At 71.5% G+C, this 57,671-nt stretch carries 41 protein-coding genes and 1 pseudogene (1 of these 42 running past the window's edge); 29 read left to right on the top strand and 13 right to left on the bottom strand.

The genetic code is table 11. The annotated features are described in order from the left end of the window. Positions 1–855, bottom strand: partial view of a glycosyltransferase family 2 protein gene (locus tag TsocGM_RS17875; RefSeq protein WP_126726827.1) — the 5' portion only. The gene continues 150 nt to the left of window position 1, outside the view; 855 of the gene's 1,005 nt are visible here — the first part of the coding sequence; the start codon lies at positions 853–855; the stop codon falls past the left edge of the window. Further along, positions 815–1,933 (bottom strand): sugar transferase, encoded by a 1,119-nt coding sequence (locus TsocGM_RS17870; RefSeq protein WP_233579004.1) that lies wholly within the window; start codon positions 1,931–1,933, stop codon positions 815–817. Before TsocGM_RS17870 ends, TsocGM_RS17875 begins: the two co-directional genes overlap by 41 nt. Before the next feature lie 189 nt (positions 1,934–2,122). Here TsocGM_RS17870 and TsocGM_RS17865 point away from each other — a divergent pair, with 189 nt between their 5' ends. The 4 genes from TsocGM_RS17865 to TsocGM_RS17850 all read left to right on the top strand — a co-directional run bounded on the left by TsocGM_RS17865 (position 2,123) and on the right by TsocGM_RS17850 (position 8,580). Then, positions 2,123–3,184, top strand: coding sequence for a glycosyltransferase (locus tag TsocGM_RS17865; protein WP_126726826.1), 1,062 nt, complete (start codon positions 2,123–2,125; stop codon positions 3,182–3,184). 76 nt (positions 3,185–3,260) lie between these two features. Then, on the top strand, positions 3,261–4,826 hold the full coding sequence (locus TsocGM_RS17860) for a glycosyltransferase family 39 protein (protein WP_126726825.1): 1,566 nt from the start codon (positions 3,261–3,263) through the stop codon (positions 4,824–4,826). Positions 4,827–4,893: 67 nt separating this feature from the next. Then, on the top strand, positions 4,894–7,173 hold the full coding sequence (locus tag TsocGM_RS17855; protein WP_126726824.1) for a hypothetical protein: 2,280 nt from the start codon (positions 4,894–4,896) through the stop codon (positions 7,171–7,173). Positions 7,174–7,251: 78 nt separating this feature from the next. Beyond that, positions 7,252–8,580 (top strand): glycosyltransferase family 4 protein, encoded by a 1,329-nt coding sequence (locus TsocGM_RS17850; protein ID WP_126726823.1) that lies wholly within the window; start codon positions 7,252–7,254, stop codon positions 8,578–8,580. 234 nt (positions 8,581–8,814) lie between these two features. On the opposite strand, the gene TsocGM_RS17845 is transcribed toward TsocGM_RS17850, so the two are convergent. The 3 genes from TsocGM_RS17845 to TsocGM_RS17835 all read right to left on the bottom strand — a co-directional run bounded on the left by TsocGM_RS17845 (position 8,815) and on the right by TsocGM_RS17835 (position 11,621). Next, positions 8,815–9,594 carry a zinc ribbon domain-containing protein gene (locus tag TsocGM_RS17845; protein ID WP_126726822.1) on the bottom strand — a complete coding sequence of 260 codons (780 nt, stop codon included), beginning with the start codon at positions 9,592–9,594 and terminating at the stop codon, positions 8,815–8,817. A 578-nt stretch (positions 9,595–10,172) separates the two neighbouring features. Then, positions 10,173–11,291 (bottom strand): hypothetical protein, encoded by a 1,119-nt coding sequence (locus TsocGM_RS17840; protein ID WP_126726821.1) that lies wholly within the window; start codon positions 11,289–11,291, stop codon positions 10,173–10,175. A gap of 57 nt (positions 11,292–11,348) precedes the next feature. Beyond that, on the bottom strand, positions 11,349–11,621 hold the full coding sequence (locus tag TsocGM_RS17835) for a hypothetical protein (RefSeq protein ID WP_126726820.1): 273 nt from the start codon (positions 11,619–11,621) through the stop codon (positions 11,349–11,351). Between the two features lie 310 nt (positions 11,622–11,931). Between TsocGM_RS17835 and rsfS the strand changes: the two genes are divergently transcribed. From rsfS to TsocGM_RS17750, 17 genes are all read left to right on the top strand, one after another. Further along, positions 11,932–12,492, top strand: a complete 561-nt coding sequence (rsfS, locus tag TsocGM_RS17830) for a ribosome silencing factor (protein ID WP_126726819.1) — start codon at positions 11,932–11,934, stop codon at positions 12,490–12,492. Between the two features lie 62 nt (positions 12,493–12,554). Continuing rightward, on the top strand, positions 12,555–14,411 hold the full coding sequence (gene argS, locus TsocGM_RS17825) for an arginine--tRNA ligase (RefSeq protein WP_126726818.1): 1,857 nt from the start codon (positions 12,555–12,557) through the stop codon (positions 14,409–14,411). 230 nt (positions 14,412–14,641) lie between these two features. Beyond that, positions 14,642–14,911, top strand: a complete 270-nt coding sequence (rpsN, locus tag TsocGM_RS17820) for a 30S ribosomal protein S14 (RefSeq protein WP_126726817.1) — start codon at positions 14,642–14,644, stop codon at positions 14,909–14,911. Between the two features lie 234 nt (positions 14,912–15,145). Next, complete coding sequence (locus tag TsocGM_RS27680) at positions 15,146–19,309, top strand: AAA family ATPase (RefSeq protein WP_126726816.1); 4,164 nt, start codon at positions 15,146–15,148, stop codon at positions 19,307–19,309. Positions 19,310–19,429: 120 nt separating this feature from the next. Further along, entirely contained in the window at positions 19,430–20,908 is a 1,479-nt protein-coding gene (locus tag TsocGM_RS17810) for a neutral/alkaline non-lysosomal ceramidase N-terminal domain-containing protein (RefSeq protein WP_126726815.1), read from the top strand. A 1,129-nt stretch (positions 20,909–22,037) separates the two neighbouring features. Next, positions 22,038–22,574, top strand: a complete 537-nt coding sequence (gene pyrR / locus TsocGM_RS17805; RefSeq protein WP_126726814.1) for a bifunctional pyr operon transcriptional regulator/uracil phosphoribosyltransferase PyrR — start codon at positions 22,038–22,040, stop codon at positions 22,572–22,574. A 77-nt stretch (positions 22,575–22,651) separates the two neighbouring features. Further along, entirely contained in the window at positions 22,652–23,644 is a 993-nt protein-coding gene (locus TsocGM_RS17800) for an aspartate carbamoyltransferase catalytic subunit (RefSeq protein WP_126726813.1), read from the top strand. 73 nt (positions 23,645–23,717) lie between these two features. Further along, a complete protein-coding gene (locus tag TsocGM_RS17795; RefSeq protein WP_126726812.1) occupies positions 23,718–25,019 on the top strand; it encodes a dihydroorotase in 1,302 nt (433 codons plus the stop codon). A gap of 173 nt (positions 25,020–25,192) precedes the next feature. Further along, entirely contained in the window at positions 25,193–26,686 is a 1,494-nt protein-coding gene (locus tag TsocGM_RS17790; RefSeq protein ID WP_126726811.1) for an STAS domain-containing protein, read from the top strand. Positions 26,687–26,790: 104 nt separating this feature from the next. Then, positions 26,791–27,444: an NYN domain-containing protein gene (locus tag TsocGM_RS17785; protein ID WP_126726810.1), complete on the top strand. Its 654-nt coding sequence runs from the start codon at positions 26,791–26,793 to the stop codon at positions 27,442–27,444. Positions 27,445–27,571: 127 nt separating this feature from the next. Continuing rightward, positions 27,572–27,937 carry an SRPBCC family protein gene (locus tag TsocGM_RS17780; RefSeq protein ID WP_126726809.1) on the top strand — a complete coding sequence of 122 codons (366 nt, stop codon included), beginning with the start codon at positions 27,572–27,574 and terminating at the stop codon, positions 27,935–27,937. Positions 27,938–28,027: 90 nt separating this feature from the next. Next, a complete protein-coding gene (gene sucC, locus TsocGM_RS17775) occupies positions 28,028–29,278 on the top strand; it encodes an ADP-forming succinate--CoA ligase subunit beta (RefSeq protein WP_126726808.1) in 1,251 nt (416 codons plus the stop codon). A gap of 80 nt (positions 29,279–29,358) precedes the next feature. Next, positions 29,359–30,243 (top strand): succinate--CoA ligase subunit alpha, encoded by an 885-nt coding sequence (sucD, locus tag TsocGM_RS17770; RefSeq protein ID WP_126726807.1) that lies wholly within the window; start codon positions 29,359–29,361, stop codon positions 30,241–30,243. A 43-nt stretch (positions 30,244–30,286) separates the two neighbouring features. After that, entirely contained in the window at positions 30,287–30,889 is a 603-nt protein-coding gene (locus TsocGM_RS17765; RefSeq protein ID WP_126726806.1) for an NUDIX domain-containing protein, read from the top strand. Positions 30,890–31,002: 113 nt separating this feature from the next. Next, positions 31,003–32,151, top strand: a complete 1,149-nt coding sequence (locus tag TsocGM_RS17760; RefSeq protein ID WP_233579006.1) for a group I truncated hemoglobin — start codon at positions 31,003–31,005, stop codon at positions 32,149–32,151. 323 nt (positions 32,152–32,474) lie between these two features. After that, on the top strand, positions 32,475–33,458 hold the full coding sequence (locus TsocGM_RS17755) for a universal stress protein (RefSeq protein ID WP_126726804.1): 984 nt from the start codon (positions 32,475–32,477) through the stop codon (positions 33,456–33,458). An 82-nt stretch (positions 33,459–33,540) separates the two neighbouring features. Then, entirely contained in the window at positions 33,541–36,246 is a 2,706-nt protein-coding gene (locus TsocGM_RS17750) for a cation-translocating P-type ATPase (RefSeq protein WP_126726803.1), read from the top strand. Positions 36,247–36,289: 43 nt separating this feature from the next. On the opposite strand, the gene TsocGM_RS17745 is transcribed toward TsocGM_RS17750, so the two are convergent. Continuing rightward, a complete protein-coding gene (locus TsocGM_RS17745; protein ID WP_233579003.1) occupies positions 36,290–37,339 on the bottom strand; it encodes an ADP-ribosylglycohydrolase family protein in 1,050 nt (349 codons plus the stop codon). Positions 37,340–37,505: 166 nt separating this feature from the next. On the opposite strand from TsocGM_RS17745, the pseudogene TsocGM_RS17740 reads away from it, so the two are divergent. Further along, positions 37,506–37,694 (top strand): annotated as a pseudogene (locus TsocGM_RS17740) (DNA-3-methyladenine glycosylase I); the annotation flags it as partial. Between the two features lie 339 nt (positions 37,695–38,033). Beyond that, positions 38,034–38,852 (top strand): hypothetical protein, encoded by an 819-nt coding sequence (locus TsocGM_RS17735; RefSeq protein WP_126726802.1) that lies wholly within the window; start codon positions 38,034–38,036, stop codon positions 38,850–38,852. A gap of 65 nt (positions 38,853–38,917) precedes the next feature. Here the strand turns inward: TsocGM_RS17735 and TsocGM_RS17730 are convergent, their stop codons facing one another. The 6 genes from TsocGM_RS17730 to TsocGM_RS17705 form a co-directional block, all read right to left on the bottom strand. Next, positions 38,918–39,391 carry a hypothetical protein gene (locus TsocGM_RS17730; RefSeq protein ID WP_126726801.1) on the bottom strand — a complete coding sequence of 158 codons (474 nt, stop codon included), beginning with the start codon at positions 39,389–39,391 and terminating at the stop codon, positions 38,918–38,920. A 215-nt stretch (positions 39,392–39,606) separates the two neighbouring features. After that, entirely contained in the window at positions 39,607–42,042 is a 2,436-nt protein-coding gene (locus TsocGM_RS17725) for an efflux RND transporter permease subunit (RefSeq protein ID WP_233579002.1), read from the bottom strand. A gap of 277 nt (positions 42,043–42,319) precedes the next feature. After that, on the bottom strand, positions 42,320–43,753 hold the full coding sequence (locus tag TsocGM_RS17720; protein ID WP_126726800.1) for an Nramp family divalent metal transporter: 1,434 nt from the start codon (positions 43,751–43,753) through the stop codon (positions 42,320–42,322). Positions 43,754–43,960: 207 nt separating this feature from the next. After that, positions 43,961–45,214: a glycosyltransferase gene (locus TsocGM_RS17715; protein ID WP_126726799.1), complete on the bottom strand. Its 1,254-nt coding sequence runs from the start codon at positions 45,212–45,214 to the stop codon at positions 43,961–43,963. 244 nt (positions 45,215–45,458) lie between these two features. Continuing rightward, positions 45,459–46,478, bottom strand: a complete 1,020-nt coding sequence (locus tag TsocGM_RS17710; protein ID WP_126726798.1) for a DUF4349 domain-containing protein — start codon at positions 46,476–46,478, stop codon at positions 45,459–45,461. A 220-nt stretch (positions 46,479–46,698) separates the two neighbouring features. After that, positions 46,699–48,276 carry a calcineurin-like phosphoesterase C-terminal domain-containing protein gene (locus TsocGM_RS17705; protein ID WP_233579000.1) on the bottom strand — a complete coding sequence of 526 codons (1,578 nt, stop codon included), beginning with the start codon at positions 48,274–48,276 and terminating at the stop codon, positions 46,699–46,701. Positions 48,277–48,505: 229 nt separating this feature from the next. On the opposite strand from TsocGM_RS17705, the gene TsocGM_RS17700 reads away from it, so the two are divergent. The 6 genes from TsocGM_RS17700 to TsocGM_RS17675 all read left to right on the top strand — a co-directional run bounded on the left by TsocGM_RS17700 (position 48,506) and on the right by TsocGM_RS17675 (position 57,259). Beyond that, the gene (locus TsocGM_RS17700) at positions 48,506–49,099 is read left to right on the top strand and encodes a TetR/AcrR family transcriptional regulator (RefSeq protein ID WP_126726796.1); all 594 of its coding nucleotides are present in this window, start codon (positions 48,506–48,508) and stop codon (positions 49,097–49,099) included. Positions 49,100–49,233: 134 nt separating this feature from the next. Next, positions 49,234–50,355: an alkene reductase gene (locus TsocGM_RS17695; protein WP_126726795.1), complete on the top strand. Its 1,122-nt coding sequence runs from the start codon at positions 49,234–49,236 to the stop codon at positions 50,353–50,355. A 74-nt stretch (positions 50,356–50,429) separates the two neighbouring features. Then, positions 50,430–51,677 carry an efflux RND transporter periplasmic adaptor subunit gene (locus tag TsocGM_RS17690; RefSeq protein ID WP_126726794.1) on the top strand — a complete coding sequence of 416 codons (1,248 nt, stop codon included), beginning with the start codon at positions 50,430–50,432 and terminating at the stop codon, positions 51,675–51,677. Then, positions 51,674–54,862, top strand: coding sequence for an efflux RND transporter permease subunit (locus TsocGM_RS17685; protein WP_126726793.1), 3,189 nt, complete (start codon positions 51,674–51,676; stop codon positions 54,860–54,862). Before TsocGM_RS17690 ends, TsocGM_RS17685 begins: the two co-directional genes overlap by 4 nt. Positions 54,863–55,027: 165 nt before the next feature. Further along, positions 55,028–56,218: a DmpA family aminopeptidase gene (locus TsocGM_RS17680; RefSeq protein ID WP_126726792.1), complete on the top strand. Its 1,191-nt coding sequence runs from the start codon at positions 55,028–55,030 to the stop codon at positions 56,216–56,218. A gap of 45 nt (positions 56,219–56,263) precedes the next feature. Further along, positions 56,264–57,259 carry an aldo/keto reductase gene (locus tag TsocGM_RS17675; RefSeq protein WP_126726791.1) on the top strand — a complete coding sequence of 332 codons (996 nt, stop codon included), beginning with the start codon at positions 56,264–56,266 and terminating at the stop codon, positions 57,257–57,259. Here the strand turns inward: TsocGM_RS17675 and TsocGM_RS17670 are convergent. After that, complete coding sequence (locus TsocGM_RS17670; protein WP_126726790.1) at positions 57,223–57,510, bottom strand: hypothetical protein; 288 nt, start codon at positions 57,508–57,510, stop codon at positions 57,223–57,225. The genes TsocGM_RS17675 and TsocGM_RS17670 overlap by 37 nt on opposite strands. Positions 57,511–57,671: the final 161 nt, after the last annotated feature.

Genomic DNA, 57,671 nt, shown 5'->3' with positions numbered 1-57,671 from the left:
CGCGTCCCGCTTCCCCTCCAGGAACGGCCGGGCCCGCCGGTGAGACGCCTTCCAGGCCAGTTGCACACCCAGGAAGGCCAGGTGCGGCACCGCCGCCGCCGCCAGCCAGGGCAGCGGCAGGTTCGACCAGAAGAGGGCCTCGGCGTTGCGGGCCATTCTCCGATGGAGCGCCGGGCTACCGTGGTCGTAGGTCGCCGACACGTCATGCCGCACCCGGCAATCCGGGGCGAAGACGCAGGAATACCCCGCCCACCTGAGACGGAAGGCAAGATCCACGTCTTCATAATACGATCCGTAGGACGGATCGAATCCCCCCGTGCGCCGGAGGGCCTCGGCCCGGTAGAAGGCGCTGGAAGCGCTGGCGCCGAAGACCTCCTCCGCCCGCCTCCTCTCCCATCGCCAGGCCGGCTGGCCGTGGCCGCGCTTGCTCGGCCAGCCGAAGAAGGCGTAGGAGTCGCCGGCCGAGTCGACGCGGCTCGGATCGGAGCGGACGAGCACCAGGGGGGCCACCGATCCCACCCGAGGGTCGGCGAACGGGGAGAGGCCGGCCTCGGCCCAGCCGTCGCAGACCTCGGCGTCGTTGTTCAGGAGCTGGACGAATTCGCCCCGGGCGGCGGCAATCCCGGCGTTCGCGGCGGCGCAGAAGCCGCCGTTTGGTTCCAGCCGGATCAGACGGGCCTCGGGGTGATGGGCGGCCACCCACTCGGCGGTGCCGTCGGAGGAGGCGTCGTCGACGACGATCACCTCCAGATCCAGGCCCTCGGGGCGGTGGCGGCGGAGGCTCTCCAGGCAGGGGGCCAGCAGCGATCGGCCGTTATGGGTGGGTATCACGACCGAGAGCGTCGGTCTGCTCACGTTCGACCCTCCGGTTCCGGGGAACCCCCCAGTCCACCTTGCCGAAGGCGACGTGCAGGGCGGTCATGAACAGGATCTGGATGTCGAGCCAGAAGGACCACCGGCGGACGTAATCCAGGTCGTACTGGAGCCGCTTCTTGATCGAGGTTCGTCCGCGCCAGCCGTGCACCTGGGCCCAGCCGGTCAGGCCCACCGGCACGACGTGCCGCAGGGGGTACTCGGGCACCTCCTCGGTGAACCGCTCCACGAACATGGGGCGCTCGGGCCGGGGGCCGACGAGGCTCATGTCTCCCCGAAGAATGTTGATGAGCTGCGGCAGCTCGTCGAGGCAGGTGTGCCGGAGCCAGTCGCCGACGGGGGTGCAGCGGTCGTCGTGGTTGGCGGCCCAGATCGGCCCGGTGTCGCTCTCGGCGTTGGGCCGCATGCTGCGGAACTTGATGATCCGGAAGATCCTGCCGTTCTGGCCGACCCGGTCCTGTATGTAGAAGATCGGCCGGCCGGAGGTGGCGTAGATCAGCAGCGTGATCGCCGCGAAGAGGGGAGACAGCAGCACCAGGGCCGCGGCCGAGACCGCCACGTCGACCAGCCGCTTCGCCGCCCGGCCGGCGTGCATCGCCCGGCGCGGGGGGCGGGAGGGCCGGAACCGCAGATGAGGCACGTCGAGGCCGGCCGCCGGCCCGCTCGAGGCCGGCTCGGCGTCGTTGCCGACCCAGTGGACCCGAAGCTCCGGCGCCTCCAGCGCGCGCAGCTCGGCATCCGACCGCCGGGACGGCCCTCCCTCCAGGGCGACGATGACGTGCGTCGCCCGGCAGCGCCGGATCACGTCCGGCAGCCGGTCCAGACCGCCGAGCACCGGCACCGGCTCCGCCCCCGGGTGGATCGCCAACTGCCGGCCCCGGCCCGAGCGGTCGACGAACCCGACGATCCGCAGGCCGGCCCAGGGCCCCTGGTCGAGCAGGCTCGCCAGGCCCCGCAGCCGGCGACGGGCGCCGACGATCAGGATCCGACCGGGATCGGCCGTCGAGCCGACGCGGGAGGCCGAGAGCTGGGGCATCATGGGCTCGGGTGAATCCTTCATCGGGTCTGCACCGGTCCTCGGTGTCGCGATGGGGCCGGCGGCCCTCGCCCCCGGCCGGCGGCCCCCCGGCCGCGAAATCGGGCTTCTGCGAATCGGCTCAAGCGTTACCATCGGCCGGGCCGACATCGGTCTTCCAGGATTTCTCCCGGATTCCCCCCGGGTCCGCCCGACGACGAGGGCCGAGCACTCATGATCGCCGGACGTTCCGACTCGGGGTGCGGCCCGACGCCTCCGGCGCTCGCGGTCGTGATCGTCAACTTCAACTCCTGGCCCGATACCGCCCGGCTCGTCGCCGAGATCGCCGGGGGGATCGATCCCGCCCTCGGCCGCTGCGAGGTCGTCGTGGTCGACAACGCCTCGGACGATCCCCCGCCGGCCCTCCTCGGCCTCCTGCCGGGGGTCCGGTTGATCTGTCGCCCTGACAATGCCGGTTTCGCCGCAGGAGTCAATACGGCTTGGCGGTCGACCGCCGCCCGATGGCTCCTGCTGCTCAACCCCGACGTCCTCGCCGGGGCCGACCTGCTCCCCCTGGTCCTGGGGCGGATCGCCCTGCTGGAGGCCCGCCCCGAGGGCCCTCCCGGGGTCGTCGGCTTCGCCCTCCGCAACGAGGACGGCAGCCGGCAGCACTCCGTCGGCCCCTTCCCCACGCTGCTCGGCTGCCTCCGAGAGGTGGTCACGCCCCGCTCCCGACGCAAGTACCGCCCCCTCCGCCGCACCCGGACCGGCCCCGTCCCCTGGGTGACCGGGGCCTGCATGCTGGTCCACTCCGAGCTGCTCCGCGACCTCGGCGGCATGGACGAGGACTTCTTCCTCTACCACGAGGAGGTCGCCCTCTGCCGATCCGCCCGCGATCTCGGCCGCTCCGTCGAGTTCGACGACGCGGTCGAGGTCGCCCACCTCCGGCCGCTCCAGGCCCGCGCCGTCAGCCCGATGCTCCGGGTTGTCACCCGGCACAGCAAGCTGCTCTACTTCCTCAAGCACCGCCCCCGGTTCGAGTTCGCCGCCCTGGCCCGGCTCGTCGCCGCCGAGGCGGCGCTGGGGAGCCTCCGCTGCCGGCTGCTCGGCCGCCCGGAGGAGGGGAGGGCCTGGCGGGCCGTCTCCCGGATCGCCCGAGAGCTGGGCCCGGGACGAGGGCCCCGAGGGATCGAGGTGCTCGCCTTCGCCGATCGGGCCATCCGAGGCGCCGAGCCGACGCGGACCCCCCGGCGCCGGCGGCCGATTCCCCTCGACGCCGCCGGGCGGAGCCGGTAGAACATCGCTCCCAACGCGATCGGCCCCCCGGGCGCCTCGGGGGCGATGCGATCCGAGCGTCCCAGGGAGGGGTCGCTTGAACCGCCTGCAACACGGCATCGTCGTCGTCGTCCTGATGATCGCCGCCGGATCCCTGCTGATCTGGAAGACCTCCCGGACGTCGATCCTCTACGCCGACGGCCTGCGCTACATCCGCCAAGCCAAGCTGATCGACTCCGGCGCCCTGGTCGGCGGCCTGCTCAAGTCGATCGACCACCCCGCCTATCCCCTGGCGATCTCCTGGGCCCACGGCCTCGAGGGGGGCGACAGCCCACTCGACTGGCAGCGCGCCGCCCAGATGGCCTCGGTGATGGCCGGCATCCTGCTGGTCATCCCGCTCTACCTGGTGGCCGTCGAGCTCGTCGGCCCGAGATCGGCGTGGATGGCGGTCCTGCTCTCGTACCTGGCCCCGGTCATGAGCAACGTCCTGGCCGACGTGCTCAGCGAGGGGACCTTCCTGCTTTTCTGGACCTGGGGCCTCTGGGCGGCCCTGCGCTTCCTCAAGGACGGCCGCTTCATCTGGCTGGCGCCCATGATCGCCGCCTCGGGGCTTGCCTACTTCGCCCGCCCCGAGGGAGTGCTGCTGCCAGCGGCGATGGTCGCCACTCTTCTGCTGATGCCGATGCTTCGATCGACCCGCCTCAGCTGGCCGCGCTGGTGGGCCGCGGTGGGGTTGTTGGTGATCGGCCCGGCGGTGCTCGTCGGGCCGTACATGGCCGCCAAGGGGGGCATCGGCACCAAGCCGGCAATCGCCCGGCTGATCGGCTCGGCGCCGCCTTCGAGCAACGAGGCGGTCGAGCGCAACCGCCCGCTCGACGAGGACCAGTCGGCGATCCGGACCTACGCCGTCGCCGTCAAGATCGTCTTCGAGTCGATCCGGGACGCGGTGACGGTCCCCGTGCTGCTGATCGTCCCCTTCGGCCTGCTGACGGCCCGTCGCGACGGGCTGGGCTCGCGCAAGTGGCTGTTCCTGGGAGTGCTGCTCTCGGCCGCCTTCCTCGGCCTGGTGCGCCTGCACGCGACCGGCGGCTATTGCAGCCCCCGGCACGCGATGGTGCCGGCCCTGCTGCTGGTCCCCTTCGCGGCGCTGGGGGTCGATCGCCTGCTCCGATCGGTGACGATCCCCGGCCGGCTGCTCGGCGCCCCCGGCGAGGCGATCCGCCCCGGCCCCGTCTTCTGGCTGCTGGCCGCCCTCGCGTTGGCCAGCCCCGGCCTTCCCCGCCATGCCCAGCCGCTCAACGGCCCCTACGCCGCCTACCGCGACGCCGCCGACTGGCTCGTCGAGCACGCCGAGCCCGGCGACAAGGTCGTCGACCTTACCGGCTGGTCGCAGTTCTACGGCGGCTTCGACGGCTACACCTTCGCCGACGTGATCCTCGCCGGCGCCGACCAGCAGGCCCGCTGGGTGGTCGCCCGAGAGGCCCACGTCTACGGCCCCTGGGAATACTGCCGGATCATCCGATCGCTCATCGGCCCCCTCCGCCCCGAGGTCATCGTCCCCGAGGGGGCCGACCCCGATGAGGCCCGCGTCTATATCTACGACCGCAGGGTCCCCGGCGACCTCGCCCTGATGGGCACTCCCGAGGGGGTCGCCGTCCGCTGACCGGCCGCCGAGCCGGGGATCGGTCGGGAGGGCGAGTGCGCATCGCGGCGAGGGCCGGGAGGTCGACGTGTCGGACGAGGAGTCAAGCGACCGGATCGAGCCCGCCGCCGGAGAGGACCGGCGGTGGCACCCCCTGGCCGTGCTGGGGCTCTACACCCTGGCCATCGTCGCGGCGACCTGGCCGTTCGCGACCACCTTCGCCTCCCGCCTCCCCTCCCTCGGCGACCCGCTCCAGCACCTCTGGGTCATGCGCTGGTACCGCTCCTGCCTGCTGGAGGGCCGATCGCCGCTGGTCTGCCCCGACCTGCAATACCCCGTCGGCGCACCGATCGGCAACTTCTCTCCCCTGCACCTGCAATCACTTGTTTACCTGGTCGCGTCGGCCTTCTCTTCGAACGACGTCCTCTGCTTTAACGTCGTCTGGCTGGTCGGCCTGCTGCTCACGGGCATGGGCACCTTCGCCCTGGCCCGCCACGTCCTCCGCCACGACGCCGGCGCCGCCCTGGCCGGCCTGCTGGCGATGCTCAGCGGGCCGGTGCTGGTCCACTCGCACGCCCACGTTGAACTCATCTACGTCGGCGGCTTCCCGCTGTTCCTGCTGGCCTGGATGCGGTTCCTCGACCGTCCGGGTTTCGGCAGGATGCTCGCCGCGGCGGCCGGATTCGTGCTCGTGGCGTCGTGCGCCGCGTACTTCATGGTCTTCGCGATCTTCCCGGCCGCCCTGTATTTGCCCTGGAAGGCGATCCGGCAGCCCCGGGGAGAGCGCCGACGCTGGTTCCGGGGACGCCTGGCCTGGTCGCTCGGCTTCGCCGCGGCCACCCTGCCGGCGATCTTGCTGCTCTTCGCCGGGCAGGTCTGGAACGTGCTACACGGCCAGGCGGGGCTCCGACCGAAAGCCGAGTTCGATCAGTTCGGCGCCCCCTGGTGGGCCTACCTCGTCCCCGTGCCGGGCCAGGCGCTCCAGGGCTTCCTCCCGCTCGACCCTTACGGCGCGGCCGGGGTTTCGGGCGAGGGGATGGCCTACCTCGGCGTCGTCACCCTCGTCCTGGTCGCCCGGGCGGGGCTGGGCGGGGTGCGGTTCCGAGAGTCCGGCTACTGGTGGGCGACGGCGGCGATGCTCGTCGTGCTGTCGCTCGGGTCGACCCTCCGCTACGGCTCCCACCGCGTCGAGCTGCCGGCCGGCTGGCTCCGCGATCTCGACTGGTTCGTCCCCTTCCGGCTCATCCGAGCCCCGGGGCGGTTCAAGCTGTTCGTGGCCGTCTGCACGGCGATTCTCGCCGGCGCCTCCTGGGCCGACCTGAGCCGCCGCTGGCCCCGCCCCGCGACGCGACGGCTCGCCTTCGCCCTCGTCGCCGCGCTGGCCGTCGCCGACCTGGCGCACGTCCCGTATTCGTCCGAGCCGATCCCCCCGATGCCCGCCGCCTACTCCTGGATCCGATCGCATGCCCCCGACGCCGCCTGGGTCGACGTCCCCCAGATGAACTCCGGCAACGCCCTCGCGATCAACTCCATGTACACCTACTGGCAGGCGCTGCACCGAGGCCGGACGACCGCCGGCTACTCCGGCCACCAGAACCGGCCGCAGGACGACCTGCTGAGCTGGAACTCCCCGTTCATCGACACGAGGATGGCCGAGCCCTCCTTCCCCGCGACGGGCGAGGAGAGCTTCGACCTGGTCCGCCTTGCCGGCTTCCGAGACTACGCCTGGCTCTACCTCACGACCCACAACCTCCGCTTCGCCGTCCTCCACCGCTGGGTGGGGCAGGAGGGGGCGGGCTCCTGGCCTCGCTACGGCGTCGACCGGATGGCCGAGCGGCTCTCCGACGCCATCTGCTTCGACGATGGGAAGGTCGCCGTCGTCGACCGAGACCGGCTCGACCCCCCTCGGTCCCCCGTCGTGCTCGGCTCCGAGGGCTGGGGCGGCTACCACCTGCTGCCCAGGGACGGCTTCGTCCGCCTGGCGACGCGATCCTCCTGGCTGGAGACTTACAACCCCGACCCCGATCGGCCGCTCGTCTTCGCCATCGAGGCCCGGGCGCTGGGCAAGGCGCGCCGCGTCGCGCTCCTCGACGGCCAGACCGAGCTCGCCTCCTGGGCCGTGGCTCCCGGCTCGTATGAGATCTACCAGACTCCCCCGTTCCGCCTGCCCCGAGGCCGGGGCCGGCTCCGGATCGAGGTCGATGGCGCCGTCGACCTCGACCGCCTCCGCAAACGGTTCGAGGGCGAGTTGCACCCCGCCTCGCTCATCGTCAAGGCCCTCTGCCTCCGGCCCGCCGGGGCGGAGGACCCGGGACACGTCCGGGCGATCGCCGCGGCAACGGCCGCCGAGCCCGCCGAGTCCCGCTGAGAACCCCCGCCCCCCCCGAGGGGCCGAGTCCTCTCCGCCAAGCAAGGTCCGGGCCTCGTCCCGAGGAGGCTGCTCGCGATGCGGATCGCCTGGTATACCCACCGCTATTCCCCCTGCATCGGCGGGGCCGAAACCTACGGCCGCGCCATGGTCCGCCGCCTGGTGGACCGGGGGCACGAGGTGGACGTCCTCACCAGCGACGCCAGGGACCTCTGGTACTTCAACGACCCGACCCGCGCCCGGCTCGACGAGCCCGCCGAGTCCCTCGTCGACGGCGCCCGGGTCCGTCGCTTCCCCGTCCGACACGTGCCGATGCAACGATACATCGGCAAGCTCCTCGGCTTCGTGCCCCACTGGCCCACGCAGTGCCGCTTCGCCTCGTACATGCCGCTGCTGCCCGACCTGGAACGGGCCGACGGGCATTACGACGCCGTCTTCGCCGTCGGCTTCCCGTTCACCGTCTTCTCCTTCGCCGCCTGGAAGAAGGCCCGCGCCTGCGGCGCGCCGCTGATCCTCACCCCCTTCCTCCACCTGGCGACCCCCGGCGACCCCGTCCGCAAGCACTACACCCGGCCGCACCAGATCCGCCTCCTCCAGGAAGCCGATGCCGTCGTCGTCGTCACCGGCCTGGAGGCCGACGCGGTGGCCGGCTGGGGCATCCCCCGCTCCCGGATCGTCCGAGCGGCGATGGGCTTCGAGCCGAGCGAGGTCTGCGGCGGCCTCGGCGATCGCTTCCGGGAGCAGTACCGCATCTCCCCCGGCCGCCCGCTCATCGGCCACCTGGCCACGCTCGACCCGAACAAGGGGACCAACGACCTCGTCCGCGCCGTGCTCGCCCTGAACGAGGAGCGGCCCGCCGACGACCCGATCTACCTCGCCCTGGCCGGCGTCAGCTCTCCCCACTTCGAGGCGTTCGCCTCGGACCTCCCCCCGTCGACCCGACGCTGGCTGATCCGCACCGGCCCGCTCCCCGCCGAGCAGAAGGCCGACTTCTTCGACGCCATCGACCTCTTCGCCATGCCCTCCCGCACCGACTCCTTCGGCATCGTCTTTCTCGAGGCCTGGGCCAACGGCAAGCCCGTGGTCGCCGCGGCCGCCGGCGGCGTCGCTGAGGTGGTCGAGCACGACCGCACCGGGGTCCTCGTCCCCTTCGGCGACGTCGAGAAGCTCCGAGCCGCGATCGACTGGCTCATCCACGAGCCCGAGACCGCCCGCCGCCTCGGCCTCGCCGGCCGCTGCCGGGTCTCCTCCGGCGCCTCCTGGGACGACTGCTTCGCCACGATCGCCGATCGCCTCGCCCAGCTCACCACCTCGGCCCGCCTCCGCGTCGACGACGGCCGCCCCGCCGACGGCTCGGGCCGGAACCGCCCCGGGCATCCGAGCCCATCGGAGCGGATCACCAGTTAATCACGCTCGAGGGCGGAACGACGGCGGGGCCATCGAGCGCGGAAGGCCCGCGGCGATCCCCTCCCCGATCCCTCATCGAGAACGCCGGGATCGGGGCGATCCCGGTCGATCGGCGTCCGGTCCCGGGGCTCGGCGCGATCGGCGCCAAGCCTCCCCGGTCCCTCTCAGCGGGTCACATCGCCCGCCCAGACGCTCTGGTCCCTCCCGCCGTGATCGTGATGGCGATTGGGCCGTTCAACCCGGCCGTCGCCGTCGTCCGGGGGGAAGGGAGCCGGGGCGTCGGGCGGGATCGTCGCGGTGCGAACGCTGGGAGTCACGGCGTCCCTGCCGTCGGCGGCGATCCCGCTCGGCCTGTCGGGCCAGGCTCCTGGGGTCGATCGGGGCGGTCGGGGTCTTCTCGTCGAGCCCCCAGCGGTCGCAGTACAGGCAATAGGCCTGCGGCGGCAGCAGCCGGGAGCCGCAGGCCGGGCATCGGGAGGTCGAGGAGGTCTGGGGCCCCGGCCAGGGGACGAGGCCCGTGCCGATGAGCCGAGTCGGCCTTGGCAGGTCGCCCCGGCCGTCGGCTCCCCGGGGGTGGCCGGCGTCATGCCGGCGAGTGGGCTCTCCGCGCTCCGCCTCGACGTCCGGGCCGGGCTGCCGATCGACGATCGCCTCGATGCCGGCCGCCCCGGCGGCCTTCCCCTCGGACGACGTTCTCCCCCGGGAAGGCTCCGGGGCTCCCAGGCCGGCCCAACGGGGGTCGGCAAGCGGGTCGGGAGCGACCAGCCGGACGCCCAGCCGCGCGGCCGACAGCGATGAGAGCGTCACGACGATCCCCTCGGGCCGCTCCCACACCTCGATCAGGCCCGCGACATCCATCGAGGCCAGTTCATCGAGCGTCTCGTCCTCGTCCAGCCCGAGGGCGTCCGCCAGCTCGGTCGGGGTCGACCAGGCGATCGGACCTCGGGCAATCGCCTCCAAGAGATGATGCCACAACGACGGTAAGGCGTCGCCGGGACTCGTCGGGGTGCTCACGATCCGAACTCCGGTCGAACTCGCACTGGCCCCGTCGCGCGGGGCGGAGTGATTGGGCGAGAACGAAGAGAAGAAGAGCGAAGAGGAGAGGAATTGCAAAGAACTGGGTGAAGGCTGAGAACGGAGCGCTGCCCGAGTTCACCGAGCGCTGAGGACTCGAATCGTGGGGGGGCGGTCGGGTGGCCGGGGTTCGGGTGCCTCGGGGGCCGTCCGCGGAACCCATGCCCTCGTCGGCCTCGACACGGGTGGAAGACAATCCGAGGCACCCACCCGAAGGGAGAGCCGCCGAACGGGCGGGACGGCTGGGGTCGTGTCGACCCCAGCGTCGGGAGGCAGTTGGGGCTGGGGTCGACACGACCCCAGCCGCCCCGGCCCCACCCCGTGCGACACTCTGATCGGTTTCCGCCCGATCCGATGGATCGCGCCGCAAGGCCCCCCGGGGACGGTGACCGATCCGAGCGATCGGGGACCACCCCGCATGATGTGAACAAACAATCATTGCTGTGAGGCCGCGGGGGTGACTCGACGCCGGCCATGCTCGGGCGTCCGTTGTCCGACTTCGGGGAGAATCGGCCTCATCAGGAGGCGGCCGGAGGGGCGTCGGCCGGTTCTGGGGAGGTCGATTCGAGCGTCTGGAACTCCTCGGGGGAGAGCCCGCGGCGGACGGGGACCAGGCCGATCGGCTCGTCGGGGGCGGCCAGCGGGAGCGACTCGATCCGGGCGAGGCGATCGAGCTCGGCCTCGGTCGGGGGGGCCACGCCGGGCAGCGCGGCCTCCTGCTCGGCGATGCTGGCGACCCGTTCGGCCTCCGCGATCGCGGCGGCGGCGTCGGCCGAGCGGGCGTCGGCCTCCCAGCAGCGCAGGGTGGCGATCGCGGCGTCGGGGAACTGGGAGAGGCCGTCGAGCACCTGTCGGACCAGGCCGAGGGCCGTCCCCTCGGGGGCCTGTCGGGCGAGCACGAAGGCGGCCACGCAGGCGTTGGCGTCCCGGGCTTCCAGGGCGTGCCGGGCGAACGCCTCCAGGTCGTCGGGAGGGGCGCCGTCGAGCTGCTCGACGTAGCGCGAGACGAGCCTCGGGTTCACCCGGTCGGGGCGGTCGGTCGCCAGGTCGATCTTCCGCTGGTCGTCGGGGTCGGGGGCCAGGGGGCGGAAGGCTTCGAGCTGTCGTCGGGCCCATTCGAGGGCGGCCTCGTCGCCGGCGAGGGAGGCGTCCTCGTGGAAGCGGAGCAGGCCGTCGAGCGTCGGGGACGGGTCGCCGCCGGCCACGCGCCGGGTGTAGGTCCGGGCGCGGAACTCGTCCTCGCGATTGCGGAGCTGCTGCTCGATCAGCGAGTCGCGCAGCAGCCGGTTCGTCTCGCGCTGGAGGGCCTCCAGCGAAGCGGCTTCCCGGGCGCGCCGGCGGTCGTCGGCGGCCTCGGCCAGCCGGTCGAGGAAGGCCCGGGGGGTGGGGCTGAAGGTCTCGGCCTCGGCGGCGAGGGCCGAGCGCAGGGCGGCGGCGGCCTCGGCGGCCAGGCGGCGGGCGACTCTCGGGGTCAGCTCGCCGCGCCGGACGCCGCGCTGAAGCTCATCGCGGCGGGCCCGGAATCGGGCCAGGGCCGCCTCAGCCTCGGGGCGGAAGGCGGGGGAGGCGTCGGCCCCGGCCTCGTCGGCGCGGACGCCGATCGGGCCGAGGGGCACTCGGCGGGGCGTCAGGGACATGAGCGGTCACTCCAGGGGGTTGGTCGGGTTCGGGCCCGGCGGCTCGGCCGTTGGCGGTCAGGGGCGGTGCCCGGCCTGCGCCGCTCGGGGGCCGTCCGCGCCTCGCCGCAGCGACAGGACGCGGGCGGCCCGCCGGGCCGCCTCGCAGCGCGACCGGCCGCAGCGGGCGACCGTCTCGGGCAGCTCCGGGCAGGAGAGCCGGGCGACCCACCGGCCGTCCCCCCGACGCTCCCAGCTGATCAGCCAGCGCATCCGGCCGAGCGAACGCCGGAGCCGGTCGGCCCGCCTCGCGTCGCGATCGTCGGCCCATCGGGCCAGCGCGGGGATCATCGCGGGGGCTCCCGGTCGGGTTCGGGTTCGGGTTCGGGTTCAAGATCGGGTTCGGGGCCCGGCAACGGCCGTCGTCGCCGCGGCGCCCTCGACAAGACTATCGAGAATCCGGCCGCCTCCAGTCACAATCGTTTGCCACGCTCTCGATTCGACCCGTCCCCCTCGGCCCAGACATGGCCGGATCGCCCTTGCCCTGATAAAATGTGGCGGCACGGATCCGAACGGATCGCTCGGCCGCGTGTCGGCCTCGTATCGAATTCCGATCGATTCCCACCGCCCCGAAGCGGCCCGATCCCCGACTGGCGGACCCATGCCCGACGCCAACCCGACCCAGCCCGACGACCGGTTCCCCGAGCAGCCCGAAGGCAAGATCCCCTTGCTCCCCCGCCGAGCCCGGGTGCACGACGTGCAGGACGACGTGCCCCCCGCGGCCGTGACGCGGTCGTCCCCCGAGCGACAGGCCCGCGCCCTGCAACTCGCCCGGCAGTGCGCCCGGATCGCCGAGGAGAACCGCGCCCGGGAGATCGAGCTGCTCGACCTCCGGCAGTCGACCCCGCTGTTCGATTACTTTGTGGTCCTCACCGCCCCCTCTCGTCGGCAGGCCAACGCCATCGTCTCGGAGATCGACCACGAGATGAAGCGGCTCGACGAGCGCAAGCTCGGCATCGAGGGCTCCGAGGAGGGCCGCTGGACCCTGATCGACTACGGCGACTTCGTCGTTCACGTCTTCTCCGACGAGGCCCGCGCGTTCTACGCCCTCGAGGACATCTGGGGAGACGCCCCCCGCCTCGACTGGAAGGACGACGCCTCCCCGGCCTCCCCTGCCGCCGACGCCGACCCCGGTTCCGGCCCGGCGGGTGAGCCCTCCTGACCCGGACCTGGAACCGATCCGAATCGCACTCTTCGCATCGCACCGAGACGCCCCGGTCGACCATGAACATCCTGAACCGCCTGCGCCGGGCCTTCGCCGACGCCGCCCCCGAGGGCCTCTCCGCCGACGCCTTCTCCCAGGCGGTCCGCCCGAGCACCGACCCCAGGTTCGGCGACTACCAGGCCAACGGCTGCATGGCCGCCGCCAAGGCCCTCGGCCGCAACCCCCGAGAGCTCGCCGCCGAGGTCGCCTCCCGAGTCGACCTGTCGCCGATGGCCGGCCCTCCCGAGGTCGCCGGCCCCGGCTTCCTCAACGTCCGGCTGATCGAGGACTGGATCGCGGCCGCGCTGGGCGACCTCCTCGCCGACGACCGCCTCGGCGTCGAGCCGGTCGACGACCCCGAGACGATCATCATCGACTACTCCTCGCCCAACGTCGCCAAGCCGATGCACGTCGGCCACATCCGCTCGACCGTCATCGGCGAGAGCCTCTCCCGCATCCTCGCCGCCCAGGGGCACAAGGTCATCCGAGACAACCACCTCGGCGACTGGGGCCTCCAGTTCGGCCAGATCCTCTGGGGCTGGAAGCACCACCTGGACCGCGACGCCTTCGAGCGCGACCCCGTCGGCGAGCTCGCCCGCCTCTACCGCCTGGCCGCCGCGAAGATGAAGCCGGCCGAGGACCTCGGCCCCAGGCTGGCGAAGGTCCAAGCCCTGGAGTCCCAGGGCAAGCCCGACGAGGCCGCCGCCCTCTTCGCCCGGCTCTTCGGCGACTCCGGCCTCTCCCGCCCGCAGGCCGAAGCCGCCGTCGCCGAGGCCCTCGCCGTCGCCGAGGCCGCCCGCGAGGAAACCGCCAAGCTCCACGCCGGCGACCCGGAGAACCGCAAGCTCTGGGAGCGGTTCATGCCCCACTGCCTCGAAGCCCTGGAGGGGATCTACCAGCGCCTCGGCGTGAAGTTCGACGTCCAGCTCGGCGAGAGCTTTTACGACGCCATGCTCCCCGAGGTCGTCGCCGACCTGAAGGCCAAGGGGATCGCCCAGACCAGCGCGGGGGCCACCGTCGTCTTCACCGAGGCCACCTCGGCCCCCATGATCGTCCAGAAGCGCGACGGCGCCTTCACCTACGCCACCAGCGACCTCGCCAAAATCAAATACTGCGAAGAGGAGTTCGACGCCGACCGCCTGCTCTACGTCGTCGACAGCCGCCAGGCGGACCACTTCAAGCAGGTCTTCGACGTCGCCCGCTCCTGGGGCTACTCCTCCGTCGACTTCGAGCACGTCGCCTTCGGCACCATCCTCGGCCGCGACCGCAAGCCCTTCAAGACCCGCTCCGGCGACGTCGTCGGGCTCGAATCCCTGCTGGACGAGGCCGTCGCCAAGGCCCGCGAGGTCGTCGACGAGAACAGCGCCCACCTGCCCGAGCAGGAGCGCGCCCGCATCGCCGAGGTCGTCGGCATCGGCGCCGTCAAGTACGCCGACCTCTCCCAGAACCGCCTGAGCGACTACGTCTTCGACCTGGACAAGATGGTCGCCATGAACGGCAACACCGCGACCTACCTCCAGTACGCCTACGCCCGCACCCGCTCCATCTTCCGCAAGGGGGAGACCACCCCCGAGGCCATCCGCCGGGCCCGCCCCCCCATCTTCATCACCCACCCGGCCGAGCGCGCCCTCGGCCTCGCCCTGCTCCGCCTGCCCGAGACGCTCGACGTCGCCGCGGCCGAGCTGAAGCCCAACGTCTTGACCGACTACCTGTTCGGCCTGGCCAACCTCTTCAGCTCCTTCTTCGAGGAGTGCCCCGTGCTCAAGGCCGAGTCTCCCGAACGCCGAGACAGCCGCCTGGCCCTCTGCGACCTCACCGGCCGCACCCTCGCCTTCGGGCTCGACCTGCTCGGCATCGAGGTCGTCGAGCGGATGTAACCGGCCCGCCACTCCGGGCAACGGGGGCCGGCTCCCGACGGCTCCGCCCCCGCCCCCACCCTCTTCCCTCCGCCATCCCGATCGCTCGATCGGGAGCCATCTTCCCAGCCGCCCAAGGCGTCGGGTATGATGGTCCAATTCGGATGTTCACGCCGGGTCGCCGGGCATGGCCCGCACGGAGCCAAGGCCGCCCGGGGCGGCAGATCGCGATCCCGATTCGGAGGGCCGAGATGGCCTCGAAGTCCAGCGTCGAGAAGATGAAACGCATCGAAGAGCTGGTGGCCAAGTACGCCGAGCGCCGCAAGGCGCTGAAGGAGGCCGGCGACTACGCCGCCCTGGCCCGCCTGCCCCGCAACTCCAGCCCGGTCCGCCACCGCCGCCTGTGCGCCCTGACCGGCCGCTCGCGCGGCAACTACCGCAAGTTCGGCATCTCCCGGATCATGCTCCGCCAGCTGGCCCACGAGGGGAAGATCCCCGGCCTGAAGAAGGCCAGCTGGTAATCGCCCCCGGCGGCCGGCCCCGCCGGCCCCGCGCGATCGTCCCCGGATTGCGGGCCGCGCCGGTCGGGTCGGCCCGGCCAGGTCCGTTTCCCGTCCGAACCGCCCGGCTCGAGGCTGCCGACGCGGTTCCGACCTCGGGAGGGTAGCGCAGCCGGGCCGGGTCGTCGGGCCTCGAGATCGGTCGCGGAGGCCCCCCCTCGACCCCCTCCCCGGCCCGACGCCGCCGCAGTCGTCATGGCGCCTCCCATCGAGACGCTGGCCCCGTATGTCCCCGCGCTGGTCCTGCGCCGCTTCGCCGCCAACCCCCGGCGGATCCGGCAGGAACTGGAGCGGGTCCTTGGCGTCGTCCTCTTCACCGACATCTCCGGCTTCACCGCCCTCACCGAACGCCTCGCCGACCGCGGCCCCGACGGCGCCGAGGAGCTCAGCCGGCTGCTCAACGCCTACTTCTCCCGCCTCATCGCCCTGATCGAGGCCCACGGCGGCGACGTCCTCAAGCTCGCCGGAGACGCCCTCGTCGCCCTCTTCCGCTCCAGCGACGAAGAGCCCATCCGCAACGCCTCCCTGCACGCCGTCCAGTGCGGCCTGGCCATCCAGCGCACCCTAGGAGCCTTCCCCGCCGCCGAGGGCGTGACCCTCACCTCCAAGGTCGGCATCGCCCTCGGCCAGTTGCTCGCCCTCCACGTCGGCGGCGTCTTCGACCGCTGGGAAATGATGATCGTCGGCGATCCGCTCGGCCGCATGGCCCAGGCCGAGCACCGGGCCCGATCCGGCCAGCAGGACGTCATCCTCGCCCCCGAGGTCTGGCGACAGGTCCGCCGCCACTGCCTGGCCACCCCCCTCGACGAGGGCTTCGTCCGGCTCGATCGGGTCGAGAACCCCTTGCCTCTCTGGCCCTTGACCCGCCCTTGCCCCGCTCCCGAGGCGGCCCCCGGGCTGCTCGGCTACGTCCCCGGCGCCATCCGCTCCCGCCTCGAGGCCGGCCAGACCGGCTGGCTCTCCGAGCTGCGCCGGATCACCGTCCTCTTCGTCAACCTCCCCGGCCTGAACCGCACCGCCCCGGGCGACCTCGACCGCATCCAGTGCGTCATGCGCACCCTCCAGGAGGCGATCTACCGCTTCGAGGGCAGCGTCAACAAGCTCAGCGTCGACGACAAGGGGATCACCCTCGTCGCCGCGCTTGGCCTGCCTCCCCTGGCCCACGAGGACGACCCCGCCCGAGGCTCCCGAGCCGCCCTGGAACTGGTCGATCGGCTGCGGAAGCTCGGCGTCGACTGCGCCGTCGGCGTCACAACCGGCCTGGCCTACTGCGGCGAGATCGGCGGCTCGAGCCGACGGGAATACACCATCATCGGCGACGTCGTGAACCTCTCCGCCCGGCTCATGCAGGCGGCCCTCCAGTCCGGCGAGCCCGGGGCCATCCGGTGCGACGCCGAAACCATCCGAGCCGCCGCCGACCGGGTCGAGTTCCAGCTCCTCGGGCCGATCACCGTCAAGGGCAAGGCCGACCCCGTCGCCGTCGGCCGGCCCGTCCGAGCGATCGAGCCCCGTCCCGAGGGCTCCGGCAGCACCTCCCTCTTCGTGGAGCCCTTCCGGCCGCTCGGCGAGGCCCTCGGCCGCGCCCTCCGGCCGTTCGTCGGCCGGGTGGCCGAGCTCAACCAGCTCGAACGCCTGCTCGACGCCGTGGGAGACGGCCGGGGCCGCCCGGTGATCCTCGAAGGGGAACCGGGGATCGGCAAGTCCCGCCTCATCGCCGAGTTCTCCCGGCGCGCCCGCCAGCGCGGCCTGGTCGTGCGCGGCGGGGCCGCCGAGGCGGTCGAACGCTCGACCGCCTACTTCGCCTGGCGGCCCATCGTCGCCCGGCTCCTCGGCGTCGGCCCGGATGACGACTCCCGCTCCCGCCTCGATCACGTCCGCACCCGACTGGCGGCCTCCCCAGGCCGGCTAGACCTCCTGCCACTGCTCAACCCGATCCTCGCCCTCGACGAGCCCGACACCGAGATCACCGCCCCCCTCTCCGGCCCGGTCCGAGCCGAGAACACCCGGGACCTGATCGTCACGCTGCTCCGAGAGGCCATCGACCGCGACGGCCCCACCGTCATCGTCCTGGAGGACGGCCACTGGCTCGATTCCGCCTCCTGGGCCCTCACCGCCTCGATCGTCCGCGCCCGGATCGGCGGCCTGCTGCTGCTGCTCTCCACCCGCCCCGTGCGGGAGGCCCGCCCCGAGGAGCTGGACGCCCTCATGACCGACCCGGCCCGCGTCCTGCTCCGGCTCGAGCCCCTCGACCGCGACGACGCGATCGCCCTGGCCCGCTCCCGCCTGGGGGTCGACGAGATCCCCGCCCCCCTGCGCACGCTCATCCGCCGCAAGGCGCAGGGCAATTCCCTCTTTATCGAGGAGCTGATCCAGTCCCTCCGAGACTCGGGCAAGATCCTCATCGAGGGGGGCTGCTGCCGCCTTCCCCCCGACTTCGACCCCCAGGACGTCTCGGTCCCCGACACCCTCCGCGGCCTGATCACCGACCGCATCGACCGCCTCCCCCCGGCCCAGCAGATGACCCTGAAGGTCGCCAGCGTCATCGGCCGCCAGTTCCCCTACCGCCTCCTCTCCGACATCTTCCCGTTCGAGCAGGAACGCCCCGCCCTTCCCCGCCACCTCGACGCCCTCGAACACCAGGACCTCACCTACCGCGGCCCCGCCGAGCCCGACCTGTCGTACCTGTTCAAGCACGTCGTCACCCAGGAAGTCGCCTACGACCTGCTCCTCTTCGCCCACCGCCGCCGATTGCACCGGCGCGTGGCCCTCTGGTTGGAGCGGAGCTCCACCGGCGAACTCTCCCCCTACTACCCCCTGCTTGCCCACCACTGGGGACGGGCGCAGGTGATCGACCGCGCCCTCTCCTACCTGGAACGCGCCGGAGAGCAGGCCCTACGCGGGGGCTCCGCCACCGAGGCCGCCCGCTTCCTCGAGGAAGCCCTCCGCCTGGCCGCCACCGACCCCGCTGGCGTCGACTCCGGCCGCCTGGCCCACTGGGAAGGGCTCCTGGGCCGCGCCTACCTCGACCTCGGCCGGACCGCCGAGAGCAAGCGGCACATCCTCAACGCCCTCCGCCGGCTCGGCCGGCCGATGCCCGAGGGGCCCGCCCCGCTGGCCCTGGCCTACGGCCGGCAGCTCGCGCTCCAGGCCTCCCGACGCCTTTTCCCCAATTGGCTCATCGGCAAGGGCCAGGGCGACCCGGCCGAGCTTCGTCGCCTGGCCGTCTCCTACGACGTGCTCGGCCAGATCTCCTATTATGCCCAGGACACCGCCGGCGGCGTCTTCGCCGCGCTCCGCGCCCTGAACCTGGCCGAGGGGGCCGGCCCCTCCCCCGAGCTGGCCCGCTCGTATGCCACCATGTGCATCGCCGCCAGCCTCGTGCCCGCCCACCGCCTGGCCGAGGTCTACAGCCGCCGCGCCCGCGACGCCGCCGACACCATCGGCGACCCCGCCACCGACGCCTGGGTCTCCGAGCTGACCGGCATCTACTGGCTCGGCGTCGGCCGCTGGGAGCCCAGCCGACAGGCGCTGACCCGAGCCGTCGCGGTCAACGACCGCCTCGGCGACTGGCGGCGCTGGGAAGAAAGCGTCGGCGAACTCGCCCGCCTGGAGTACTTCCGCGGCAACTACCACTCCGGCGCCTCGGGGTTCGACGCGATGGGCGTCATCGCCCGGGAACGCGGCCACCCCCAGGCCGAGATCTGGTGGCGCAACGGCCTGGCCAAGAACCTCTTCCGGCTCGGCCAGGTCGACCGCGCCGCCGCGCTGCTCGAAAGCTCGCCCACGCTCCGCAGCCCCGGCGTCGACCGCGCCGACGCCATCCTCGGCCTCGGCTTCCTCGCCCTCGTCCGCTGGCACCTCGGCCGCGAGGCCGAAGCCCTCGCCGCCGCTGAGGAAACCCTGGCGCTGATCCTCCGCGCCCGCCCGATCGTCAACTACAACCTCGAAGGCTACGCCGGCACCGCCGAGGTGCTCCTCTCGTGCTGGGAACGCCACGTCGCTTCCGGCTCCCCGGCCCCGGCCGACCTCCGCCGCCGGGCCCTCCTGGCCTGCTCCGCCCTGGAACGCTTCGCCGGCGTCTTCCCCATCGCCCGCCCCCGCGCCCGCCTTTGCCGAGGCCTCGCCCGCTGGCTCTCCGGCCGCCACCGCGCCGCCCGACGAAACTGGCGGGCCGCCGTCGCCGAGGCCGAACGCCTCAGCATGCCCTTCGAGCACGCCCGAGCCCTCACCGAACTGGCCCGCCACGCCCTCCCCCGCGACCCCTCCCGATCCCTCGCCCTCGCCGAGGCCCTCGAACTCTTCGAGGCCATCGGCGCCTCCGCCGAGGTCGACCGCGTCGTCCGCCTCCGTGCCGAATGATCCCCCTCTGCCTCCCCTGGCCGGACGCTTGCATCCCCCGCAACCCCCCGGGACACTGGGCGCCACGCCCCGGGGCCGACCGATGCGGAGTCGTCCCGGCAGGACCCTGGAGACCCCACCATGACCCGAATCCCCCCCCGCTCCTCGCCGCTGGCCCGGGCCATCGCGCCGGCTGCGGCCCTCCTGATCGCCCTGGCCAGCCCCTCGGCCCGCGCCGACGACCCCGGCCCGTTGCGGGCCGGCGCCGCCACCAGCAACATCTCCCCCCCGCTCGGCTCCTCGCTCAACGGCGGCATGACCGACCGCTCCGCCTCCACCATCCATGACGAGCTGCACGCCCGCTGCCTCGTGCTCGACGACGGCCGCTCCCGCCTGGCCCTCGTCGTCTGCGACCTCTGCATGATCCCCCGGCAGATCGTCCTCGACGCCAAGGCCCAGATCGAGGAGGCCACGGGGATCCCCCCCGATCACGTCCTGATCTCGGCCACGCATTCTCATAGCTGCCCCACCTGCGCCCCCGTCTTCCAGAGCGAGACCGTCGCCGGCTACCCCGAGTTCCTCTCCCGTCGCATCAGCGATGGCGTCCGACGGGCGTTGAACAACCTGGAGCCGGCCGAGGTCGGCTCCGGCGCCGGCTCGAACGACCGCCAGGTCTTCAACCGCCGTTGGCATATGAAGCCCGGCACCGCGCTGCCGGACCCCTTCGGCGGCACCGACTTGGTGAAGATGAACCCGCCCGCCGGCAGCCCCGACCTCGACCGGCCCGCCGGCCCGATCGACCCCGAGGTCTCCATCCTCTCGGTCCGATCGGTCGCCGGCCGCCCGATTGCGCTGCTGGCCAACTACTCGCTGCACTACGTCGGCGGCACCGCCTCTGGAGGCGACGTCTCGGCCGACTACTTCGGCATGTTCGCCGACCGGGTCGCCCAGCTCCTCGAGGCCGACCGCCTCGACCCCCCCTTCGTCGGCATCATGTCCAACGGCACCAGCGGCGACATCAACAACATCAACTTCCGGGAGCCCCGAGCCCGGCTCGAGCCCTACGAGCAGATGCGCCTCGTCGCCAACGAGCTGGCCGAGGAGGCCGTCCGCGTCTCGAAGTCGCTCGACTACCGCTCCGACCTGACCCTCGACGCCCGCACCACCGAGCTTCAGCTCGGCGTCCGCCTTCCCTCCGAGGAGGACCTCTCCCGCGCCCGGTCCATCCTCGACGCCGCCAGCGGCCCCGTCATGCGCACGCTCGAGGAAATCTACGCCCGGGAGACGCTCCTGCTGGCCGAGTACCCCGAAACCGTCCCCGCCACCATCCAGGCCCTCCGCATCGGCGACCTCGGCATCGCCGCCATCCCCTGCGAGGTCTTCGTCGAGATCGGCCTCCAGATCAAGCGAGAAAGCCCCTTCCCCCGCACCTTCACCATCTCGCTGGCCAACGGCTACAACGGCTACCTCCCCACCGAGGCCCAGCACAAGCTCGGCGGCTACGAAACCTGGCGAGCCCGCTCCAGCTACCTCGAAGTCGGCGCCGCCTCCAAGATTACCGAAGCCGTACTCTCGCTCCTCGGCACCCTGTTCGACTCCGCCAACCCGCCCGCCGACTGAATCCCCGATCTCTTGATCGGCGGAGGACGCCCTCCCGGGGAGGCCGGGAGCGACTCGCCCCCCAGCCTCCCCGACCCTTGCACGAACCGAGAACCGAGAACCGAGATCCCCGGATCCTCGGGATCGTCCCCTCCTCGATCACCGGCCTCCGGCTCCTCTCCCGCTCGTCCCGACGATCCGGGAGGTGCCCGATCCCCGCCCTCACCCCCCTTCAGGTCCGATTCCCTGACGATCGCCCTCGCCTTCCCCGAAGATCTTGCCAGCAAGCTCGCTCGGCCCCCTCGTCGAGCCTGCTGCCCGACCGGCCGCGTTTCCTTGGCAATTCGCATCCCATCATTCACGCTCCCGATCGGGGCGATCACCGGGACGATCGGGTGGCTCCCGGCCGCCGCCCGGCCGGTCCGGGGCGATGGCGACGCTCCCCTCGACGCGCGGTCCTCTCGGCGCGGAGCGAACCCAACGCGATCGCCGCTTTGAAGCGCAACCAATGATTTTGCAAGAGAATGCGTCGATGGCCCTCCGGCGTGATTCAGCGCACCGATCGGCGCACCGGCCTCGGGAACGCCCCCGTCCGGGCGGGTCCGATCCCGGGATCCGGGACCGACGATCGGCCGGCTTGGGGGTGACGGAAGGGGGAAGCCCCCGCATCGGAGGCCCCCCGGACCCGGAGTCTCCTCGGCCCCAGCTCCCCGGAATCGGACCGTTGCGGACGGGAGGAGCCCGGCGATCGAAGCCCGGCGCACCGGCGCGAAACGAACCCAATCCGCCGGACTCGGCCCGCCGCAACCCGTTTCCCAGATGGGACAAACGGCGAAGGTTCCGCGTCTGGTCCCAGCGCACCGACCGCGCACCGGGCCGGGCACACGCAATCTTTACCCAGGTTTCCGAGAATCCGGGGGGAAGCCGATCCCGACGCCTCCTAGGATGTCTCCAGTCACATCCCCCTCGGCCGGCGCCGGGTCACGACCCCACCGACCTCCCCGGCGCCGGCCGTTCTCCTCTGCCCCCCGGGCCCGTCCCGATCGCGGCCGTTCTGCTTGTCGGCGGGAGGGCCCGAGGATACGATCGCACCGACCGGGCGGCGGGCCCGGCGGCAGCGCGACGCGACGCGAGGCGAGGTCGACGCATCATGGCACGGGCCGAATCGAGGCTCTTCGGCTCCGACGAGCTGGGAGCCCTGCTCGACCGGGTCGCCCGGCAGGTGGCCGAGGGCCGGATCCCCGGTGTTCCGCTGCTCCTGGTCGGCATCCGGACCCGAGGGGTGCCGATCGCCGATCGGCTGGCCGCGCTGATCGGCGACGGCGTGCCGGTCGGGGCCGTCGACATCACCCTCTACCGGGACGACCTGGGCCTGCAAGGGCACTGGCCCGTTCTGAAGGGGACCGACATCCCCTTCGAGGTCGACGGCGCCGAGGTGGTGCTGGTCGACGACGTGCTGCACACCGGCCGAACCGTGCGGGCGGCGATGAATGCCGTCTGCGACCTTGGGCGGCCGGCCCGGGTCCGCCTGGCGGTCCTGGTCGACCGCGGGGGGCACGAGCTGCCCATCCGGGCCGACTACGCCGGGGCGGCCGTCGCGGCCTCCCCGGAGGAGCGCATCGAGGTCCGTCTCCGGCCGATCGACCCCGACGACGAGGTCGTCCGGGTCGGTCCCGCCCCCTGCTGACCTGATCGGATCCGACCGACCGCTCGCCTGCCCTGCCGATCGACCGACCGACCACCCCCGGCGAAGGAGCAACCGCCGTGAGCACCCCCCCGGCCCCGACCGGCGAGGCGCCGAGTCCGGCCGCGACCCCGTCCTGGACCCGCCGCCACCTGCTCGGCCTGGAGGACCTGTCGGCCGGCGAGATCACCGCCATCCTCGACACGGCCGACTCCTTCGCCGAGGTTTCCGACCGCCCCCGCAAGAAGGTTCCCGCCCTGCAGGGGAAGGTCGTCTTCAACCTCTTCTTCGAGAACTCCACCCGCACCCGCACCAGCTTCAGCCTGGCGGCCAAGCGCCTCTCGGCCGACGTGCAGGACTTCGCCGCCAGCACCTCCAGCCTCTCCAAGGGGGAGTCGTTCATCGACACCGCCCGGAACATCGAGGCGATGGGCTGCGACGTGATGATCATCCGGCACTCCATCTCCGGCGCCCCGCAGCTGCTGTCCAAGCACGTCCGCTCCTCGGTCATCAACGCCGGAGACGGCGCCCACGAGCACCCCACCCAGGGGCTGCTCGACCTGATGACCATCCGCCGCAAGAAGGGCCGGATTGAAGGGCTCACCGTCGGGCTGGTCGGCGACATCGCCCACTCCCGGGTCGCCCGGTCGAACATCTGGGGCCTGACCAAGCTTGGCGCGAAGGTCATCCTGTGCGGGCCCCCGACGCTCGTCCCCCGGGGCTTCGAGGCGCTCGGCTGCGAGGTCGCCCACCACCTCGACGAGGTGCTCCCCCGGCTCGACGTGGTCAACGTCCTCCGCATCCAGTTCGAGCGCCAGCAGAAGGGGCTCTTCCCCTCCGTCTCCGAGTACTTCTACTTCTACGGGATGACTCGGGAGCGCCTGGAGCGGTCCAAGCCCGACCTGCTGCTACTGGCTCCCGGGCCGATCAACCGGGGGGTCGAGCTGACCCCCGAGGTCGCCGACGGGCCGAACTCCGCCATCCTCGACCAGGTGACCAACGGCCTGGCCGTCCGGATGGCGGTGCTCTACCTCGTCAGCGGCCGGGGCCCGGGCGCCTCGAAGGCCGAGTGAGTCATCCCGTCGGGATCCCCAGTCCGCCGCGCCGGCGCCGCCGGCCCCGAGCCGCCGAGAAGGATAGCCAGCCGTGAGCACGATCCACATCAGGGGAGGCCGCGTGATCGACCCGGCCCAGGGGCTCGACGCGACCCTCGACGTCTGGCTCCACGACCGCAAGGTCCTCGCCGTCGGCCGAGAGGCTCCCGCCAACGCAAGGCCCGACGAGGTCATCGACGCGGCCGGCCTGGTCGTCTGCCCCGGGCTGATCGACTGCCACGTTCACCTCCGCGAGCCCGGCAACGAGGAGGACGAGACGATCGCCACCGGCGCCGACGCCGCCCTGGCCGGCGGCGTGACCACCGTGGCCTGCATGCCCAACACCCTCCCGCCGCTGGACACCCCGGCGGGGGTCGAGTACATCGTGCTCCAGGCCAAGCGGGCGAAGAAGTGCAACGTCTACCCCGTCGGCGCCGTCAGCAAGGGCCGCACCGGGGGCGAGCTGGCCGAGCTGGGCCGGCTGGTCGAGGCCGGCGCCGTCGCCTTCACCGACGACGGCGCCCCGGTCGCCAACCCCGCCCTGATGAAGCGGGCCTTGCAATATGCCAGCATGTTCAACAAGGTGATCATGCAGCACTGCCAGGTCATGGAGCTGACCGAGGGCGGCGTGATGAACGGCGGTTTCCAGTCGATGCGCCTGGGGATCCCGGGCATGCCCCCGGAGGCCGAGGACATCATGGTCGCCCGGGACATCCGCCTGGCGGAGGTCACCGGCGGCCGGCTGCACATCCAGCACATCTCCACCGCCCGGGCCGTCGAGCTGGTGCGCGAGGGGAAGCGTCGGGGCGTCCGCGTCACCGCCGAGGCCTGCCCCCACCACTTCACCCTGACGGACGACCGCCTCGAATCGTTCGATTCGCATTTCAAGATGAATCCTCCCCTGCGAACGAAGGCCGACGTGGACGCCGTGATCGAGGGGCTGGTCGACGGCACGATCGAGGTCCTCGCCACCGACCACGCCCCGCACGCTCCCGAGAAGAAGGCGAGGGAGCTGAACCTCGCCCCCTTCGGCATCATCGGCCTGGAGACGCTGGTGCCGCTGGTCGTCACCCACCTGATCGGCCCCGGCCTCCTGGACTGGCCGGCGGCCATCCGCATGCTTACCGCCGCCCCGGCCGAGCTGCTCGGCCTGCACCACCGCAAGGGGAGCCTCCGCCCCGGCATGGATGCCGACGTGACCATCCTCGACCCCGACGCCCGCTGGACGATCGACCCCGAGCGCTCCCGCTCCAAGAGCCGCAATACCCCCTTCGCCGGCTGGGAGGTGGTCGGGCGGGCCCACACCGTCATCGTCAACGGCGAGGTCCGCTACCGCCTCGGCCCCGAGGCCTGACCCGCCTCGTGTCGCGATCGGTCGACAGGGCCGGAAAAAGCCGGGACGATCGCCGGCCGGATCTCGCTGATCTTCCACGTGGGGCTCGCACGCCGCGGGCTCCCGAGCGGAGGCCCGGCCGAGCGTCGCCGGGCCCCTCGGAACCCAATGACTTCCCGACGGGGAGCGTGAGGATGGACCGCGCAATCACCCCGGCGGCCGGCCTGGCCGCCGTCGGGCCGGACGACGTCCGCGCCCGGCTCCTCGCCGACCGCGAGGCTGACCGCCGCATCGAGGACTGGATCGCCGCCCGACTCGACGGCGACCGTCCCCGGCCCCAGCCGCAGGCCCTCTCCCTGGTCCGCCGCCTCGACCCGGGCCCGGCCCCGCACCATCACCGGAAGCGGGCCGGCGACGGGTCCGCCACCGCCCCTCAGGCCGGCTGGAAGCGGATCAAGGTCGAGCTGCGGGGAGACGTGGCGGTGGCCCACCTGCTCGACTCCCAGCTCCTCGGCGAGGGGCCCATCGACGAGCTCCGCCGTGAAGTCCGCGACCTCTGCGCCTCGGGATGCGGCCGGATCGTGCTCGCCGTGGCCAACGTCGGGCGGGTCTCCAGCCAGGTCCTCGAGATCCTGGCGGCCCTCGACCGCCACTGCCGGGAGACTCCCGGCGGCCGGCTGAAGCTCTGTCGCGTCGGGGCCGAGCTGGGCCGGCTCCTGGAGCTCTCCGGCCTCGACCGCCGGATCGAGATTGCCCCCGACTTGGCCGCCGCCCTGGCTGGCCCCTGGCCGCGGGGCGGCCCCCGGCTCCCCTCCGAGATCCTCGGCGAACTCAACCGCCGACGACCCGAAGAGCCGGTCCTCCCCGAGGAGGCTCAGGCCGATCCGGCCGACGACGAGGAGGCCGACCCCGCCCCTCCCCGGTTCTCGCTGACCATCCGGCGCGACGGGACGGTGATGGGCGTCCTGCCGATTCCCCCCGAGGGGCTCCGGATCGGCCGCGAGGCTCCCTGCGAGGTCCGGGTCCGCAACCGGGCCGTCAGCCGGGCCCACGCCTGGATCGGCGAGCGGGGAGGCCGGCTCGTCCTGGAGGACCTTGGCTCGACCAACGGGACGACCCTCGACGGCCGGACGATCCGGGGAGAGTCCTCCCCGATCCGCCCCGGCTCGACCTTCGAGATCGGCCCGTTCCGCTTCGAGCCCGCCGACGCCGACGCCTCGGTCGTCGAGTCGATCCTCTCCGAGTGGGGCCCCGACCTCGACCAGCCGGACTCGGTGGCGATCCCCCCCGGGCCAGACCGCGACGGGACGGCCGAGGAGACGATCGACACGAACCCGGTCCTGCGATCGGAGCGGATCGAGGGGGTCCTCGTGCTCTCCCCAACCGTGCCCCGCCTGGATGACGAGCCGACGATCGAGGCGATCCGACTCCGCCTCGACGAGCTGCTGGACCGGCCGGGACCGGCCCCCCGGATCGTGCTGAACCTGGCGCCGCTGGTCGGGCTCTCCGGGAGGGCGATCGGGCTGCTGATGGCCCACCACCTCCGGCTCCAGCGGCTCGGAGGAGGCCTCCGGCTGGCGCAGGCCTCGGCCCCGGTGGCCACGGCACTGGAGATCGTGGGGGTCTCGACGCTGATCGAGACGTTCCCGACGATCGACGAGGCGGTCCTCCGCCGCTGGGCCGACTGACCCGACCGCCGGCTCGATTTGCCGCAAGACCGCCCCTCGTCTATCCTTGATGGAGGAGGGCCGGGCGTCCGGCCCCCGCCCCGGAAGCCGGGGGAGCCGGTCCGATGCGGCTGCTGATCGACGGCTACAACCTGATGCACGCCGCCGGGCGGATGAACCGCCGCTTCGGCCCCGACGGCCTGCGCCGCGCCCGCCACCGGTTCCTCAACGACCTGGCCGACGCCCTCGGACCCGAGCGAGCCGTCCAGACGACCGTGGTCTTCGACGCCTCCTCGCTGCCACTGAATCAGCCCCCCGAGTCGTCGCACAAGGGGATGACCATCATCTATGCGATCGAGGACGAGGACGCGGACTCCCGGATCGAGCTGCTGATCGCCCGGGACTCGGCCCCGAGGTCGCTGTCGGTCGTCTCGACCGACCGCCGGATCCGGAGGGCCGCCGAGCGCCGGCGGGCGGCCTCGATCCCGGCCGACGAGTTCCTCGACTTCCTGGACGCGCTCCGGAGCCCCCCCCGGCGGGCCGCCCCGGTGCCGAACCGAAAGGAGAAGGCCGACCGGCCGGACATCCTCCCTCCCAAGGAGGTCGAGACCTGGCTCCGGGAGTTCGAGGGGATCGACGACGACCCGATCGCCGAGCAGGCCTTCGGCCCCGGCCCGGCCGACTGGACCGACGAGGATCTGGAGCGAGTCGCCCGAGAGGTCGAGGCCGAGTTCCGGGACGTGGTCCGGCCGCTCTCGCCGAGATCACGGCGGCGATGATCGGCGGGGGCTGGCAGCGGGAGCCCCAGGCTGGTAAAACCTTGCGCTATCTCGTTGCCAGGCCCCACCGACAAACCCGGGTCGACCCCGCCCCGCCGGGCTCGACTGACCGGGAGGCCTCCCCTCCATGCCCCTGATCTTCTCGACCAGCCGGCCCATCGCCGCCCCGCCGACGTGCGTCTTCGGCACGATGACGAGCCCCGACGCGATGCGATCCTGGATGCCGCACCCGCTCCGCATCGAGCCGCGGACCGGGAGGCCGATCGGCGGCCTCGGCAGCTGCTGGCGAAAGACGCAGACGATCTGTGGCTGGGAAGGCTCGGAGGTCTTCGCGTTGACCCCCGGGCGGATGGGCGCCACCTTCCGCACAAGGTCCGGAATGGGTCTGGACGCCATGCAGCGGCATCGGGAGGCCGCCCCGGCGTCGGAAGCGCCGGCCCCGTCCCTCTTCCCGACCGGCTCACCCCGCCCGGCACCGGGATCGACTCCCTAAGACGCCACGACACGAGACGACACGACACGGCGCACGCCCCCTCACTCCCACCGGACACCAACCGCAGCGATCCGATCGAGACCGACCCCCATGAAGATCCACGAGTACCAGGGCAAGGACCTGCTGAAGGCCGCCGGCGTCGCCGTCCAGGAGGGCAAGGTGGCCTCCACCCCGGAAGAGGCGGCCAGGGCGTTCGAGGAGCTGGGCTGCTCGCTCGGCGTCGTCAAGGCCCAGGTCCATGCCGGCGGGCGAGGCAAGGGGATCGCCATCGGCCCCGACGCCGACCGGGCCGAGGCCCTGGCCATCGCCTCCGGCCAGAAGCCCCGCCCCGAAGGCGTGGCCCAGGGTGTGCAACTCGTCCGATCGGCCGAGGAGGCGAGAAAGGCGGCCGAGAGTCTGCTGGGCAAGACCCTCATCACCTATCAGACCGGCATCGACGGCGCGAAGATCAACAAGGTGCTCGTCGCCGACGGCGTCGAAATCACCCGGGAGCTGTACCTCGGCATGGCCGTCGACCGAGCCGTGCAGGCCCCCGTGCTGATGGCCTCGACCGAAGGCGGCGTCGAGATCGAGGAGGTCGCCAAGAAGACCCCCGAGAAGATCCACCGAGAGCCGATCGACGTCGGCTTCGGCCTGGCCGACTTCCAGGCGAGGAAGCTGGTCAAGGCCCTCGGCCTGGAAGGGGCGGCGGCCAAGAACGGGCTCGTCTTCTTCAAGAACTTCGTCAAATTCTTCATCGATTCGGACTGCTCGCTCGCCGAGATCAACCCGCTGATCGTCACCGACTCGGGCCAGGTCCTCGCGCTGGACTGTAAGCTGAACTTCGACGACAACGCGATGTACCGTCACAAGGACATCGCCGCGCTGCTCGACCCCGCCGAGGAAGACCCCAACGAGATGAGGGCCAGCGAGAGCGGGCTGTCTTACGTGCAGCTCGATGGCGACATCGCCTGCCTCGTCAACGGCGCCGGCCTGGCCATGTCGACCATGGATGTGATCAAATATCACGGTGGCGAGCCCGCCAACTTCCTCGACGTCGGCGGCGGCGCGAACAAGGACCAGGTGCTGGAAGCCTTCCGCATCCTGCTCTCGTCCGACAAGGTCAAGGCCGTCCTCGTCAACATCTTCGGCGGCATCATGAAGTGCGACATCATCGCCGCCGCCCTGCTGGCCGCCTACGACGAGATCGACTTCAAGGTGCCCCTGGTCGTCCGCCTGGAGGGGACGAACGTCGAGCAGGGCATGAAGATGCTCGAGGAGTCCGGCCGCAAGATCATCACCGCCAAGGGCCTGACCGACGCGGCGCAGAAGGTCGTGGCCGCGGCGAAAGGCTCGGCCTGAAGCGGATCGGAATCACTCGAAGGCGACCTGACCCCGGGGTGGGCGACGCCCACCGGAAACGGCGAACCAAGACCGCACCCATGAGCATCCTCGTCGACAAGAACACCAGGCTGATCTGCCAGGGGATCACCGGCAAGGCCGGCCACTTCCACGCCGAACAGTGCCAGGCGTACGGCACGAACCTCGTCGGCGGCGTCACGCCCGGCAAGGGCGGGCAGACGACCCTCGGTGTGCCGATCTTCGACACGGTCGAGGAGGCGGTGAAGGCCACCGGGGCCGACGCGAGCATGATCTTCGTGCCGCCTCCCTTCGCGGCCGATTCGATCATGGAGGCGGCCGACGCCGGCATCCGGGTGATCATCGCCATCACCGAGGGGATCCCGGTGATGGACATGGCCCGGGCCGTCGCCTACCTGAAGGCGCACCACCCGACGGCCCGGCTGATCGGCCCGAACTGCCCGGGGGTGATCACGCCGGGACAGTGCAAGATCGGCATCATGCCGGGTTATATCCACAAGCCGGGACGTGTGGGCGTGGTCAGCCGGTCGGGCACGCTGACCTACGAGGCGGTCTGGCAGCTCACGAACCTGGGGATCGGCCAGAGCACCTGCGTGGGCATCGGCGGCGACCCGGTCAACGGCACGGACTTCGTGGCCGTCCTGAAGATGTTCCAGGACGATCCGGAGACGGATGCCGTGATGATGATGGGAGAAATCGGCGGCAACGCCGAGGAGCAGGCCGCCGCGTTCAAGAAGTCGGGCGGCTTTACCAAGCCGATGGCCGCCTTCATCGCCGGCCAGACCGCCCCTCCCGGAAAGCGGATGGGGCACGCGGGGGCCATCATCTCCGGGGGCTCGGGCAAGGCGTCGGACAAGATCGCCGCTCTGGAAGACGCCGGCATCCTCGTGGCCAAGAGCCCGGCCGACATGGGCGTCACGCTCCAGCAGGCGATGCAGCAGGCGTGAGTCCCCACCCCGAGCGTTTTTTTCGGGACATTGGAGTGCCTCGGTGACGCTCGACGAACAGCCCGCCGACCGCCCGGATCCGGATCCGGCGGCGGCGGGGAATCCCTGGACGATCCGATCCAGCCGGATCGTCTACGACAACCCGTGGATCACCGTCCGGGAGGACCAGGTCCTCCGGCCTGATGGTCGTCCCGGCATCTACGGCGTCGTCCACTTCAAGAACCGGGCCATCGGGGTGCTGCCGGTCGAGGAGGACGGATCCGTCTGGCTCGTCGGTCAGCACCGCTACCCGCTCGACTCGTACTCGTGGGAGATCCCCGAAGGCGGCGGCCCGATCGACGAGCCCCCGGAGGAAACCGCCCGGCGCGAGCTGCTGGAGGAGACGGGGCTGTCGGCCGATCGCCTGGAGCTGATCGGCACGATGCACCTGTCCAACTCCGTGAGTGATGAATATGGTTACATTTTTCGGGCGACCGGCTTGACCCGGGGCCGGAGCTCCCCCGAGGGGACCGAGCGGATCGAGGTTCGCCTCGTCTCCTGGGATGAGGCCCGGGCGATGCTCGACCGGGGGGAAATCACCGATTCGCTCTCGGTCGTCGCCCTGCTTCGCGAGGCGCTCCGGCGGGCGGAACGCCCCGGCCCTTGATGCCGGTCGGGCCGAGGCGATAGAGTCGGGGTCGAGCGGGGTCTCCGACTCCCCGGGACCGTTCTCGAGGGCAGGGGATCGCCGCATCGCGACCAACGGCCCAGGTGTCGACCATGATGGCCCTGCTCCCCTTGCTCGGCGGCGCCGTACTCTCCCTCGCGATCGCCCAGGATTCGGCGGGACGGCCGGCCTCTGAGGCGGCGGAAACCGGCGACGCCTCGGAGGTTTCCCGGGCGATCGACGCCCGAGTCCGGGAGGCGGCGGCGGAGGTCATCCGAGAGGGGGTGGTGCTGTTCAATGAGCGTCGGGATGCGCTGGGGTGCTATCGAATTTATCAGGGGGCGCTGATCGGTTTCGGGCCGATGCTCAAGCACCGGCCGCAGCTCCGGGAGGCCATCGCCTCGGGGCTGACCCGGGCCGCCGAGGCGGCCGCGACCGACGTCTCGCAGGCCGCCTTCGACCTGAGGGGGCTGCTCGACCGCGTCTTCGAGGAGACCGGCCAGGTCACCATCCCGGATCGCTCGCTCTGGGACCGGCTCGGGGGTGAGGAAGCCGTCCGGGCGGTCGTGCACGACTTCGTGGCGCTGGCCGCGGTTGATCCGGACGTCGATTTCTTCCGAGACGGCCGGTTCGCGCTTGACGCCATCGGGATCGCCCGGCTGGAGCGGCTGCTGGTCGAATTTATCAGTTCGGCCAGCGGGGGGCCGCTCGCCTACTCGGGCCGGGGGATGGAGGACGTGCACCAGGGGATGGCGATCTCCGGGGCCGAATTCGACGCGCTGGCGGCCGACCTGGCGGCCGTGCTGCGTAAGTACGAGGTGCCTCGGGCCGAGGCCGACGAGCTGATCGCGCTCGTGGCCTCGACCCGGAAGGAGATCGTGGAAGTCCCTCCGCTGTGGGATCGCCTGGGGGGGGAGGAGGCCGTGCGGGCGGTGGTGGACGACTTCGTGGCGAGGACCTCGCGGAACCCCGAGGTCAACTTCACCCGAGACGGCCGCTACCCGCTCGACGAGGACGGCGTCCGGCGGTTGAAGGACCTGCTCGTCCAGTTCATCAGCGAGGCCAGCGGCGGGCCGCTCGTCTACGAGGGTCGTCCGATGGGCCCGGTCCATCGCGGCATGGGGATCACCAGGGCCGAGTTTGACGCCATGGCCGCGGACCTGGCCGCCTCGCTCCGCGAGTACGAGGTCCCGCAGGCTGAGATCGACGAGCTGCTGGCGGCGGTGGAGTCGACCCGGGGACAGATCGTCGAGGGCCGGTGACAGCGGGATCGGTCGGCCCCCCTCGATCGGCCGTTTGGCTGTACGACGCCCGACCTTGAGCGCCTCCAAAACCGCTTGATCGGTTCCATCAGCGAGTTAGGATTGATGGGAGAGAATGCCCGATCTGGGCGACCGCGTCTGGCGGCGATGCCCCGGCGCGGGGCCGGCCGTGCCGGCGGGGTCGATTCGTCCTCGCCCCGCGACGATCGGCGTCCGAGCGTCGGTGCCTTGGGGCCCGGCGCCCCCACCGGCGACGGGGAGTCCTCGAGCGGATCTCGCGCTCGGGCCGCCGCCCAGTCGTTTGCCGAGGAAGGGGGTGAGGTATGGAACCGTTCAAGAAGCTCCTCGTCGTTGCCGATCGGGAGGTCGATCGGCCGTCGGCCCCGGAGCTGGCCGCCCGGCTCGCGAGCCGAAGCGGCGCCTCGGTGACGATTGTCGGCGTGGTCCCCGAACTGCCCTGGTACGCGAGGCCGGCGCTGCACGACCCGGAGGGGATCGAGCGGGCGTTCCTGGCCGACGAGCAGGCTCATCTGGAGGAGTTGGCTCAACCGATCCGGGCCCGGGGCGTGCCGGTCGAGGTCCGAGCGCTGCGGGGGCGTCCGGCCACCGAGGTCGTCAGGGAAGCGACCCGAGGCGGGTTCGACCTGCTCATCAAGGATGTCGTCAGGGCGCCGGACAGCCCGATCTCGGCCGCCGACCGGCAGATTCTCCGGGCCTGCCCGTGTCCCGTCTGGCTCTCGCACCCGAGGAGCGTCCGGGAGGGGGAGGGGCCGGGGAGGATGCTGGCGCTCGTCGATCCGGCGCCGCTGGGGACGTCTCCCGCGCCGAGAGAGGCCCGCGAATCGGTCAGCCACCGAATCCTCGACCTCGCCACGGCGCTGGCCGAGTCCGAGGGGTACGAACTGATCGTCGCCCACGTCTGGGACGCCCCGGCGCAGGGGCTGCTGCGGAACACCGGCTACACGGACGAGCAGATCCGCGCTTATGTCGATGAGGTGCACGACGGAGTAACGCAAGCCCTCGATACGCTGCTGGCCCCCTACCGGAACCGGCTCCGGCCCGATGCGCTCCGGCTGCTGCGGGGGCTTCCGACAACGGTGATCCCTCGGCTCGTCACGCAAGAAGGGATCGACCTGATCGTGATGGGGACGATGGCGCGATCGGGGATCGCGGGGCTGGTCATCGGCAACACGGCCGAGGCGCTCCTGGGCCGAGTCCCCTGTTCGGTACTCGCGGTGAAGCCCTCGGGATTCGTCTCGCCGGTCGCCGAGGCAAAGGGGGAGGAGAGGCCCGCCGGCCTCACCTGATCGCCCGGGGCGGTCGGCTGGCGTCGGGAGGGCGGCGGAGGTTCGCTCCGGGGGCATCACAGGGCCGAAGCGAGGTGATCGGATGGAGACCCTGACGCGAGGGACCGCTCCCGAGACGGCCGAGCCGTGGCACGTCTTGCCGGTGGCCGACGTGCTGCGGCGAGTGGACGGCCGGGAGGACGGCCTGGCTGGGGAGGAGGCCCGCCGGCGCCTGGAACGGTTCGGGCCGAACCGGCTGCCCGAGGCGCCTCCTACGACGATTGTGCAGATCGCCTTCCGGCAATTCACGAATCCGTTGATCTTTATCCTGGCCGCCGCCGCCGTGGTCTCGGTGCTGGTGGGGGACGTCACCGACGCGGCGTTCATCGCGGCCGTGCTGGCGATCAACGCAGTGATCGGCGGCGTCCAGGAATGGCGAGCCGAGCGGAGCAGCCGGGCGTTGCAGCGCCTGCTGCGGATCCGGGCCTCGGTGCTGAGGGACGGCGAGCTGCGCGAGGTGCCAGCCGAGGAGGTGGTGCCGGGGGACGTGGTCTGGGTCGAATCCGGCAACCGGGTGCCGGCCGACCTTCGGCTCCTCTCGGCGCACGGACTCGAGATCGACGAGTCGTTCCTGACCGGAGAGTCGCTGGCGGTCCAGAAGGACCCCGCCTCGGTCTGCGAGCCGGACACGCCGATGGCCGACCGCCGGAACCTGGCCTTCGCCGGGTCGATCGTCATTCGGGGCCGGGGGAGGGGCGTGGCGGTCGCGACCGGCTCGGGAACGGCCGTCGGTCAGCTCGCCAGCGACGTGCTCGGCGTCGAGGCCGGCAAGCCGCCGCTGCTGGAGCGGATGGAGCGGTTCTCGACGGCGGTGGCATACGCCGTGCTGGCCTCGGTGGTGGTCGTGGGGACCATCGGGGTCCTGGTGCAGGGCCATCGTCTCTATGAGATGTTCATGTTCAGTGTGGCCCTGGCCGTCTCGGCGATCCCGGAGGGGCTGCCGGCGGCGCTGACGGTGGCGCTGTCGGTGGCGACGACGAGGATGTCGCGCCGGGGGGTGATCGTGCGACGGCTGGCGGCGGTGGAGGGACTGGGGAGCTGCTCGCTGATCGCCAGCGACAAGACCGGCACACTGACCTGCAACGAGTTGACCGTCCGAGAGGTCCGCCTGCCCGATGGCCGGGTCGTGACCGCGACCGGCGAGGGGTTCGTGCCCGAGGGAAAGATCCTGATCGACGGGCGACCTCCCGGACCGGAGGACCTTGAACGACTGCAAAACCTGGCCCTGGCCGCGGTGCTCTGCAACGAGGGGGACCTGCACCAGCGGGACGGGGAGTGGTCCTGGCGGGGCGACCCCACCGACCTGGCGCTGCTGGCCTTCGCCCGAAAGCTCGGTCTCGGTCGCGAGCGGTGGCTGGACCGATACCCGCAAGAGAATGAGATCCCATTCGAGTCGGAGCATCGCTTCTCGGCGACGTATCACCGGTTCGACGACGGGCTGAGGGTGTTCGCGAAGGGAGCGCCGGAGCGGATTCTGGCGATGTGCTCGGTGGAATCCGACCCGGAAGCGGCCCACAGCCTCCGTGAGACCGCGTTGGAGATGGCCGAGCGAGGCTACCGCGTGCTCGCTCTGGCCGAGGGAATCGCCCCGGCCGACCTCGGGCCGGAGCAGACGCCGCCGGAGCCGTCGGGCCTCCGGCTGTTGGGATTCGTGGGCATGATCGACCCGCTCCGGCCGGGAGTCCGCGAGGCGGTCGACGCCTGCCACCAGGCCGGGATCGCCGTGTCGATGATCACCGGCGACCATCCGGTGACAGCGCTGGCGATCGCTCGGGAGCTGGGGTTCGCCTCGTCCCCCGACCAGGTGATGACCGGCCGGGAGCTGGAGGGGCTCACCGACGAGCAAGTGCGCGAGGTCGTCGGTCGGATGCGTGTCTTTGCCCGGGTGGCGCCGAGGCAGAAGCTCGAGCTGGTCGAGGCCGCCCGAGAGGCCGGACACTTCGTCGCGGTCACTGGCGACGGCGTGAACGACGCACCCGCGCTGAGGGCCGCCAACATCGGGGTGGCGATGGGGCGGAGCGGCACCGACGTGGCGCGGGAAGCCGCCGAGCTGGTGATCAGCGACGACAACTTCGCCACGATCGTCGCCGGGGTGGAGGAGGGGCGCGTCGCGTACGACAACATCCGCAAGGTGATCTACCTGCTCGTCTCCGCCGGCGCGGCCGAGGTGCTGGTCGTCGGCTCGGCGATGGCGGTGGGGCTGGAGCTGCCACTTCTGGCGGTCCAGTTGCTGTGGCTGAACCTGGTGACCAACGGCATCCAGGGGGTCGCCCTCGCCTTCGAGCCAAGCGAAGGCGATGTGCTTCGACGGCCGCCGAGACCTCCGCACGAGCCGATCTTCAACCAGTTGATGATCGAGCGCGTGATCGTGGCCGCGTTGGTGATGGCGGTCGTCGGCTTCTCGGCCTACTGGTGGATGATCGCGAACGGGTGGTCGGCGCCGGAGGCGAGGAACGCGCTGCTGCTGCTGATGGTTCTGTTTGAAAACGTCCATGTTGGCAATTGCCGATCCGAAACGAAGTCGGGTCTGTGGCGATCGCCGTTCCTCAGCCCGATTCTGCTCTGGGGAGTGGTGGCGGCCCTGCTCGTGCACGTCTTGGCGATGTATTACCCGCCGGCGCGGGAGCTGCTCGAGATCGCCCCGGTCGGGCCTCGGACGTGGCTGGTTCTTGTCGGGCTTTCGCTGACGGTGTTCCTGGCGATCGAGTTGCACAAGCTGTCGTGGTGGCTGCGGCGGAGGCGGTCGTGATCGGTCGAGCCGGCCCGGGCCTCCCCCCGGGTCCGACTCGGCCTCAGAACGGCGACAGCCGCCGGAGGCCGTGCCCCAGGACGACCGGGAGCATCGCCAGGTTCCGGGCGAACGCCGCCGGGGCGGAATACCCGGGAACGTCGCCCGGCTCCCCCGCGAGGATTCGGCCCAGGCAGGCCGCCAACCCTCGAAGGTGAGTCGGGCCGAACGGGCCGTCCTGGATCCGAGCGATCAGGTCGCCGGGCAACCCCTGTTCCCCGTGCAGCGCCCCCAGCCAGCCTCCCAGGATCGCCCCGATCGAGTCGGTGTCTCCGCCCGCGCCGATCGCCTCGGTAATCGCTTCCATCGGGTTGTCCCCGAAGCGGAGGAAACAGAAGGTGGCGAACCCCAGCGAGTGGACGACGAATCCGGTCGTCCCACAAACTCGGGCCGCCTCCGAGCGGTCGGCGCCGCGGAGGGCCAGCTCTCGGCCGGTGTCGATCGCCTCCCCGAGCTGGGGGTCGGTCACGATTCGCCGAGCGTCCTGCTGAACGATCGCGGGAGGGGAGTGCCTGGGGCTTCGGGAACAGGCGGCGGCGACCTCGGCGACGTACAGCGCCCCCTCGACGGCCCTCCGATCCCGGTGAGTCACCTCGGCGATCGCCCTGCCGAAGGCGACCCGCCGATCCGGTCGGTCGCGGAAGAACGCCCCGACGATCGCCGCCCGCATCGCCGCGCCGTTGCCCGCCGACATGACCCCGCTGGGAGAACGGCCCAGGGCAATTCGGCTACAGGCCCTGGCCGTCCCCAGGCCGACTCCAAAGGGCAGGCGGCAGAACCAGCCCAGCAGCGAACGGCGGAACGCCCTGACGCTCGCCTCCAGGTCGTCCGGGTGGCGGGCGAGGGCCTGGGCCACCAGCGCCGCCTGTTCGGTGTCGTCGGAGACGAAGCCGATCCCTCCCAGCATCCGGAAGCGGTCCACTCGGCCGAACCGCCGGGCGATGGCGGCCGCCGACATTCCCTCGGCGGGAAGACCCAGGGCGTCCCCGAGGGCCGTGCCCAGCAGCGTGCCCGCAAGGCGGTCGGTCACGTCGCCGGAGGGTCGGATGGACACGGGAAGGACTCCGAAGGTTGTGATCGAATCGGGATCATGCCGATTATCTTACAAGAGTCATAGGGGGTGGGCCAGGATCGTTGGCTCGGCTCCCCTCCCCGGACTCTTCCCGATGCGGTAACCTCGCTCCCGAGGGAGATCGCCGAGGGGGGGCGAGGAGATTCGCATGGCCGTCCACCGCTGCGACTGGGCCAGGAACGACCTGGCGATCCGCTACCACGACGAGGAATGGGGAGTGCCGGTCCACGACGACCGCCGCTGGTTCGAATTCCTGATCCTCGAAGGGGCGCAGGCGGGACTGAGCTGGGACATGATCCTCCGGAAGCGGGAACGGTACCGGGTTGCGTTCGACGACCACCTGGTCGGCTGCTTCCGGTATGCGGAGGTCGCAGCGATCGGAGGAGGTCGGTGATCGGAAGCCGGGCCCCTCGTCCTGGCTCGACGGATCGGGCCGTTGAGGTTCCGGTTATGGATCGATTGATGCCGGACTGCCGGTCGGGAATGGACCGAATCGCCCGGCATCGTCTTGGGACCGACCGCCCCGGCGGCGTCGGGTGATTCCGAGCCTTGTTCTCGCCCGGCTCGGGACCGGGACGAACTGACCGGCGACTCGTCGCGACGGCCCGAGCCGCGGACGAACCAGTCCGGGCTTGATCGTGTCTCCGGTTCAGGAACCCGTGCTGGGGACATCACCATGAGCAATGCACTTCTGGAAGCCAAGTTTGCCCGGATTGGGGCCCGGCTCAAGGTCGCCGAGGTCCCCGATCGCCGCCGCCGGATCGCCGTGAGCGGTCCCGTGGCCCTCGACGTGCGGGACGACCGCCGGGGCGAGTACTTCGAGATCACCCGACGGCTCGGCTCCGACGCCGAGGTCGACCTCGAGGTGCTCGATGTTCAGCCCGGCGACCGCCACCTGCTGCTCCTGGTCCGGGAGGGGACCGAGAAGCAGAAGTTCCTCTGCGGCCACGACGAGCGGCACTGGTTCGTCGCCGCCGTCCCCGAGTCGGCTCCCGTGGGGACCGTCCGGGCCGCCAAGGAGGCGCTCAAGCCCGTCGAGGTCCGGGCGGCCCAGGCACGGGCCGGACTGCGTTCCGAGGCCGGCAACCGCCGCAAGAACGTCGCCTATCGCCGCCAGGGGGAATGGTTCTTCGTTCCCGCCCCCGACCTGCGGGTGGACCAGTCGCTGGTTCTGCGGAACGAGCCGATCACCCGGGGCAACGGCGGCAAGCCGCATCGCTGCGAATTCTGCTACCGCACCGGGGGCGAGACCGTCTACGTCTGCCGCCGCCACCCCAACGGAGTCGAGGCCGCGACGTATCAGCGCATCCTGGATCGGGAGGAGGGGGCGAAGAACTGGGGCTGGCGGGTCATGCGCCGAAACGCCGAGGTCTACGCCCGGGGCCGAGTTCGGCACGCCGACCACCGGACCATCACCCTGCATGGCTGGCATCGCGTCTTGATGAACACGGAGAGCCAGGCCAGGGCCATGTGGAGCGTGGCCTTCCTCGATTGAGCCCGGAGCCCTCGGATGGTCCCCCATCCGAGGCCCAGGGGGCGGGGCCGAGCCCGGCCCACAGGTCAGGAGCCTCTCCCGATCCCGACCCGACGGCGAAGGAACCTGAGGAGGTTCTCCGCGTCATCCGTCCCGATCCGCAGGGTCCCCCTCCGGTGTCGGATGACAACGCACCGGCGTCCCCAGATATTCCAGACCCAGCCTCCTCGGAGGCTCAGGTGGATCCCCCAGCCGTCCAGCAGGAGCGTCCGCCCGTCCTCGACGTCCCGGATGTCGTCGTAGGGGATGCTCGTGCGGAACAGCGGGAGCGGGCCGAAGCGGACGGAGAGGCGGTCGCCCTGGTCCTCGACGGTCAGGACGCGGAACGACGACCCGATGACTAGGAACATCGTCCCCACGCCGAAGAGCAGCAGGCGGGCGGCAGAGGGCACCCCCGAGACCAGGGCGACCACCATGAGCACCACGCCCACCCCCTCGAGGAGCAGGTGCCAGGGGCCCCGCTGCGAGTGCCGGTAGGAGGTTCCGGACCGAGCGGTCATCGTCGCCTCTCCATGGATCCGGACACGGGATGGGGGCGATCCCTCGGACTTCGAGCCCCGACGCCAGACCACCGATTGTCCCGTACCCGACCCCCTCGGTCAAAGGTGCGGCATTCTGGGGCGGGGTGATCGTGGAACGTAGATCTCTATATTAAAGAGCAAAAGAAAATTAGTATTCGCAAGTCATTCGGCGCCGCTCATCCGGGCGATGACGATCAGCGGGGAGAGTCGGCCTCGATCGGCCGGGAGGAGGGGCCGGGACCGCCAACGCGGCGACGGTCGGAGAGGCGGTGGGCCAGGCTGAGGCAGGCGGGCAGGAGCACGATGTTGCCGATCGAGCTGCCGGCGGTGGCGATGGCGACCATCAGGCCGAACGTGGCGAACGGGACGAACTCGCTGAACCTCAGGACGGAGAACCCCAGGGCCACGGCGAGGCTCGACAGCAGGACCCCCGGCCCGGTGATGGCGTAGCTGGAGGAGAGGGCTTCCTCGAAGGAGGACGTAAGCCGGCGCCTCCGGAATTGCAGGAGGCAGTGGAACGTGTCGTCGACCGACAGCCCGAGGGCGACGCTGGCCACCAGCGCCGTGGCGATGTCCATCTTCAGGCCCAGCCACCCCATCAGGCCGAGTACCAGGGAGACGGCCAGCATTGTGGGCAGCAGGGCGAGCAGTGCCAGGCCGGGGCCGCGGAAGGCCAGGGTCAGCATGACGAGGATGCCGGCGGTGGCGATGGCGAAGGTGTTCCACTGGGTCTCGATCACCCCCCGGGTGGTCTGGGTGAGCAGGTGGGAGAGGCCGGTGAGGTAGGCGAGGTCGCCGAACTCGTCTCGGGCGATTCCCTCGGCGCGGTCGAAGACGGCGACCTTGGCGGGGGCGGGCTGGCTCTCGGAGAGGCGGACCATCGTGCGGGCCTTGCCCTGCTCGGGGTCCCAGAAGCTTCGGAGCAGATCGGCCTGGGGGGAGGCGGCGATCAGGTCGAGCTTGGTCCGCAGGAGCCAGGAGCGGCGGTCGGGATCGAGCCCGGCCAGGCGGCCGTCGGGGTCGAGCACGGTGGCCAGCGAGGTGACGTATTCGACGCCGGAGCCGCCGGCGGTGGGCTCGATCGCCAGGACGGCCTGGTCCAGCCGCCGGATGCGCTCCAGCGCGTCGGGGTCGAGGCCGCCCTCGATCGGCATGACCAGGCCGGCGAGGCCGATGCCGCCGAGGTTGCGCTCGACGTAGCGATAGTCTCGGACGACTCGGGTTGTCGGCTTGAAGGCGTTGATGTAGTTCGATTCGTACCGGATCAGCCCGATGCCCGCGGCCACCGGGGAGACGGCGAGCACGGTGCCCAGGACGATCGGCTCCGGGTGTCGGCCCACGGCGGCGGTGAGGCGGGTCATGACGGAGGAGAGCCGGGAGGTGGAGCCGGGCCGCACCGGGAGTTCCAGCCGCAACGGCGGGACCATCGCCGTCGGCGCCAGCAGGAGCGTCAGCAGCGAGGCGGCGGCGGTGGCGATGGCCAGCACGGTGCCGAACTGTCGGATTGGCACGACGTTGCTGGAGACGAGCGCGGCGTAGCCGACCGTGGCCGTCAGGGCGCACCAGAGGATCGGCTCGGAGACGGAGCGGAGCGTCTCCCGGGCGGCCTCGCGGCGGTCTCGCATCGTGCGGAGGTCGTCCCGGAAGTGCAGGGCGAGGTGGCTGGCGGCGGGCATTGTGAGGACGATGATCTGGGCGATCATCGGCCCGCTGGAGAGCGAGAGGCGGAGGTCGAGCACCCCGAGGATCGTCTCGGTGGCCAGCCAGGTCGTCCAGCCGGCGATGAGCGGGACGGCCGCCCACCAGAGGCTCCGGGTGGCGGTGAGCGTGACCAGGCCGATCAGCAGCATGCCGACAGTGGCCAGCCGACGCCCGTCCTCCTCGATGGCGACGAAGCCGTCGGCCAGTAGCACCGGAGGGCCGACGACGGCGGGGAGGCGGTCGAGGCCGTGGCGATCGGCGAAGTCGTCGGCGATGCGGCGGAGGGCGGAGACGGTGGCCTTGGCGTCGTGCTCGCCAGCGGCCTTCAGGCGAGTCATCAGCGCCGTGTAGGAGCCGGAGCCGTCGACGAGGGTGCCCTTGAGGAGCGGGTGGCCGGTGATGCGCTCGCGCAGCTCCTTGAGCCGATCCGGGTCGTCGGCGGCCGAGGCGAGGGCGCCGGCGATGGTGGGGGTGGCCCATCGGCCTCCTCCCTCTCCCGAGAGGCCGCGCTTGATGAGGTCGAGCACCTCGGACCGGCTGGGGAGGAACAGCCGCTTGGTCTCCGGGATTTGCTCCAGGGCGAGCAGGGCGGTGTCGAGCTGCCAGAACAGGGGCATCTCGTCGAGCGACTGGACGTCGACCACCCCCTCGATGCCGGCCGACCGGACGGCGCCGGCGAGCTCGGCGACCCGGGCGATGCCGTCGGGTGTCAGCAGGTCATCGTCATGATAGGAGATAAAGACGAATTGGTCGTTGCCGAAAAGGGCGGATGCGTTGCGGTAGGAGACGACGGCCGGGTCGTCGGCGGCGAAGAAGGACTCGATCGACTGGTCGTAGCGGACCTCCTGGCCGAAGAGCGCGAGCAGGACCAGCGCCAGCGTCACGGCGGCGAAGAGGACCAGGCGGGCCCGGAGCAGCAGGGCGATCACGGGGAGCGATCCTTCGGGGAGCGGGGCGGGGCAGGGCGGGCGCGGCGATCGGGCCAGCCGGGTGGCCGCCGCGGTCGGGGACGGTGCACCAGGGGATGTTATAGGGCCGGGGCCTGGCCGTCGTCGAGTCGGGCTGGTTGCCGTCGGGCCAAAAGAAGGCCTCGGGGAGGGGCGGGGCGCGGAGATTCGAGCGTCCTGGAGCACTGGCGGGCTCGCCGCCCGTGGCTTCCGGATGAGGGGGAAGAGACGTCGGGTAGGGGCGAGCGAGCCGCCCCCGTCAGCCGCCGATGAGGCCGAGGCGGTCGGCGGCGAGGTAGCCGCCGGCGCCGATGAGGCCGATCATCGAGAGCCAGAGGAGCACGTCCCAGACGATCCCGCTGACCAGCCGCTGGTCGGTCCTCCGATAGCGGAGGAAGACGGCCGCCGAGGCGATCAGGGGGAGCGTGACGGCCTGCATCAGGCCGCCGATCGTGACCATCGTCACCGGGTTGCCGAGGCTGACGTAGAGCAGCAGGCCCAGGACCGGGAGCAACACGCAGAAGAAGCGGACCCAGCGGCGGCGGTAGACCTCAGAGTCGTACGGGTAGTAGCCGCAGACACGGAGGAAGTCGGCCAGCAGGCGGCCGGTGCCGGCGGTGGCGGCGAAGAGGGTGGAATAGAGGACGGCGATGGACCCGAGGACGAGGAACCACTTCGCGGCTGTCGGGCCGAGGGCGGGCTCGTACATCTGGACGAGAGCGGCGATCATCTCATCGACGCGGTCGGGCAGGCCGCCGGCTTCGGTCTGGCCGTGGAGCACAGACGCGCCCAGGAGGAAGAACGCGACGGTGGCGATCGTGTAAATGACCATGCTCACCCAGGCGTCGAGCTGCATCACCCGGAGCCAGCCTCGGGCCCGGTCGGCCCAGGCCCGCGAGTCGTCCCTCGGGCCGACGGAGCGGGCATAACCCTTCTCCATGCACCAGTAGGGGTAGCTGAGCAGCTCGGTGGCGCCGACGCCGGTGATGCCGAACATGGCCAGGGCGGCCATGATGACCTCGCGGTCGCGGGGGAGGCGGAAGGTCAGGCCGGAGGCGACCTGGTTCCACTGGATCGCCACGTCTTTCGGCAGCAGGACGACACAGAGGACCGTCATCAGCGTGAAGACGGCGACGAAGGCGGTCATGGTCCGCTCGACCAGGCGATAGCTGCCGGTCCAGAGCATCGCGGCGGTGACGGCGGTTACGAGGACGCCCCAAAACAGGTCGGGGCGGTCGCCGAGGCCGACCCCGTTGCCCAGCAGGGCCGAGGCGCGGGGCAGGATCAGGTGCGCCGCCTGGCCGATGCCGGCGATCATGGCACCGATCTGCAATTGCGTCACCAACAGCATTCCCGCGCACCACCAGACCAGCAGCGGCCCCGGCCCCGGCAGCGATCGGAAGCCGGCGAAGGTCGTCCGGCCGGTCGAGACGGCGTAGCGGCCGAGCTCGACCTGGACGAACACCTTGATGAAGCAGGAGACGATCACCAGCCAGAGCAAGACGAACCCGGCCTTGGCCCCGGCGTGCGTGGTGGCGATCAGCTCCCCGGTGCCGACGATGGCCGCCGCCAGGATCAGCCCCGGGCCGACCTGCCGGAACGCCTTCGCCAGCGTTCCAGGGGGCTCCTGGATCTGGTCGAGCAGGCCGATGCGGGGGTCCTCGGCCCGATCGGGCGGATCGATGGTGCTCATGGTCTCGATGGGCCCGGAGAGGTCGCACGAGGGGGCTGGACCGTATCGGGGCCATCCTACGGGGCCCGGTGGGGCTCCGCAACCGGCCGGGCCGTCGGGGATGCGGGGCGGTTCGTCCCTCCAGGTCGGGGGCCGGTCCAGGGGATCGGGCTCGCGTCGGCCGGCCCGTCCGGGGGCTTCGCAGGCTGGGGAGGCGGACGCTCCGGTTCACTCTCCCCGCCAGCCGGCCGGGCTGCCGGCCGGTTCCGGGGAGGATCGGGAGCGGACCCGGCGGGGGAGGTGGGGAGGAGGGATGGGGCTTCGGTTGTCGAGGAGCTCGTCGAGGAGGAGGAGGAGGCGCTCTCGGAAGACGTCGGGGGAGAGGGCCTCAGCCTTGAGGCGGGCGAGGGAGGCGTCGCGGCGGCCGCCGTCAGCCTCGAAGGCTTCGATGGCGCGGAGCAGGGGGCCTGGGCCGGGCTCGTCGTAGAGGAGGCCGACGCGGTCGTCGACGGTCTCGGCCACTCCTCCTCGGCCGAGGGCGATGACCGGGGCGCCGCAGGCCAGGGCCTCGGCGGGGACGATGCCGAAGTCCTCCTCGCCGGGGAAGAGCAGGGCTCGGCAGCGGCGGTAGTGGTCGCGGATGACCTCGTCGGGCTGCCAGCCGAGGAAGCGGACGGTGGGCCCGGCCAGGCGCTCCAGCTTCGGCCGCTCGGGGCCGGAGCCAATCACCACCAGCGGTCGGCCGGAGGAGGAGCAGGCAAGGACGGCGTGCTCCAGCTTCTTGTAGGGGACGAGGGCGGAGACGCAAAGGTACGGCCCGTCGTCGCGCCGGGAGGAGGGGTCGGGGGTGTAGAACCGGGTGTCGACGGGAGGGGGAATGACGCGGCTGTCCCGGCCGTAGCAGCGGGCGATGCGACGGCGGACGGTCTCGGAAATGGCGACGAACTGGGTGACGCCCGCGGCGGTCTGGCGGTCCCAGGAGCGGAGGCGGTCGAGCGCAGCGCCGGCCATCGCGCGGCGGACGGGCTTGCCGAGCCAGCCGTCGAGGTAGGCGGCGCGGCCGTCCCAGGCGTAGCGCATGGGGGTGAAGCAGTAGCAGAGATGCGGTACCCCTCGGGGGACCCGGACGGCCTTGGCGACGCAGTGGCTGAGGCTGACGACCACGTCCACCGGCCCCAGCCGCCAGGATCTCGCCGCCATCGGCATCAGCGGCAGCAGGTGCCGGTAGTGCCGGAAGACCCCGGGGAGGCGCTGCAGGGGAGAGGTGCGGATGTCCATTGCCTCAATCGCCGGGCTCGTGGCGCCGCGACGGTGAATGAGGGTGAACAGCGGAGCGTTCGGGAAGGCCTGGCAGAGGACCTCCAGGCACTTCTCCCCGCCTCGCATTCCGGTCAGCCAGTCGTGGACCAGGGCCACGCGGGCCTCGGCCGACCGGCGAGGCGCCGTCGGCGAGCCGAGCTGGACGTGAGGGCCCGCCTCCATGCTGGCCTCCCGATCGGAATCGAGATCCTCGGGGGGCGCGGCGGCCCCGCGCCGGACTCCCCGACGATCCGAGCCGGCACCCTACCCGAGCGGGGCGGTTCCGGCAAGCCAGACCGGGCCCGACCGGGCCGGTCGGGCGGGGCGGGGAGGGGCGGGGCGGGGAACGCGGCCAGCTTCCCCTGCTCCTCGAGCCGAGTCACCCCGATCCGGCTGGAGGCGGGTTGATCGGTTCCCGGCGCGGCGGTCAGGATGAGGCCCGGGGGGGGCCGAGGGGGCGTCGGGCCAGCTCCCAGAGCCTGGGGAGGGAGCGGAGGAACCAGCGGAGCAGCACGAAGGCGGCCACCAGCCCGATCAGGATGAGCGGGATCCAGGGGGTCAGGGCGACGGCGAAGAGGACAAGGTTCTCGCCGAGATCCTGCAACTGGCCGAGGGAGGAGGCCCAGGCGCGGGCGATCCGGGTGCCGAAGTCGGGGGCGATGGGGGGCGTGGGCTCGTAGTCGTCTCGCTCGCGGACCGAGAGGGTGATCGTCGCCAGGCTGGAGAGGTTGGCCAGCACTCGGAGCCTCCCCTCGAGCTGCTCGATCTCGCCTCGGACGCGGCTCAGCTCGACCTCAACCTTGAGCACGTCTTCCAGCTTGCCGCTGCGCTCGTCGAGGATCTTCAGGAGGGTCTGCTCCTCGACGCGCTTGTTCCGGATGCGGGCCTCGATGTCGTAATACTGCTCGGTCACGTCCTGGGAGGTGCGCTGGTTGCGCTGGAGCTCGCCGAGGGCGAGAAGGTCGCGGACGAGGTCCTCGAACCGCTCGACCGGCACGCGGAGCGTCCATCGGCCGCCTCGTCGGGAGCCGGGAGAGCCGGAGAGGTCCTGTTCGGCGATGTAGCCGGAGTGCTCCTCGACCAGCGCGGCGATGCGATCGGCGGTGGGGTCGAGATCCTCGACGAGCAGCTCGATCTGGGCATCGTAGATGATCTTCCGGGCGAGCGTCTCGGCCGGGGGCGGCTCCTCCTGGGGGGGCGAGGCCGGGGCAGCGGCCATCACCCCGCCCATCATGCCCATCATGCCCATCGCCGCCATGTCCGCGGGTCCTCGATCCCTGGCCGGGGCGGCGTCGTACTCGACCGAGGGTTCGAGGTTCGCCCGCTCTCGGGTGATGACCGTGGTTGCCCCGAGGTCGGGGGCGTTGCCGGTGGACTCGACCGCGGGGGCCCCGCAGCCGGGGGCGAGCAGGGTCAGAAGGACCGGGATGGCGGTTGGCGTTCGCATCGGAGTCGGGGCCTCGCTCGGGGAGACGGGATGGTCGCGCGACGATCCGGGGAGCCGGACCCGGCCGATCGGCGGGCCCCCCTGGTTAGACGATCTCGGAAGGGAGATCGTTGGGGAATTCCGGATCGCCGGCGCGGGCGGCGGCTGGCGAGGCTCGACCCAAGGGGAGGCGGGGAGGGAGGGTGTCCCTCCCCGGCCGTCCCCGGGGGAGCGGAGAAGGTCAGCGGACGCGGATGATCCGCTGGTCGAAGTAGGTCTTGCCGAACTGGTCGGTCGTGCGGACCCGGATGACGTGGGTGCCGGGCTCGGGGTCGGCGGGAAGCAGGCCTCGCCAGATGTGGGGGGAGTCGATGATCCCGGGGAGCTTGCGGCCGGGAGGCGGGTTCGCTCCGGCTTCGAGCTCCTTCATCTTCGCGTAGTAGGGGTCGGGGACCGCGACGTGCTCCAGGAGGGTCCAGGACTCGGAGTCGCCGAAGGCCATCTCGACGGTGGACTTCTCGGAGCCGTTGAAGACGTTGACGAGTACTTCGGTGTCGCCGGCGTCGGAGGAGGCGACCTCCTCGGGGGCGAAGATCGTCATCTGGTGGTCGGCGGGTCGGCGGGCGGCGCGGAACTCGATGTCGTAGTCGTGGCCGTCGAAGGTGAAGACGGAGTAGCCGTTCGGGGCGCCGTCGCGCATGGTGGTGTGGGGGATGCCCTGCTCGTCGGGGGTGCCGCTCCACCAGGAGCCGCAGACGGTCACGTTGACGACGTGGTGGTGCGGCTGGGCGCCGCGGAAGCCGTCTTCCTCGCCGATGAAGACGTGCTCGAGGAAGTGGGTGTGCGCGGAGACGGAGAGGGCGAAGGGCCGCTGCTCGATGAGCCGGTAGAGCTCCTGGCGGTCTTCAACCTCCAGCAGCGGGATGTGCATCATCAGGACGACGAGCTGGTCCTCGGGGATCATGGCCAGGTCGTTGCGGATGAATTCCATTTGCCTCGCTCCCAGGCCTCCGATGTAGCGGCCGCGGTCCTCCCCCTCGGGGACGAACCAGGAGACGTCGTCGAGCACGAGGAAGTGGACCGGGCCGTGGTCGAAGGCGTAGTAGCTGGGGCCGTAGATGCGCTCGAAGGTCTCGTCGGAGTGGTCGTCGTCGTCGGCGTCGTAGTTCATGTCGTGGTTGCCGATGACGTTGTACCAGGGGATGCCGATCAGCGCGATGGCCTTGTTCAGCGGGTCCATCACCGAGAGGTCGTCGAAGACGATGTCGCCGAGGGTGACGCCGAAGGAGGCATCGGTCCCCTCGCGGAGGATCGGCTCGATGACGTCGTGGGCGATGTACTCGACCTCCTTGAGGTCACGCGGCTGGGTGTCGCCGAAGAAGAGGGCGCGGAAGACGTCGGGCTCGGCCTGCGGATGCAGCGGGAAGTCGATCGACTCGGGAAGGGGGCCGGTGGGAGCGACGCCGGGGAAGCGGGACTCGGGGGAGCCGGCCGGCTTGTGGATGTAGAAGAACCGGGGCAGATGGTCCTCGTTGACCGGGGTCATCCAGCCGCGGGGCTTGATGACGAAAAGGATGGTGTCGTCGTCGATGGGCAGCTCGTAGCGTCCCTCGGCGTCGGTGGTGGCGATCTCTCGGCCGTTGGAGACGCGGACGCCGGCGATGCCCTCCTCGTCGTCGCCCCGGGAACCGTCGCGGTCTCGGTCGTGGAAGACGACGCCGGTGGCGGTCGCCGGCCGGTCGTCCTGGGAGGAGGTCGCGATCGGAGGCAGCGTCAGGCCCGCCAGGGCAAGCAGCGGGGCGATGCGGATCGGTGTCACGGTGGAGTTCCCTCGCAAGGCGGCTCGATGATGCTCCGGCGGCCCGGATCGGGTCGAGATCGGGGCTCCGGACCCGGTTGCGATGGTAGCAGAAACCGATGAAGATCGGGTGATCGCCCTCGGGGCCGAGGACGTGCCCGGCGGGCGGAGGCGATGGGTCCCTTGACGAACTAGACGACCGGTCTACTATGCTGGGGACGGCCTGGGGCCTTGCCCCGTGGAGGAGGTCATGGCGGATCGCGACCGGACTCGGGAGGCGCTGCTGGAGGTGGGCCGGAAGGTGTTCCTGGAGCGGGGATACCACGCGGCTGGGCTGGAGGCGATGCTGAAGGCGGCCGGCGTGCCGAAGGGCTCCTTCTACTACTACTTCGGGAGCAAGGAGGACTTTGGTCTGGCGGTGATCGACTCCTTCGTTCGGGAGTCCTCGGGGGAGCTGGACGAGTTGCTGGGGGACCGGAGCCTGGCCCCCCTGGATCGGCTCCGGTGCTACTTCGACCGCGCGGCCGACCGCTTCGAGGCCGGCCGCTGCCGCAGCGGGTGCCTGGTGGGCAAGCTGAGCCAGGAGATGGCCGAGCAGAGCGAGGCCTTCCGGGAGCGGCTCTCCGAGGTGCTCGACTCCTGGGCTGACCGCATCGGGGCCTGCCTGGCCGAAGCGCAGGGGCTCGGGCACCTCCGGCGGGACATCGATCCCCGGGCCCTGGCCGAGCTGCTGGCCGACGGCTGGCAGGGGGCCCTGCTGCGGGCCAAGACGCTCCAGAGCCCCCGGCCCCTGCGGTCGTTTCTGGAGGTGATCTTCGGCACGGTCCTGCGTCCCCCGGCTTAAGGCCGGCCGGATCGGATCGGATCGGGATGCGGTGGTTTCGACGGGTTCGAGTCCGAGCGTCCGGGCGGGACGTTCCCGTTCGGCGTCCGCTCCGAGCCGGGGCGGGTGGTGGTCATCGAGGGGCATCGACACACATGTCCGCATCGGGATCGAGCGAATTGCGGCTCATGGAGCCCTGCTGGGTGGGGCCGTATCGGCTGCCGAACCGCGTGGTGATGGCGCCGCTGACCCGCTGCCGAGCCGGGGCCGGCAACGTGCCCGGGCCGATGAACGCGACGTACTACGCCCAGCGCTCCGGCGCTGGCCTGATCGTCAGCGAGGCGACTCAAGTCGACCCGACCGGCCAGGGCTACCCGATGACGCCGGGCATCCACGCGCCGGAGCAGGTCGCCGGCTGGCGGCTGGTGACCGACGCGGTACACGACCGCGGGGGGCGGATCTTCCTCCAGCTCTGGCACGTCGGCCGCATTTCCCACCCCGATTTCCAGCCGGGAGGGGCCCTGCCGGTGGCACCCTCGGCGATCGCGCCGAGGGTGGGGATGGTGACCACCTTCGCGGGGCCGAAGCCATTCGAGACGCCCCGGGCGCTGGAGGAGGAGGAGATCCCGGGCATCGTGGAGATGTACCGCCGGGGGGCCCGACTCGCGATGGATGCCGGCTTCGACGGGGTCGAGATTCACGGGGCCAACGGCTACTTGCTCGACCAGTTCCTCCGGGATGGGACCAACCGTCGGACGGACGTCTACGGCGGGCCTCCAGAGAACCGGGCCCGGCTGCTGCTGGAGGTGGTGGAGGCCGTCGCCGGGGTCTGGGGGGCTGGCCGGGTGGGGGTGCGTCTTTCCCCCAACAGCACGTTCAACGACATGAGCGATTCGGACCCGGAGGCCACCTTCGGTTACGCGGTCGACCGGCTGGATGAGTACGGGCTCGCGTACCTGCACCTGGTCGAGACGCTGGAGAAGGACGTGAGCCACGGGGCACGCTCGCGGCTGGACGCGGCGTTCTTCCGGCCGAGGTTCCGCAACCCGATCATCGCCAACGGCGGGTACGACCGCGACCGCGCCGAGGCCGTGCTCCGCGCCGGCCACGCCGATCTCGTCTCGTTCGGCGTGCTGTTCCTCGCGAACCCGGACCTGCCGGAGCGGCTCCGACTCGGGGCACCGCTCAACGAGCCGGACCCCTCCACGTTCTACGGAGGAGGTGAGCGGGGGTACATCGACTACCCCGCGATGGAGCCGGCCGGGATCGGCGACTGAATCGGAGAGGGGCCCACTAGCGGCCGCGCCGGGTGGGGCGGATCGCCGAACGAGGATCAGGGGATCGAACAATCATGAGATCGTGGGATCGAATCTCGGCGGTCGGGCTGTGCCTGGGCCTGGGCCTGCTGGCCGCCGCCTCCGGGTGCCGGGAGGCCGCGCCGGCGCCGGTCATGCCGCCCCCGTCGGTCGTGGTCGCGACGCCGATCGTCCGGGAGGTGATTGAGTGGGATTACTTCACCGGCCGGCTCCAGGCGGTGGAGACGGTCGAGGTCCGCTCCCGGGTGAGCGGCTACCTGGAGGAGATCCACTTCAAGGACGGCGACATGGTCGCCGAAGGGGACCTGCTGTTCACCATCGACCCCCGGCCCTACGAGGCCGCGCGCGACCAGGCGGCCGCGAGGCTGGAGCAGGCTCGGGCGCAGCTGGAGCTGGCGCGCCGGGAGCAGAACCGATCGGCGCAGCTCGTCCGCCGCAATGCCGAGACGCAGGAGGAGTACGACATCAAGGCGAGCCAGGTCCGCCAGGCAGAGGCCGACGTGGCCGCCGCCGAGGCGGCCCTGGAGGCGGCCGAGCTGGACGTGGAGTTCTGCACGATCGAGGCCCCCGTCTCCGGTCGGATCGGCCGGCACCTGGTGACGGTGGGGAACCTGGTCAACGGCGAGTCCGGCCAGGCGACCCTGCTGGCCACGATCGTCTCGCTCGACCCGATCCACGTCTACTTCGACGCCAACGAGCGCGACTACCTGAAGTACGTGAGGAGGTCCCAGGAGGGGAGCCTCCCCAGCTCTCGCGATTTCGCCACGCCGGTCGCCATCCAACTGGCCGACGAGGAGGGGTTCCCGCACCGGGGGAGGATGGACTTCGTGGACAACCGCGTGGACCAGTTCACCGGCACCATGCGGGGGAGGGCGATCCTGCCCAACCCGGACGGGGTGCTCACTCCCGGCCTCTTCGCCCGCGTCCGGTTGCCGGGCAGCGCCCCGTATGAGGCGACCCTGCTGCCCGATGGGTCGATCATCCGCGACCAGAACCAGGCGTTCGTCTTCGTGCTCGACGCCGAGGGGAAGGTCGCCCGCCGCCGGGTGGAGCTGGGCCGGGCCGTGGCGGGCCTGCGGATCATCCAGCACGGCGTCGGCCCGGAGGACCGCGTGATCATCGAGGGGATCCAGTCGCTCCGTGATGGCATGGAGGTCCGCCCCGAGGAGGGGACCATCGAGGTCGACGAGGAGCTCTGGGCCCGCGAGATGCCGATCGAGGATCCCTATCCGCCCGACTCGGGGGCGGTCGGCTTCGCGGCCGGGAGGAGGTTCGCCCCATGAGGAGCTTCGCGCACTTCTTTATCGACCGGCCGATTTTCGCCGGAGTGCTGTCGATCGTCATCACGATTGTCGGCGCCCTGGCATTCGTCAGCCTGCCGGTGGCCCAGTACCCCGACGTGGCGCCCCCCACCGTGGTCGTCTCGGCCCAGTACCCCGGCGCCTCGCCCGACGTGATCGCCCGCACCGTGGCCACGCCGCTGGAGCAGGAGATCAACGGCGTGGAGGGGATGATGTACATGGAGTCGCAGTCGGCCAACGACGGCTCCATGACGATCACCGTCACCTTCGAGCTGGGCACCGACCTGGACGTGGCCCAGGTGCTGGTGCAGAACCGAGTGGCCGTGGCCGAGCCGAGGCTGCCGGAGGAGGTGCGGCGCATCGGGATCACCACCCGCAAGCAGTCTCCCGACCTGTTGCTGGTGGCGCACCTCATCTCGCCAGACGACTCGTATGACCGGCTCTACGTGAGCAACTATGCCCTGCTGCGCGTCCGGGACGTGCTCGCCCGCCTGAAGGGGGTGGGGGACGTCCGCATCTTCGGCGCCCGGGAGTACAGCATCCGAGTCTGGCTCGACGCCGACAAGCTCGCCGCCCTGGGCATGACCGCCGGCCAGGTGGTCGAGGCCCTGCGCGGGCAGAACGTGCAGGTGGCCGCCGGCGCCATCGGCCGGACGCCGATCGGGCCGGAGAACGAGCTGTTGCTGCCGGTGAACACGCTCGGCCGCCTGTCGGACCCGCAGCAGTTCGCCGACGTGATCGTCCGCACCGGCGAGGAGGGGAGGCTGGTCCGCGTTGGCGATGTGGCCCGGGTCGAGCTGGGGGTGTGGGACTACTCGGTCAACAGCTACCTGAATGGGGACGAGGCGGTCGCCGTCGTCGTCTTCCAGCAGCCGGGCTCGAACGCGGTGGAGACGGCCCGGGATGTCGTCGAGGCGCTCGAGGAGCTGTCGCTGGACTTCCCTCCGGGCCTGGAATACCGCCTGATCTACAACCCAACGCAGTACATCCAGGATTCGATCGACGAGGTGTTCGAGACGCTGTTCATCGCCACGGGCCTGGTGGCGCTGACGGTCTTGATCTTCCTGCAAAGCTGGCGGGCGACGATCATCCCGCTGGCGGCGATCCCGGTGTCGCTGGTCGGCACGTTCGCGGCGATGCAGATGCTCGGGTTCTCGCTGAACAACCTGTCGCTGTTCGGCCTGGTGCTGGCCATCGGCACGGTGGTGGACGACGCCATCGTGGTGGTCGAGAACGTGGAGCGGAACCTGGCCGCGGGGCTCTCTCCCCGAGAGGCGGCGCGCCGGTCGATGGACGAGATCAGCGGGGCGCTGATCGCCACGACGCTGGTGCTCATCGCCGTGTTCGTGCCCACGTCGTTCCTCTCGGGGATCAGCGGGCAGTTCTACCGGCAGTTCGCGCTGACGATCGCCGTGTCGGTGTCGATCTCGACGTTCGTCTCGCTGACCCTCAGCCCGGCCCTCTGCGCCCTGATGCTGAAGCACCGGGACGCCAAGCCCGACCTGTTCGACCGGATCTGGAACTTCTTCTTCGGCTGGTTCTTCCGGGCGTTCAACCGGTCGCTCGACGCGGCGACCAACGGGTATGTGTTCCTGCTCCGACGGGTTGTCCGCGGCGCCGCGCTGGCGCTGATCGTGTACGTTGGCCTGATGGCGGCGACCGGGTACGGCTTCCGCAGCGTGCCAACTGGGTTCATCCCAGCCCAGGACCAGGGCTACCTGATCGTGGCCGCCCAGCTCCCCGACGGCGCCTCGCTTGCCCGGACCGACGAGGTGACGCGTCAGATCGTCGATCTGGCTCGCGACACCGAGGGTGTGGCGGGAGCCGTGGCCTTCGCCGGCTTCTCCGGGGCGACCCGGGTGAATAGCGCGAACGCGGCGGCCGTGTTCGTCACGCTCGAGCCCTTCCCCGATCGGACGGCGAAGGGGATCGAGCATGATGCGATTCTTGGCCAGCTCCGCGGCAAGATGGCCTCGATCACCGGCGCCCAGGTGTTTGTCATCCCTCCTCCCCCGGTGCGCGGCCTGGGGACCGGCGGCGGGTTCAAGATGATGGTCCAGGACCGAGCCGGCCTGGGATACGACGCGCTGCAGCGATCGACCATGGCCCTCGCCATGGCCGCCAACCAAGCGCCGGGGCTCGTCCAGGTGTTCTCCACTTTCCGCGCCTCCACGCCGCAGCTCTTCGCCGACATCGACCGGACCAAGGCCCGGATGCTCGACGTGCCGCTGGAGCGCGTCTTCGAGGCCCTGCAGGTGTACCTGGGGTCGGTCTACGTGAACGACTTCAACTTGCTCGGCCGCACCTATCGCGTGGCCGCCCAGGCCGACGAGCCGTTCCGGAACGAGGAGGAGGACATCGGCCGGCTCCGGGTGCTCAGCGCCCAGGGGGCCCCGGTGCCGCTCGGGTCGCTCGTGGAGCTGGAGCAGATCACGGCTCCCGACCGCGTGATCCGCTACAACCTCTACCCCGCGGCCGACCTCTCCGGCGACACGCTCCCCGGCTTCAGCTCCGGCCAGTCGCTCGAGACGATGGAGCGGCTCGCCGCCGAGATCCTCCCTCGGGGCATCTCGTATGAGTGGACCGACATCGCCTACCAGGAGCAACAGCAGCAGGACACGGCGGTCTACATCTTCCCGCTCTGCGTCCTGTTCGTCTTCCTCGTGCTGGCGGCGCAGTACGAGAGCCTGGGGCTGCCGCTGGCGATCATCCTGATCGTGCCCATGTGCCTGCTCTCGGGCATCGCCGGGGTGATCCTGAGGGGCCAGGACAACAACCTGCTGACGCAGATCGGCTTCGTCGTGCTGATGGGCCTGGCGAGCAAGAACGCGATCCTCATCGTCGAGTTCGCCAAGGCCAAGCAGGACGAGGGGCTCGACCGCGTCTCGGCCGCCCTGGAGGCGAGCCGCCTGCGATTGCGGCCAATCCTGATGACGAGCTTCTCGTTCGTCTTGGGCGTCATCCCGCTGCTGCTGGCCACCGGCGCCGGCGCCGAGATGAGGCAGGCGCTGGGCACCGTCGTCTTCTTCGGGATGCTCGGCGTGACGATCTTCGGCCTGTTCTTCACGCCGGTTTTCTACGTGGTGATCCGACGGCTCGCCGAAGGCAAGCGGCCGGCCCCCCGCCTGAAGCCCGAGCCGGAGAAGGAACTGACCGCGGTCGGCTGAGCCCGGCCCCGGATGAAGGATCCGACGCGAGGGCCGCCCCCTGGGGCGGCCCTCGTCCGCGAGCAGGGGGAGTGCGGAGGGCCGCCGAGTTGGCTATCCTGGGGCCCTTCGGATCGCGGGCTGGCCGCGATCGGCCCGGCTGGAAGGCCCCCCGGAGATCGGCCGATGGCCGCCTTCTCGATCGGATCGGCGGCGGTGATGCTGCTCGCCCTGGCGGTGTCGGCCGACGGCGACGACGTCGTCGTCGGCGGCGGCGGCGGGGGGGATCGGCCCCGGGCCCGCGATCTCGGCATCCGCCCCGGCGTCTTTCCGACCGGCCCGATGAACGCGATCACCGATGTGCCGGGAGTCCGCGTCGGGCAGGAGACGATCATCGAGGGGCAGGACGTCCGCACCGGAGTGACCGCGATCCTCTCGCACGGGGGGAACCTGTTCCGGGAGAAGGTTCCCGGAGCCGTCTTCGTTGGCAACGCGTTCGGCAAGCTGGCCGGATCGACCCAGGTGCGGGAGCTGGGCACGATCGAGACGCCGATCGTGCTGACGAACACGCTGGCCGTCGGCACGGCGGTCGAGGCGGTCGTCCGATGGACGCTGGAGCAAGAGGGGAATGAGGACGTTCGCTCGGTCAACGCGGTGGTCGGCGAGACGAACGACGGCGGCCTGAATGACATCCGGGGCGGGCACGTGACGGCCGAGCACGTCCTGGCCGCGATCCGAGGGGCGGACGAAGGGCCGGTGGCCGAGGGAAGCGTCGGCGCCGGGACCGGCTGCGAGGCGTTCGGCTGGAAGGGGGGGATCGGGACATCGTCCCGGGTGCTCCCCGATCGGCTGGGAGGCTGGCGGCTCGGGGTGCTCGTCCAGGCGAACTTCGGCGGCGTGCTGACGATGGCCGGCGCTCCGGTGGGCAAGGCCCTGGGCCGGTACGCCTACCGACCCCCGCCGGAGGGGCAGGGGGGGGCGGCCGATCGGGGGGACGGGTCGTGCATGATCGTGGTCGCCACCGACGCGCCGATCGACGCGAGGGACCTGGAGCGGCTGGCCGCCCGGGCGGTCTTCGCCCTGGCCCGGACCGGCTCCTCCTTCAGCCACGGGAGCGGCGATTTCGCCATCGCCTTCTCGACGGCGCCCGGGCTCCGCGAGCGGTACGGGGAGGCGGCCGTTCGGACCCGGGAGATCCTGACGTCGGACGCCGTCTCGCCGCTGTTCCAGGCGGTGCTGGAGGCGACCGAGGAGGCCGTGGAGAACGCCCTGCTCCGGGCCACCACGACCACCGGGCGCGGCCGGACCGTCGAGGCGATTCCGGTCGACCGGGTCCGAGCGATCCTGGAGCATCACCGGCTGGTCGACGAGCCGTGATCGCGGTGTCGACGATTGGGAACAGTTGAGCGCGAGGGGACGACGATGCGGAAGCGAGAACTTGGGGCCGGCGGGCCGGCCGTCTCGGCGATCGGCCTGGGGTGTTGGGGGATGTCCGGCTCGTACGGGCCGGCCGACGAGGCGGAGTCGGAGGCGACGCTGCACCTGGCCCTGGACCGGGGCATCACCCTGATCGACACGGCGGATTCCTACGGCGACGGGCACAATGAATCGCTCATCGGTCGCGTCCTGAAGGGGAGGCGGGGCGAGTTCGTCTTGGCGAGCAAGACCGGCTGGGTGAAGCGCCCCGGCCCGGACGGTTCGGAGGAGATCGGCGTCGATGGCCGCCCCGAGCGGATCCGGTCGGCCTGCGACGCGAGCCTGGCCCGGCTGCAGACCGACGCGATCGACCTGTACTATCTGCACCGGGTGGATCCCGACGTCCCGGTCGAGGAGTCGGTCGGAGCGATGGCCGAGCTGGTCGAGGCGGGGAAGATCCGGGCGATCGGGCTGTCGGAGGTCTCCGAGGCCACGCTGAGGAGGGCGCACGCGGTCCACCCGATCTCGGCCTTGCAGTCGGAGTACTCGCTCTGGACGAGGGAGCCAGAAGCGGACGTGATGCCGGCCTGCCAGGAGCTGGGCATCGCCTTCGTGCCGTTCAGCCCGCTGGGCCGCGGCTTCCTCACCGGCGCGCTGAAGGCCCGGGACCAGATCGCCGCCGGCGACTGGCGGGCCAACAACCCGAGATTCACCGGCGAGAATCTGTCCCGCAACCTCGCCCTGCTGGAGCCGCTGGAGGCGATCGGCCGGGCGCACGGCGTCTCCCCGGCGGTGGTGGCCCTGGCCTGGGTCCTCTCCCGGGGGGATCGCGTCATCCCGATCCCGGGCATGAAGCGGCGTTCACACCTGGAGGAGAACCTCAAGGCCGTCGACCTCGAGCTGTCGGCCGACGAGCTCGCCCGGCTCGACGCCGCCTTCCCCCCGGGCGTCGCCAGCGGCGACCGCTACACGCCGGAGGTCGCCCGCTGGGCCGGGCGGTAGCCCAGGCGTCGGGGAGCGGGAGCAGAGCGAACCGAGCCGAGCCCGCAGCGCTTCGCTTCCTGGCCGTTTCGCGTGTTGACCTCGGGCGGCGAGGAGGCCGGCCCGGCTCGAGATCGCTGGAAGGGGGCGATGGTGGCCCGGCGGGTGTTCGCTCGCGTGTCCGGGGCGGCGTCAGGGTCGGCCCCGGCTCCGCTGGCCGAGGGCTGGCCGCTCCGGCCTCCAGAAAGGATCGAGCCGGGAATCGTCCGCATCCAGGGCCCCTCGGCCGGGATCATCCCGATGCTCGGTAACCGTCCGATGAACCGCGTCTGGAAAGCGAGCTGAGTCGACGCGACGATACCCGCGGCGGGTCCGATCGCCCCGCCCGGGAGCCGCACCCATGCCGCGTCAGGCATCCGACGACGCACCGTGG

The organism is Tautonia sociabilis, from assembly GCF_003977685.1.
GTDB classification, from domain to species: domain Bacteria; phylum Planctomycetota; class Planctomycetia; order Isosphaerales; family Isosphaeraceae; genus Tautonia; species Tautonia sociabilis.
This window is presented reverse-complemented; position numbering and strand designations above follow the sequence as displayed.

Coding starts and splice junctions, on each gene's coding strand:
- TsocGM_RS17870 (WP_233579004.1), bottom strand. CDS start 1,933: ATGAAGGATTCACCCGAGCCCATGATGCCCCAGCTCTCGGCCTCCCGC.
- TsocGM_RS17865 (WP_126726826.1), top strand. CDS start 2,123: ATGATCGCCGGACGTTCCGACTCGGGGTGCGGCCCGACGCCTCCGGCG.
- TsocGM_RS17850 (WP_126726823.1), top strand. CDS start 7,252: ATGCGGATCGCCTGGTATACCCACCGCTATTCCCCCTGCATCGGCGGG.
- TsocGM_RS17840 (WP_126726821.1), bottom strand. CDS start 11,291: ATGTCCCTGACGCCCCGCCGAGTGCCCCTCGGCCCGATCGGCGTCCGC.
- TsocGM_RS17835 (WP_126726820.1), bottom strand. CDS start 11,621: ATGATCCCCGCGCTGGCCCGATGGGCCGACGATCGCGACGCGAGGCGG.
- rsfS (WP_126726819.1), top strand. CDS start 11,932: ATGCCCGACGCCAACCCGACCCAGCCCGACGACCGGTTCCCCGAGCAG.
- argS (WP_126726818.1), top strand. CDS start 12,555: ATGAACATCCTGAACCGCCTGCGCCGGGCCTTCGCCGACGCCGCCCCC.
- rpsN (WP_126726817.1), top strand. CDS start 14,642: ATGGCCTCGAAGTCCAGCGTCGAGAAGATGAAACGCATCGAAGAGCTG.
- TsocGM_RS27680 (WP_126726816.1), top strand. CDS start 15,146: ATGGCGCCTCCCATCGAGACGCTGGCCCCGTATGTCCCCGCGCTGGTC.
- TsocGM_RS17810 (WP_126726815.1), top strand. CDS start 19,430: ATGACCCGAATCCCCCCCCGCTCCTCGCCGCTGGCCCGGGCCATCGCG.
- pyrR (WP_126726814.1), top strand. CDS start 22,038: ATGGCACGGGCCGAATCGAGGCTCTTCGGCTCCGACGAGCTGGGAGCC.
- TsocGM_RS17790 (WP_126726811.1), top strand. CDS start 25,193: ATGGACCGCGCAATCACCCCGGCGGCCGGCCTGGCCGCCGTCGGGCCG.
- TsocGM_RS17785 (WP_126726810.1), top strand. CDS start 26,791: ATGCGGCTGCTGATCGACGGCTACAACCTGATGCACGCCGCCGGGCGG.
- TsocGM_RS17780 (WP_126726809.1), top strand. CDS start 27,572: ATGCCCCTGATCTTCTCGACCAGCCGGCCCATCGCCGCCCCGCCGACG.
- sucC (WP_126726808.1), top strand. CDS start 28,028: ATGAAGATCCACGAGTACCAGGGCAAGGACCTGCTGAAGGCCGCCGGC.
- sucD (WP_126726807.1), top strand. CDS start 29,359: ATGAGCATCCTCGTCGACAAGAACACCAGGCTGATCTGCCAGGGGATC.
- TsocGM_RS17760 (WP_233579006.1), top strand. CDS start 31,003: ATGATGGCCCTGCTCCCCTTGCTCGGCGGCGCCGTACTCTCCCTCGCG.
- TsocGM_RS17755 (WP_126726804.1), top strand. CDS start 32,475: ATGGAACCGTTCAAGAAGCTCCTCGTCGTTGCCGATCGGGAGGTCGAT.
- TsocGM_RS17750 (WP_126726803.1), top strand. CDS start 33,541: ATGGAGACCCTGACGCGAGGGACCGCTCCCGAGACGGCCGAGCCGTGG.
- TsocGM_RS17735 (WP_126726802.1), top strand. CDS start 38,034: ATGAGCAATGCACTTCTGGAAGCCAAGTTTGCCCGGATTGGGGCCCGG.
- TsocGM_RS17730 (WP_126726801.1), bottom strand. CDS start 39,391: ATGACCGCTCGGTCCGGAACCTCCTACCGGCACTCGCAGCGGGGCCCC.
- TsocGM_RS17720 (WP_126726800.1), bottom strand. CDS start 43,753: ATGAGCACCATCGATCCGCCCGATCGGGCCGAGGACCCCCGCATCGGC.
- TsocGM_RS17715 (WP_126726799.1), bottom strand. CDS start 45,214: ATGGAGGCGGGCCCTCACGTCCAGCTCGGCTCGCCGACGGCGCCTCGC.
- TsocGM_RS17710 (WP_126726798.1), bottom strand. CDS start 46,478: ATGCGAACGCCAACCGCCATCCCGGTCCTTCTGACCCTGCTCGCCCCC.
- TsocGM_RS17700 (WP_126726796.1), top strand. CDS start 48,506: ATGGCGGATCGCGACCGGACTCGGGAGGCGCTGCTGGAGGTGGGCCGG.
- TsocGM_RS17695 (WP_126726795.1), top strand. CDS start 49,234: ATGTCCGCATCGGGATCGAGCGAATTGCGGCTCATGGAGCCCTGCTGG.
- TsocGM_RS17690 (WP_126726794.1), top strand. CDS start 50,430: ATGAGATCGTGGGATCGAATCTCGGCGGTCGGGCTGTGCCTGGGCCTG.
- TsocGM_RS17685 (WP_126726793.1), top strand. CDS start 51,674: ATGAGGAGCTTCGCGCACTTCTTTATCGACCGGCCGATTTTCGCCGGA.
- TsocGM_RS17680 (WP_126726792.1), top strand. CDS start 55,028: ATGGCCGCCTTCTCGATCGGATCGGCGGCGGTGATGCTGCTCGCCCTG.
- TsocGM_RS17675 (WP_126726791.1), top strand. CDS start 56,264: ATGCGGAAGCGAGAACTTGGGGCCGGCGGGCCGGCCGTCTCGGCGATC.
- TsocGM_RS17670 (WP_126726790.1), bottom strand. CDS start 57,510: ATGCGGACGATTCCCGGCTCGATCCTTTCTGGAGGCCGGAGCGGCCAG.